Annotated in this window: 49 protein-coding genes; 14 read left to right on the top strand and 35 right to left on the bottom strand. The window is 48.0% G+C overall.

Annotated elements, in window-relative coordinates; translation table 11 throughout:
- Positions 1-141 precede the first annotated feature (141 nt).
- From grpE to K8S15_12120, 4 genes are read left to right on the top strand one after another with little or no spacing between them, the layout of a single operon-like run.
- Positions 142-870 carry a nucleotide exchange factor GrpE gene (gene grpE / locus K8S15_12135; GenBank protein ID MCD4776785.1) on the top strand — a complete coding sequence of 243 codons (729 nt, stop codon included), beginning with the start codon at positions 142-144 and terminating at the stop codon, positions 868-870.
- The gene (locus tag K8S15_12130; protein ID MCD4776784.1) at positions 857-2,416 is read left to right on the top strand and encodes an Hsp70 family protein; all 1,560 of its coding nucleotides are present in this window, start codon (positions 857-859) and stop codon (positions 2,414-2,416) included. Before grpE ends, K8S15_12130 begins: the two co-directional genes overlap by 14 nt.
- Before the next feature lie 9 nt (positions 2,417-2,425).
- Entirely contained in the window at positions 2,426-3,685 is a 1,260-nt protein-coding gene (locus K8S15_12125) for a TerB family tellurite resistance protein (protein MCD4776783.1), read from the top strand.
- On the top strand, positions 3,672-4,838 hold the full coding sequence (locus K8S15_12120; GenBank protein MCD4776782.1) for a M48 family metallopeptidase: 1,167 nt from the start codon (positions 3,672-3,674) through the stop codon (positions 4,836-4,838). The genes K8S15_12125 and K8S15_12120 overlap by 14 nt, the downstream gene beginning before the upstream one ends.
- A gap of 60 nt (positions 4,839-4,898) precedes the next feature.
- On the opposite strand, the gene K8S15_12115 is transcribed toward K8S15_12120, so the two are convergent.
- The 11 genes from K8S15_12115 to K8S15_12065 form a co-directional block, all read right to left on the bottom strand.
- Positions 4,899-5,435 carry a hypothetical protein gene (locus tag K8S15_12115; GenBank protein MCD4776781.1) on the bottom strand — a complete coding sequence of 179 codons (537 nt, stop codon included), beginning with the start codon at positions 5,433-5,435 and terminating at the stop codon, positions 4,899-4,901.
- Between the two features lie 174 nt (positions 5,436-5,609).
- A complete protein-coding gene (locus tag K8S15_12110) occupies positions 5,610-6,320 on the bottom strand; it encodes a metallophosphatase family protein (protein ID MCD4776780.1) in 711 nt (236 codons plus the stop codon).
- A 3-nt stretch (positions 6,321-6,323) separates the two neighbouring features.
- Positions 6,324-6,782 carry a transcription antitermination factor NusB gene (nusB, locus tag K8S15_12105; protein ID MCD4776779.1) on the bottom strand — a complete coding sequence of 153 codons (459 nt, stop codon included), beginning with the start codon at positions 6,780-6,782 and terminating at the stop codon, positions 6,324-6,326.
- On the bottom strand, positions 6,782-7,303 hold the full coding sequence (gene ribH, locus K8S15_12100) for a 6,7-dimethyl-8-ribityllumazine synthase (protein ID MCD4776778.1): 522 nt from the start codon (positions 7,301-7,303) through the stop codon (positions 6,782-6,784). The genes nusB and ribH overlap by 1 nt, the downstream gene beginning before the upstream one ends.
- The gene (locus K8S15_12095) at positions 7,287-8,501 is read right to left on the bottom strand and encodes a bifunctional 3,4-dihydroxy-2-butanone-4-phosphate synthase/GTP cyclohydrolase II (protein ID MCD4776777.1); all 1,215 of its coding nucleotides are present in this window, start codon (positions 8,499-8,501) and stop codon (positions 7,287-7,289) included. The genes ribH and K8S15_12095 overlap by 17 nt, the downstream gene beginning before the upstream one ends.
- A gap of 4 nt (positions 8,502-8,505) precedes the next feature.
- Positions 8,506-9,117 (bottom strand): riboflavin synthase, encoded by a 612-nt coding sequence (locus K8S15_12090; protein MCD4776776.1) that lies wholly within the window; start codon positions 9,115-9,117, stop codon positions 8,506-8,508.
- Positions 9,098-10,189 carry a bifunctional diaminohydroxyphosphoribosylaminopyrimidine deaminase/5-amino-6-(5-phosphoribosylamino)uracil reductase RibD gene (gene ribD / locus K8S15_12085; protein MCD4776775.1) on the bottom strand — a complete coding sequence of 364 codons (1,092 nt, stop codon included), beginning with the start codon at positions 10,187-10,189 and terminating at the stop codon, positions 9,098-9,100. The genes K8S15_12090 and ribD overlap by 20 nt, the downstream gene beginning before the upstream one ends.
- Before the next feature lie 26 nt (positions 10,190-10,215).
- Positions 10,216-11,646, bottom strand: coding sequence for a transglutaminase-like domain-containing protein (locus K8S15_12080; protein MCD4776774.1), 1,431 nt, complete (start codon positions 11,644-11,646; stop codon positions 10,216-10,218).
- A complete protein-coding gene (wecB, locus tag K8S15_12075; GenBank protein ID MCD4776773.1) occupies positions 11,643-12,707 on the bottom strand; it encodes a UDP-N-acetylglucosamine 2-epimerase (non-hydrolyzing) in 1,065 nt (354 codons plus the stop codon). The genes K8S15_12080 and wecB overlap by 4 nt, the downstream gene beginning before the upstream one ends.
- Before the next feature lie 13 nt (positions 12,708-12,720).
- Positions 12,721-13,173 (bottom strand): ribose 5-phosphate isomerase B, encoded by a 453-nt coding sequence (gene rpiB, locus K8S15_12070; GenBank protein MCD4776772.1) that lies wholly within the window; start codon positions 13,171-13,173, stop codon positions 12,721-12,723.
- The gene (locus tag K8S15_12065) at positions 13,173-14,099 is read right to left on the bottom strand and encodes a bifunctional enoyl-CoA hydratase/phosphate acetyltransferase (protein ID MCD4776771.1); all 927 of its coding nucleotides are present in this window, start codon (positions 14,097-14,099) and stop codon (positions 13,173-13,175) included. The genes rpiB and K8S15_12065 overlap by 1 nt, the downstream gene beginning before the upstream one ends.
- Positions 14,100-14,340: 241 nt before the next feature.
- On the opposite strand from K8S15_12065, the gene lat reads away from it, so the two are divergent.
- The gene (gene lat, locus K8S15_12060) at positions 14,341-15,660 is read left to right on the top strand and encodes an L-lysine 6-transaminase (protein MCD4776770.1); all 1,320 of its coding nucleotides are present in this window, start codon (positions 14,341-14,343) and stop codon (positions 15,658-15,660) included.
- A 7-nt stretch (positions 15,661-15,667) separates the two neighbouring features.
- Complete coding sequence (locus K8S15_12055; protein ID MCD4776769.1) at positions 15,668-16,510, top strand: class II aldolase/adducin family protein; 843 nt, start codon at positions 15,668-15,670, stop codon at positions 16,508-16,510.
- A 25-nt stretch (positions 16,511-16,535) separates the two neighbouring features.
- On the opposite strand, the gene K8S15_12050 is transcribed toward K8S15_12055, so the two are convergent.
- The 5 genes from K8S15_12050 to K8S15_12030 all read right to left on the bottom strand — a co-directional run bounded on the left by K8S15_12050 (position 16,536) and on the right by K8S15_12030 (position 20,526).
- Positions 16,536-17,384 carry a hypothetical protein gene (locus K8S15_12050; protein ID MCD4776768.1) on the bottom strand — a complete coding sequence of 283 codons (849 nt, stop codon included), beginning with the start codon at positions 17,382-17,384 and terminating at the stop codon, positions 16,536-16,538.
- Positions 17,385-17,459: 75 nt separating this feature from the next.
- Positions 17,460-18,098, bottom strand: coding sequence for a response regulator transcription factor (locus K8S15_12045; protein ID MCD4776767.1), 639 nt, complete (start codon positions 18,096-18,098; stop codon positions 17,460-17,462).
- On the bottom strand, positions 18,095-18,451 hold the full coding sequence (locus K8S15_12040) for an Hpt domain-containing protein (protein MCD4776766.1): 357 nt from the start codon (positions 18,449-18,451) through the stop codon (positions 18,095-18,097). The genes K8S15_12045 and K8S15_12040 overlap by 4 nt, the downstream gene beginning before the upstream one ends.
- Positions 18,452-18,758: 307 nt before the next feature.
- Entirely contained in the window at positions 18,759-20,102 is a 1,344-nt protein-coding gene (aspS, locus tag K8S15_12035; GenBank protein ID MCD4776765.1) for an aspartate--tRNA(Asn) ligase, read from the bottom strand.
- A gap of 70 nt (positions 20,103-20,172) precedes the next feature.
- The gene (locus tag K8S15_12030; protein MCD4776764.1) at positions 20,173-20,526 is read right to left on the bottom strand and encodes a hypothetical protein; all 354 of its coding nucleotides are present in this window, start codon (positions 20,524-20,526) and stop codon (positions 20,173-20,175) included.
- 74 nt (positions 20,527-20,600) lie between these two features.
- Between K8S15_12030 and buk the strand changes: the two genes are divergently transcribed.
- The 3 genes from buk to K8S15_12015 are packed head-to-tail and all read left to right on the top strand — an operon-like array spanning position 20,601 to position 25,015.
- Entirely contained in the window at positions 20,601-21,695 is a 1,095-nt protein-coding gene (buk, locus tag K8S15_12025) for a butyrate kinase (GenBank protein MCD4776763.1), read from the top strand.
- Positions 21,695-23,359 (top strand): methylmalonyl-CoA mutase family protein, encoded by a 1,665-nt coding sequence (locus K8S15_12020; GenBank protein ID MCD4776762.1) that lies wholly within the window; start codon positions 21,695-21,697, stop codon positions 23,357-23,359. The genes buk and K8S15_12020 overlap by 1 nt, the downstream gene beginning before the upstream one ends.
- A gap of 54 nt (positions 23,360-23,413) precedes the next feature.
- The gene (locus K8S15_12015) at positions 23,414-25,015 is read left to right on the top strand and encodes a hypothetical protein (protein ID MCD4776761.1); all 1,602 of its coding nucleotides are present in this window, start codon (positions 23,414-23,416) and stop codon (positions 25,013-25,015) included.
- 52 nt (positions 25,016-25,067) lie between these two features.
- Here K8S15_12015 and K8S15_12010 read toward each other — a convergent pair whose 3' ends face one another.
- The 12 genes from K8S15_12010 to K8S15_11955 all read right to left on the bottom strand — a co-directional run bounded on the left by K8S15_12010 (position 25,068) and on the right by K8S15_11955 (position 39,191).
- Positions 25,068-26,558, bottom strand: coding sequence for a T9SS type A sorting domain-containing protein (locus K8S15_12010; protein MCD4776760.1), 1,491 nt, complete (start codon positions 26,556-26,558; stop codon positions 25,068-25,070).
- A gap of 65 nt (positions 26,559-26,623) precedes the next feature.
- A complete protein-coding gene (locus K8S15_12005; GenBank protein MCD4776759.1) occupies positions 26,624-27,481 on the bottom strand; it encodes a transposase in 858 nt (285 codons plus the stop codon).
- A gap of 43 nt (positions 27,482-27,524) precedes the next feature.
- Complete coding sequence (locus tag K8S15_12000; protein MCD4776758.1) at positions 27,525-28,157, bottom strand: site-2 protease family protein; 633 nt, start codon at positions 28,155-28,157, stop codon at positions 27,525-27,527.
- Entirely contained in the window at positions 28,157-28,825 is a 669-nt protein-coding gene (locus K8S15_11995; protein ID MCD4776757.1) for a zinc metallopeptidase, read from the bottom strand. The genes K8S15_12000 and K8S15_11995 overlap by 1 nt, the downstream gene beginning before the upstream one ends.
- 160 nt (positions 28,826-28,985) lie before the next feature.
- Positions 28,986-29,723, bottom strand: a complete 738-nt coding sequence (locus K8S15_11990) for a polysaccharide deacetylase family protein (GenBank protein ID MCD4776756.1) — start codon at positions 29,721-29,723, stop codon at positions 28,986-28,988.
- On the bottom strand, positions 29,720-30,934 hold the full coding sequence (locus K8S15_11985; protein ID MCD4776755.1) for a glycosyltransferase: 1,215 nt from the start codon (positions 30,932-30,934) through the stop codon (positions 29,720-29,722). The genes K8S15_11990 and K8S15_11985 overlap by 4 nt, the downstream gene beginning before the upstream one ends.
- A gap of 5 nt (positions 30,935-30,939) precedes the next feature.
- Positions 30,940-32,937, bottom strand: a complete 1,998-nt coding sequence (metG, locus tag K8S15_11980) for a methionine--tRNA ligase (GenBank protein ID MCD4776754.1) — start codon at positions 32,935-32,937, stop codon at positions 30,940-30,942.
- Between the two features lie 30 nt (positions 32,938-32,967).
- On the bottom strand, positions 32,968-33,879 hold the full coding sequence (locus tag K8S15_11975) for a stage 0 sporulation protein (GenBank protein ID MCD4776753.1): 912 nt from the start codon (positions 33,877-33,879) through the stop codon (positions 32,968-32,970).
- Positions 33,863-34,963: a DNA polymerase III subunit gene (locus tag K8S15_11970; GenBank protein MCD4776752.1), complete on the bottom strand. Its 1,101-nt coding sequence runs from the start codon at positions 34,961-34,963 to the stop codon at positions 33,863-33,865. The genes K8S15_11975 and K8S15_11970 overlap by 17 nt, the downstream gene beginning before the upstream one ends.
- Position 34,964: 1 nt before the next feature.
- A complete protein-coding gene (locus K8S15_11965) occupies positions 34,965-36,080 on the bottom strand; it encodes a peptidoglycan DD-metalloendopeptidase family protein (protein ID MCD4776751.1) in 1,116 nt (371 codons plus the stop codon).
- A gap of 20 nt (positions 36,081-36,100) precedes the next feature.
- A complete protein-coding gene (gene metK, locus K8S15_11960; protein MCD4776750.1) occupies positions 36,101-37,258 on the bottom strand; it encodes a methionine adenosyltransferase in 1,158 nt (385 codons plus the stop codon).
- Between the two features lie 172 nt (positions 37,259-37,430).
- Positions 37,431-39,191 (bottom strand): carboxylase, encoded by a 1,761-nt coding sequence (locus tag K8S15_11955; GenBank protein ID MCD4776749.1) that lies wholly within the window; start codon positions 39,189-39,191, stop codon positions 37,431-37,433.
- A gap of 228 nt (positions 39,192-39,419) precedes the next feature.
- Here K8S15_11955 and K8S15_11950 point away from each other — a divergent pair, with 228 nt between their 5' ends.
- Positions 39,420-40,403, top strand: a complete 984-nt coding sequence (locus tag K8S15_11950) for a hypothetical protein (GenBank protein ID MCD4776748.1) — start codon at positions 39,420-39,422, stop codon at positions 40,401-40,403.
- 28 nt (positions 40,404-40,431) lie between these two features.
- Here the strand turns inward: K8S15_11950 and K8S15_11945 are convergent, their stop codons facing one another.
- The 6 genes from K8S15_11945 to dnaK all read right to left on the bottom strand — a co-directional run bounded on the left by K8S15_11945 (position 40,432) and on the right by dnaK (position 47,266).
- Positions 40,432-41,775 carry a YncE family protein gene (locus tag K8S15_11945; protein ID MCD4776747.1) on the bottom strand — a complete coding sequence of 448 codons (1,344 nt, stop codon included), beginning with the start codon at positions 41,773-41,775 and terminating at the stop codon, positions 40,432-40,434.
- Complete coding sequence (locus K8S15_11940; protein ID MCD4776746.1) at positions 41,762-43,357, bottom strand: T9SS type A sorting domain-containing protein; 1,596 nt, start codon at positions 43,355-43,357, stop codon at positions 41,762-41,764. Before K8S15_11940 ends, K8S15_11945 begins: the two co-directional genes overlap by 14 nt.
- A 77-nt stretch (positions 43,358-43,434) precedes the next feature.
- Positions 43,435-43,611 (bottom strand): hypothetical protein, encoded by a 177-nt coding sequence (locus K8S15_11935; GenBank protein MCD4776745.1) that lies wholly within the window; start codon positions 43,609-43,611, stop codon positions 43,435-43,437.
- Between the two features lie 65 nt (positions 43,612-43,676).
- On the bottom strand, positions 43,677-44,684 hold the full coding sequence (locus K8S15_11930) for a J domain-containing protein (protein MCD4776744.1): 1,008 nt from the start codon (positions 44,682-44,684) through the stop codon (positions 43,677-43,679).
- A 6-nt stretch (positions 44,685-44,690) separates the two neighbouring features.
- Entirely contained in the window at positions 44,691-45,347 is a 657-nt protein-coding gene (locus K8S15_11925; GenBank protein MCD4776743.1) for a nucleotide exchange factor GrpE, read from the bottom strand.
- Positions 45,347-47,266, bottom strand: a complete 1,920-nt coding sequence (dnaK, locus tag K8S15_11920; GenBank protein MCD4776742.1) for a molecular chaperone DnaK — start codon at positions 47,264-47,266, stop codon at positions 45,347-45,349. The genes K8S15_11925 and dnaK overlap by 1 nt, the downstream gene beginning before the upstream one ends.
- Before the next feature lie 354 nt (positions 47,267-47,620).
- On the opposite strand from dnaK, the gene uvrA reads away from it, so the two are divergent.
- Entirely contained in the window at positions 47,621-50,446 is a 2,826-nt protein-coding gene (gene uvrA / locus K8S15_11915; GenBank protein ID MCD4776741.1) for an excinuclease ABC subunit UvrA, read from the top strand.
- Here uvrA and K8S15_11910 read toward each other — a convergent pair.
- Complete coding sequence (locus K8S15_11910) at positions 50,415-53,813, bottom strand: diguanylate cyclase (GenBank protein MCD4776740.1); 3,399 nt, start codon at positions 53,811-53,813, stop codon at positions 50,415-50,417. The two genes, uvrA and K8S15_11910, sit on opposite strands and share 32 nt — an antisense overlap.
- A 210-nt stretch (positions 53,814-54,023) precedes the next feature.
- Here K8S15_11910 and K8S15_11905 point away from each other — a divergent pair, with 210 nt between their 5' ends.
- From K8S15_11905 to K8S15_11895, 3 genes are all read left to right on the top strand, one after another.
- Positions 54,024-56,435, top strand: coding sequence for a valine--tRNA ligase (locus K8S15_11905; protein ID MCD4776739.1), 2,412 nt, complete (start codon positions 54,024-54,026; stop codon positions 56,433-56,435).
- A 134-nt stretch (positions 56,436-56,569) separates the two neighbouring features.
- Positions 56,570-57,154 (top strand): DUF5343 domain-containing protein, encoded by a 585-nt coding sequence (locus K8S15_11900; protein MCD4776738.1) that lies wholly within the window; start codon positions 56,570-56,572, stop codon positions 57,152-57,154.
- A gap of 62 nt (positions 57,155-57,216) precedes the next feature.
- The coding region (locus tag K8S15_11895) for a fibronectin type III domain-containing protein (GenBank protein ID MCD4776737.1) at positions 57,217-57,671 on the top strand (455 nt) is incomplete at its 3' end.

Below are 57,671 nucleotides of genomic sequence, written 5' to 3'. Positions count from 1 at the left end.
GATGCGACCTTGAATTGATTGTATTAACCGGATGGGTAAGGGTTCAGAAGAAGATAGTTCTCGATAACTCTACAGTTCCGGTTCTAATTGAATAGTACAGATTCCGGATTCACTTTCATCGGTAACAATGGAGGATTGTAAATGGCCAGTAAAGCGGAGAAGGCTGAAATATCCGGGAAAGCAGAGGCTGCTCTTTCCGGAAAACAATTCAGGGAGCTTTCAAAAAGTCTTAAAACCATGTTCAAGAAGAATTCAAAAGATCTGCGCAATCATCTTAACGAAATGAAAGATCAGATATCTGACGTAAGCGGGCTGCTGCAGACAGAACTCGAGAAACAGAATCTCGATATACTTACAGCCCTCAGATCGGCGGGAGATTTCGCGAAGCGGTCTGACAACTCCGCAATGGATATGCTCTCACAGGTATCGAGCCTGAGGGATTATTTCGCAAAACAACAAAGCATGGTCAAGAGGTTTCAGGACGGATACGACTGGACAGTGTTGAAGAATTTTTGTCATCGAATAATAAGATGCATCGATGATGTTGAAAAACGTATGAACAGCACCGATGAAGTAACTGATAATCACCGTCAGGATCTCGATATGATTTACGACCAGCTCGTATTCGCTCTTGATGGAAGCGGAATAGAACAGTTTAAACCCGAAATCGATACTCCTTACTCAGGCCAGGAAAAAATAGCGGAAGTAGTGGGCAAAGACCCCTCTGAAAAGGGGGAACCCGGACACATATCGAAGGTAGTGAACCCGGGCTACATTTTTTACATCGATGACGAACATCGGAAGCTTATTCGACCTGCTAAAGTAAGGCTCTATATGAAACAAACAGAAGGAAGTGATGACATTGAGTAACATTGCAGGCATAGATCTGGGAACGACCTTTTCTGGTTTGGCTATTCTTAACAGTATAGGGAAACCCGAGACGGTTCCCAATTCCGATGGTGAGCGAATTACACCCTCAGCGATCTATTTTCCCGATGACAGCCAGGAAACCGTGCTCGTGGGTCGTGAAGCCATTAATGCCAGGGCCGATGATGTCACAAGGTCAGCCCGATGGGTGAAACGTTACATGGGGGATCCTTTCTATCCCCAGGAAGTCATGGGAAAACAGTGGACTCCCGCTGAACTCTCTTCGCTTATCCTTCGAAAGTTGAAAGAGGAATGTTCGAAGCAGGTGGGCGAAATCTCCGATGTTGTCGTTACCGTTCCGGCCTACTTCGACGAAGTTCGACGGAAGGCCACAATGGACGCTGGCAAGATGGCCGGTCTTAACGTAATAGGAATAGTTAATGAGCCGACGGCTGCAGCTTTATTCTACGCGTCTGAGCAGGACGTATCGGGAAAGATACTGGTGTTCGATCTGGGCGGTGGCACTTTCGATGTTACAGTTATGAACGTTCAGGGAAAGAAGATCGATATCGTCTGTTCCACCGGTGACCATCAGCTGGGTGGGTACGAGTTCGACCAGAAACTGGTCGAGAACTTCAAAGATGTTTACAGCAGTGAGAAGAATGGAGATCTGTTTCCAACTCCGGAAGACCGGGCAAGGTACGAGATAGAGGCTGAAGACGCAAAAAAATCACTTTCAAAACGTCCATCTGTTAAAACACTTCTGGTTGGAAACGAGGGTAGTTTTAAGCACGAGTTGAGCAGGCAGAAGTTCGAGGAACTTATCTCACCCCTGACTGCAAGGATAGACATGCTTGTGGAGGATGTGCTCGACGAAGCCGAACTCGAACCGAATCAGATTGACAGAGTGCTGCTTGTGGGAGGAAGCACCCGTATACCTGTGATCCAGAAGAGACTCGAGAAGATGTTCGGCAAACCTCCTACGGTTGCGGTGAACGCGGACGAGTGCGTTGCCCTTGGAGCCGCTCTCCATGCAGGGTTGAAGCTGATGGAACAGGACGCATCCAAAGTTCCCAGCGGAGTAGCCGCTGGGCTCGGGGATATCAAGCTGAAGGAAGTCTGCGGACACTGCTATGGAACTATAATCGCAACCATTGATCAGGAAACCGGGAGAAAAATCCTGATAAATGATGTTCTCATTCCGAAGAATACGACCCTGCCATGTCAGGTTGAGAGAACCTATTACACCGCCGCAAAGGGCCAGGTAGAGATAGAAGCTAAAGTTACTCAGCACGTCATTGAAAGTACCGATCCGGATATTGTGAATATCGTGTCCATCGGTCACCTGGATCTTCCACCCAACCGGGAGGCCAACAAGCCTGTCAAGGTTCAATACAGCTACGATACAAACCAGAGAATGCACTGCGTATTCAAGGACGAGGAGTCGGGCAGAAAACTGGAGATGGACATAGATACCCAGGCGGGACAGATGTCCCAGTCCGAGGTGGAACGAAGAAGGTCCAGCCTTCGGGTTTTCCAGGTTGAATAGGAGACGGTTTTGATAGCGACAATTGTCCTTAGTTCCCTGGCACCTCCAATCTGCTGCGGCATAGTTCTGCTTATTGTAGTTATTGGAATAGTTGCAGGGGTAGCAGGTTCTGAAGATGAGAAGAAATCATCGGGCACGAAAACGAGAAAAGAAGCTAAGAACGGGCCAAGACCTACAACGACAAACTTCCTTTTCCAGACATATGTCTCCACCGAGATGAAGGATTTCGGAGAGATCACGATGGAAGTTTTCACTATCGAGATGCAGGGACCGATAAACGCGCCAATGAACAACTGCCCGGTATTGAAAACAATAACCCTCTTTGATATCACCAATGGGAAGGATGATCAGAAACCGGTTCTCTGTTCTCTGGACAACCTCCAGTACCAGGATACTACCGCCTTTTTCTCTTCGACCATGGATATACTTCCATTCATGAAGTCTCTTCTCTCCGTCTGGCAACCGATGTTATCCATACCAATTGAAACCCTGACCTTCCCCGCAAGGGGAAAGAGACTGCTTCTTTTCGAAGTAACAATTATTGCTCCCGATAAAACGGTACTGGTAAAGTCAAAATCAGAAATATATTTTGTGAATACTCAGTCTGGTTACATGGACAATATGAAGTCGAGGCTAAGAGCAGCGGAACTGGCAGTTAAGCTCGCGGTCTCGGTAAGCGCCGCTGACGGGAATTTCTCGGGAACCGAGGGCCGTGTTGTCAAGGAATGGATACAAAAGCGAATCGAAAGCAGTGTGGAATCACAGAAGCAGGAGGTTAAGCAGAAGCTTAACAGCGCCGTGGAATCGGCGATGATGGCCTCCGCTAGCTCAGTTCCCGAAGACATCATCCCTCTCTGCAGTGACCTCATCGAGATGAATCCCATTCCGGCCTCATCCATGGGAGACAAGTACGACATACTCGAACTCTGCCTGAAGGTGGCCAGCGCAGATGGAAAAGCCGTGGACACTGAACTTGAACTGGTTAACTCTCTCGCCGAAAATCTGGGCGTTGATCACGAACGCTTCAGAACCATGATAGAGAAGATACTTCCGATAGATATATTTGAAACCGATAATATCAACACAAAACTGGGCATTGACCCCTCCTGGACAGTCGAACAGAAAAGAAAGCATCTCAGAAAAGAGAACAGGAAGTGGCGCGCCCTGGCCACACATTCCAACCCTGAGAAACAGGCGCAGGCACGGCAGATGCAGGAACTTATTTCCAAAGAAATGGCTCTCCTCGAAGGCAGTGATGAAAAAAGCTAAGCTGCCATTTCAGATCGAGGATTTCAGGTTCGAAAATGATTCCCTCGATGAGTATGGCTTCAGCTCAGTCGAGGATGGCATAGAAGAGAAACAGATCGAAGTAAGGAGCCGGAATCTATCACATTCTGTTCTCATCGCACCAGAGCTCTTTCCCGAGATCGCTGAATTAATCGAAGATGTAAGAAAGAAACTCATTCCCGACAGAACCGTTGAGGGTTACGTTTTTAACTCCGGCGAGGGCCAGGCGTACAGTTTCGGTGAGGGCAAGGGCGGATCTGTAACCCTTGCGCTCAGCTCAGGCCTGATAGAGAGATTCAGCGCCAGCGAGATAAAATTCATCGTCGGTCATGAAATATCTCACACCCTCTTCGGCCACCTGCGGTATCCACCACCGAATCCTGACGGTTCGCCGTTGGAGAATTTCAACCTGCTCGCTCTTTCAAGGGCAAGGGAAATAAGCGCGGACAGGATAGGCTTTATATCCTGCGGATCAACAGAATCCTCGTTCAGGGGAATGCTCAAACTGGCATCAGGATTGAGCGACAAATATATAAGATTCGACCTTACCACCTACCTTGACCAGGCAAGGGAATTGCTGGATATGGGAGGATCCAAGTTTCAGCTTCTGTCCACGCATCCTTTAATCACCTCAAGGGTCAGAGCCCTCCTGTGGTTCGAGATGAGTGACCGGTACTACAAATTTACCGGGAAAAAGGGGAAAGCCCCCCTGGAATGGGAGAAGCTCGAAAAAAAGATCCAGAAAGAACTTGCCGCTGTCGGCGGGTTTCACCTGGTAAAGATAAACGAAGCCGCAGCATTTGAAGCTGTTCTATGGGGAACACTCGCGCTCTTCCTGGCGGATGGCATGCTCAATCAACAGGAGCAGGTGCTACTCCAGAAAACTTTTGGTGACAATGTGGCAAGCGAAGCAATCGAATTCGCAAGAAATTCCAATTCACTTGATCTTGAAACGAGACTGCGAAAATCCATATACAGCGCTTCTTGCCTTCCCATTGAGATAAGACTAAATATCTTTTCGGATATAGCGAGGCTCTCAGCCAGCGCTGCGAAAGGTAAAACGGAAATGGAACTGCTCGCGAGGTTCTCCACGGAACTGAAGCTTCCTGAGAAAACTGACGAAACGGAGATCTGATTCTATTTCTGCAAGTGCCGCAAGTGAAGTCCGACCCCTTGACTCTGTACTTCTGATCGATCAGTACAGTTCAACCTTGGTTCCAAGATATAAAGTAACATGGGAGTAATTTTCGCCCCACACATCATTTTCGTTACTGAGCAGCTTAATACCAACACCAATGTACGGTTCAAGGTCCAGAGGAAGCGCTGCTCTTATCAGGGGGATACGCCATCCAAGCTTGAGACCTGAAGAAATAGCCTCTATGTGTTCCTCACCTGTCCTGAATAAAATACCGGCACCCATATACGCACCAAAAAAAATACCAGAATAAGGTTCAATGAAATATTTCCGAAGTTCCCCTCCTAACTCCAAACCGATACCAGAACCCACTATTTCATCCGGGATCCAGATATAGACCAGGGAAGGACCTCCATAGATGATCCAGGTATTCATGGAATGCTGATCAAGAGGGCTCTCCATGTGAAATGTCATTTCCAATGTTTGCATGATACTGAATCTGTTTTCAGCCGGAGGTATCGGTACCGGATCGGCTGAAACAAAACTCGTAGAAAAAAGAGCAACTGCTATAGACAACAATGCGCTTCTAATATTCATTCCTGCTCCCGACATACGACTTCTGTTTCTTCATATCGTTTTCTACATCCAGAATAATGATACTGCCGGATTTCAGCCTGGTCAATTTCAGAATCCACGTGCATGTATTGAATAACTGTTGTCTAATAAACTGTGCTTAAACTGCGTAAGTGCCGCAAGTGAAGTCCGACCCCATCAGTGTCCTCGGTAAAGTCTCTCCCATAGAATGGGGGGCAGCGCAACTTCCTTTATTCTGGCGGCGGCGTCATCGATGCTGTACTTCACCCTGCGGTGTTCCCACGTTCCAGCTTCGGTATCAATGAGAAGGTAAGCCGCCCTTGGATCTCTGTCCCTTGGCTGTCCAACACTGCCAGCGTTAACAAGCCTGACCTTCGAAAAATCTCCCTTCGAAGCATCGGTGTAGTTGCCATCTTCCATCCAGCAGCCGGGAAGGTGTGTATGTCCTATAAGCGATATATACCCCTGCCTCGCGTTTATGGATTCAAGGGCTTGATTCCGCCGGAGAACGTACGTCCAGTTTTCAGGATCGGCCGGGTAACTGTGACAGAGAAAGAAATTCTCGTACTCAGCGAAGTACGGAATAAGTGACAGCCAGTCCTTTTCATCCTGAGAAAGAATTGATCTTGTCCATCTTAAAGCCGTAGCTCCCTCCCAGTTGTACCTGTCGAGAGATACCCGCCCTGCCGCTCCAGCGTCATGGTTACCAGAAACTACGATGTCGCATTCCTGCCGTACCCTCTCAATGCATCTGGAGGGATCGGCTCCGTAACCCACGATATCGCCAAGGCATAAAGTCTTTTCCGCATCTTTCCCGGTCGGGTCGTTCAGAACCGCTTCGAGAGCCTGGTAATTACTGTGAATATCGGAAATGATTCTAATGAGCATTAATTATGTCCCCTGAGGAGGATCTTCGGAGTTCCCGATTTTAGCAATTTTATCCAGAACGCTATTCACAAAACCAGCGGATTCATCTTCGTCGAAAGCCTTTGCCAGCTCGATAGCTTCGTTAATGGCAACGGGAACCGGAGTTAACGGCTGGAAATAGTACATTTCCCCCAGAGCCTGTTCAAGAATCAGGCGTGTAACAAGACTGAGCCTGTCTACTGTCCAGTTCTCAAGGACTTCTTCGAGTCTCGCGTCTATTTCGGTTCTGTTTTCAAGAACAGCTCTGGCAAGGTCGGATACCCAGTTCCAATCCTCCATCTCAAAAGGAACACCCATTCCAAGGTCAGGATCGGCCAGATACTGCCTGATATCCTCCAGGTTCGCCTGTAGGGATCTGCTGTTCACTTCAGCTCCGTACCTGGCCTGAAGAAGTGCTTTCCGGCCTCTGCTTCTTACACCCATTACTCCTCGGTCGACTCCTCTTCAGCGTTATCGTAATCCATTGATTCATCAAGATCCGCGACATAGTCGTAAAGAGCCGTCATTTCAAGAGCTGTCATGGCCGCGTCGAAACCTTTGTTGCCGGATTTGGTCCCGGCCCTGTCAACGGCCTGATCAACTGTGTCCGCGGTTATGATGCCGTAAATGACGGGAACATCCGTAAGCATCGCGGCCTGGGCTACGCCCTTTGCGCTTTCAGCGGATACGTACTCGAAATGGGGAGTCTCTCCGCGAATGACCGCACCGAGACAGATAACACAATCGAACATTCCCGTATCGGCTATCCTCACGGATACGGGGGGAATTTCCCATGCTCCGGGTACCCAGAATACGTTAATATCATCGGTGTTAACACCATGTCTTTCCAGACAGTCCAGAGATCCGTCAAGAAGCTTTTTTGTAATGAAACTGTTGAATCTTGATACTACAATAGCAGGTTTAATACCTGTACCGTCCAGTTTACCTTCATGAATCCAGGTCATCATCTACTCCCTCCAGCATATGCCCGAGTTTAGTCTTTTTTGTTCTGAGGTAATGGAGGTTCTCTTCCGTAGGCGGAATTTCTATCCTGACCCTTTCCGTTATCTCAAGCCCGTATCCCTTCAGTCCTACTATCTTCTTTGGATTGTTCGTCATGAGCCTTATGGTTGAAAGGCCAAGCTCCGCCAGGATTTGCGCACCAGTACCATAATCCCTGAGATCCGCTGGAAAACCAAGTTCCTCATTTGCCTCAACTGTATCCAGCCCGTGATCCTGCAGATGGTACGCTTTTATCTTGTTTGCAAGGCCTATTCCGCGTCCCTCCTGAGCCATGTAAAGAATTACTCCTTGCCCCTCCGATTCAACTCTCCTCATTGCCGCATGGAGCTGGCTTCCGCAATCACACCTGCGGGATGCGAAAACATCACCTGTAAGGCACTGGGAATGCACTCTTACAAGCACGTTCTTTCTACCCTTCACATCACCTTTCACCAGGGCAACATGTACCTCTCCCTCTGTAGTATCCTCGAATATATGAAGATCGAATACACCGTAATCGGTAGGCAGTGTTGACCGGGCGACTTCTCTTACCAGCTTTTCGGTTTTCCTGCGGTAACTGACCAATTCCTCAACCGATGTTAAAACAAGGCTGTGCGTTTCGGTGAACTTTCTGAGTTGAGGAAGCCTGGCCATGGAACCGTCTCTGTTCATGATCTCGCAGATAACCCCTGCTGTCTTGAATCCAGCCAGCCTTGCGAGATCAACAGCAGCCTCCGTGTGACCCGTCCTGGAGAGAACGCCTCCCGGCCTGGCAGCCAGTGGAAATATGTGTCCTGGTCTGGCCAGATCGGATGATTTTGAAGCCGGGTCTATGGCCACGGCTATAGTCCTGGCCCTGTCATGAGCGGAAATACCTGTTGAGACTCCCTTAATTGCGTCAATACTGACCATGAACGCTGTTTTGTGAAGTGACGTATTTTTGGGAACCATTTCATGAATATCCAGCCTTTCAAGCGCTTCCTCCTCCATTGAAAGGCATATGAGTCCCCTTCCTTCAAGAGCCATGAAATTCACGGCTTCGGCATCACACTTCTCGGCCGCGATTATCAGGTCTCCTTCGTTCTCCCTGTTCTCATCGTCAACAACAACAACCATTCTGCCGCTGCGGATGGCTTCAATTGCTTCCTCTGCCTTCGCAATCCTGTTACTGTTCAAGGTAATCCCTCAATCGTCTCTCTCCGATGGCTGCATCGGTCTGCTTCTTTACGTACTTGCCTACGATATCGTATTCCACATTCACGTGAGTGCCCGGTTTCCAATTTCCAACGGTAGTGCCTCTGACAGTTTCAGGTATCAGGGCAACGGAAAATCTGTCCCGCTCAAGTGAGGCTACGGTAAGGCTTATTCCGCTGACGGCTACGGAACCCTTTTCCACCAGCAGAGTGGAATACTTACGGGAACAGGATATCCATACTGTCATATCCTGTTCAGACCTCCCAATCTTCAGAACGGATGCGGTTTCATCCACATGGCCAGTGACCAGATGACCGTGCAGTCCGTCAGAAAGTTTAAGAGGACGCTCAAGATTCACTTCCGTGCCCGGATAGTATCGAGAAATAACGGTTCTTGAAACGGTTTCCGCCGAACAATGAAACAACAGGCCCTGATGAACTATACCACTAACCGTAAGACATGAGCCATCAACTGCGATACTGTCACCCATGGTGGCGGATTCGGAAAGAGTTGTATGAACAGTCAGATTGCCACCTGAGAAGGTTTTGACGCTTCCGGTATTCTCAATCAAGCCGGTAAACAATTTCGCCCTCCGTCAAAAAATCGGATCCTGACCGACTGGATGAAACATTTTTAAGTCTTACGGCGTCTTCAATAGTATCTATTCCAAGCTGCTCGAAAGCCGGTCTTCCCTCTCCACCAAGTATAACCGGAGCAGTGAAAATGCTTACGGATTGAACAAGCCGATCTTTCATCAGCTGCGTGGAAAGACCACTTCCCCCTTCGCAAAGTATTTCACCGATACCCGAATCAGCGGTTCTTTCGAAAAGAGGAACAAGATTGAATCCCGGAGTGGACGAATCCGGTGGAAATTCCCAGACTTCGACTCCGGACATTCCGCTGAATTCAGTTAATCGGTCTGTCACACCTTCAGGAACAGCGATAATAGTCTTTCCCGGAGCCCTAAAAATCTTTCTGGAACCACCAAAATTGCCTGTGGATGAAACCACTATTCTCACGGGCTGCCCGCCCGGCGGAATATCAGCCATACGGACTGTCAGTTCCGGGTCATCATCCCGCACAGTTCCCGCGCCCGTCATGATTGCCTGAACCGAGGCTCTCTTCCTGTGTACCAGTTCTCGAGAATCCTCGCATGAAATCCATTTACTGCTTCCGTCAACCGCGGCTGTTCTGCCATCAAGACTGAGCGCTATCTTGAGTGTTACCCAGCTTCTCGAAGTTTCAAGGTAGTGCAGATACACCCTGTTCATTGCGCTGGCTTCATCGGAGAGAAGCCCCGCTTCGACCTCAACTCCAGCAGATTCAAGTTGTTTAATACCCTTGCCACTCACCCTTGGATCGGGATCGGTCATAGCGATTACAACTCTTGCAATCCCTGCCCTGATAATTTCATCGGTGCAGGGTCCGGTTTGTCCCTGATGGCAGCAGGGCTCAAGGGTTACAACCATCGTACCTCCGGAGGATGCGTCACCCGCTGATGAAATGGCAACCACTTCTGCATGGGGTGCTCCGCATTTCCGGTGGAAACCATCTCCGGCATGGTTTCCATCTTTGTCAAGGATAACAGCGCCCACCATGGGGTTGGGGAAAGTATTTCTCTTACCGTAAACCGCGAGTTTCAAAGCTTTCTTCATTGCATTAATTTCAACCTTCGAAACCATCAGTTCATATCCAGTTCGATAATACTCAATCTGCCAATGGCGGAATTGACAACGTACTGTGACTCAAGATCACCGGTGGCCAGTATGACATGTGTTCCATCCGCAACGTACTGGCTGAAGGTTGGATCCATCTCCACCCATTCCCCCACCCAGATCATCGGCCACGCATGGTATCCAAATGAGCCGTTCAAATATACAATACCGGCGCAGATCCTGGCGGGCAGGCCGGCAGCCCGCGCAAGAGCCACGGTAAGTACGGTGTGTTCGTTGCAGTCTCCCCTTAAGTTCTCGATTACGTCAACCGCTGAAGGCAGAGACACGGTAGGGCTGTTTTCAACACTGACATCAACGAAGGATGAAATTCTTCTGGCGGCTTCCCATGAATCGGTTGAGCCTTCTGTCAGGCTGGCTGCTTTTTCAACTATCACCGAATCATCACTCTGAATCATTGATTCGGGCATCGTATATATTTCAAGATATTCGGGAACGACCGGCGGATACTGGGCAATATTGTCCGGAATACCATTTGAAACTGTTACGGTGCATCCCGAAGCTGTCTGAGTGGGAGGAATATCAAGCTGGAACTGGCTCCAGTCTATTTCACCTTGCAGTACGAATGTTCGAGATTCCGTACTTCTGGGATCCCGGATCGGAGTTGAGGACACGGTGAATACTTCGTAGAGATCTCTGGTTGCTACAATATCGCCTCCCTGTTCGGGGGGAACACGTGTCATGTTCATGCCAAGACCTTCTTCGAATTCCCTGATAATCTGGCCTTCGAAAACCCAGACGGTATTCCTTGTTCCCATCTGGGATAATTTCAATCTGGCTGAGTTGACCGTATCACCCAGAAGTTCCACTTCCTCAAATCCTTCACATACGGCTGTGGATGAAAGAATCATCCCGCTGGCCGGGTCGAAGGATTGAAAGGTTCTCTCCTGTCCTTCGGTCCACTCCATTGAAGCGCAGGCTAAATCGGCCAGAACCGGCAGATAGTCGCCCTCAATAACGGTTGAATTTTCTATCAACCTCCCTGCAGTACCTATTTCCGTTATCAGAAGGGAATCCTGTCTGAAAGCTCTTATATCTATATTCGATGATCCGTCGGACATATTCATCTCCATGCGTCCCAGGTTAAACACAAGATCCGAAACGGCGGTCATGGTCATTTCGATATCTCTACGGTTTCCCATGAGTATCATGTTCCAGTTGATAGTCTGTGTTATCAGGAGTGAATCCGTTCCATGCTCAACAATTTCCAGCTGCATATATCCAACATCATCGCCCTGTATTGAAACCGCGAACTTCTGAATACATGCATCAGCGGCGGTAACGGACAGACCGGTTTCTCCGGTGTTATCTCCGCAACCGCCGGCGACAACTGGAAGTCCCAGTACGAAAATAGTTAATGTAAGTAATCCAGGTTTCATCTTTTCCCTCCAGTAAACTCCTCTATGGAGGCAGCTATCCTGGAACCGGCTTTCCCATCCCAGAACGGGATCTCCGGCGGCTCTTCAGGACGGTTCGCAATCTGCTCTGCCACTGCTTCAACTAATTCGGATACATCCGGACATAGAACATTGGTTCCAAGTTCCAGTGTAACCGGTCTTTCGGTACTTGTTCTTACTGTAACACAGGGCACTCCGAGTACACTCGTCTCCTCCTGAACACCACCGGAATCCGTTATCACAACGGATGCCGTGGCCTGTGCTCTTAAGAATTCAAGGTATGACATGGGCTTCTCAATTGAAATTCTATCCGGGATTTCAATGTTCCATTCCTCAATGTGGCTCAGGGTTCTGGGGTGAACTGGAAAAAGCACCCTCAACCCCTGAAGGGCACCAAGTGCTTTCAGTATCGCTAACAACCTTTCGGGATTGTCAACATTCGATGGCCTGTGAAGCGTAACCAGCGCAAAGGGTTCTTCGGGAAACGGCTCGCCGACTGACATCGCCGCGGGTAGGAGCCTCAACAGCGTATCTATCATGGGATTCCCGACAAGCTTGATTATTGCGCTGCTCCTGCCCTCATCGAGCAGATTACCCCGTGCTTCGGCACTTGTTATCAGGAGCAGACCGGCAATCTGATCGGTGAGAATTCTGTTTATCTCTTCAGGCATACTGCGGTCAAAACTTCTGAGCCCCGCCTCAACGTGTACAACAGGAATACCGTGCCTTACAGCAACTAGTGAACACGCAAGGGTTGAATTCACATCTCCCACCACTACTAACGCATCGGGCATCCGCTCGATAATAACGTTCTCGTAACGCTTCATTATGGTTGCGGTCTGCTCCGTAATGCTGGCTGAACCCACCTCAAGGTTTATATCAGGCCTTGGCAGTTCCAGTTCGTCGAAAAAACTCTGTGACATCATATGGTCGTAGTGCTGCCCGGTATGAATGATCCTCACTTCAATAGTGGGATCGATGTTCCTTATTATCGGATCAATCTTCATGAAGTTCGGTCTTGCCCCGCAGACTATATCAATCATTTTTCACCGTTAATCAGCTGAAATCAGTCTTTGATACTGACTCGATCTTGTCTGTTCTTCTTTTGTGCCGTCCTCCATCGAATTCCTCTTGAAGAAATACTGTAACGATTTCCCTGGCCTGGAACGGGGCGGTGATTCCGCCTCCCATTACCAGTACGTTCGCGTTGTTATGATGTCTGGCGTAGTACGCCATCCTGGGAAACAGGCAGAGGGAAGCTCTGATGCCCCGGAATCTGTTCGCGCTCATGCTCATACCTAATCCCGTATTACATATGAGAATCCCCTTTTCGGCATTTCCTTTTAGAAGATACCTGCACAAATTACATGCGAAGTCGGGGTAATCAACCGAATCGGGTGATGAAGTTCCAATATCCTCTACTGTCAGCCCCATCTCACCGGAAAGCCACGGAACAAGGTCGCTTTTCAGCTGGAACCCGGCGTGATCGCACGCAATAGCCAGCTTCATCAGTGCCCGCCTTCAGCTCCGTAGCTCGCTACAACAGCTGAAAGCACAATGGAGCACAGTTTTGATTCAGCGGAATCGGCCCTTGATGTAAGAACTACCGGGTTGTTGGCTCCCATTATAACGGCTCCCAGTTCTCCGCCCGCTATGAAGATCAATGATTTGTAAAGCACGTTAGCGGCCTCGATATCCGGGAGTACGATAATATCCACGTCACCTCCTACAGGACTGTCGATCTTTTTAATTCTGCAGGCATCGACCGACACGGCGAGATCCATGGCAAGGGGGGCATCGAAGACGATATCGCCGAATTCCCCTGTGTCCGCCAGTTCCTTCATCCTTGCGGCTTCCATGGTGCAGGGCATTTTCTCGTAGGGGACTTCTTTGGCGCATACGTACGTTGATTTGGGATGTTCAACTCCAAGAGCCTTTGCTACTATCACCGCGTTTTTGAGCATTCCGACCTTCTGATCAAAATTCGGAGCGATGTTCATAGCAGCGTCTGTAATAAGCAGAAGCTTGTGGTATCCGGGAACATCAAAAGCGGCAACATGGCTCAGGACTCCAGGTCCCCTGATTCCCTTTTCTCTGTCCAGAATTGCATGCAGGAAAGAACTTGTGGCAACAAGACCCTTCATTATGACATCTGCTCTACCCGAACGGACGATTTCAACACCCTTGATGGATGCCGTATTGTCATCTTCCGCATGGATAATCTCAACACCGTTGAGGTCGAAACCAGCCTCTTCAGCGGCTTCCCTGATTCCCTTTTCGGGGCCGATAAGTACAGCATCCGCCATGTCATCCTTAACCGCAGAGCCAATTGCGCTCATTGTTTCAACTTCATCGGCACGTACTACGGCTACCCGCTTTAAGGGTAGTTCTCTGGCGATCTTTTTCATTTCCTCGAGAGTTCTGATAGGTTCCATTTATGCCCCCTGTTAAGAATGATCTGCAGTTAAATAGCACATACTTTGAATATACAGTATAAATATAGTTATGCCTCATTGTCTGCTGCAAGAAGTGTTGACAAAATCCCCCGGAGAAATGAGATTCAGGGACACATTTCATTATGAATTTCATCTGTGTAATCCTGCAAACTGAATCATGCGCTTTGTAATATTGCTCAGCGTAAATTCTCAAACTTTTGAAACGAAAGGGGTGGTGTACATGAAACATATACCCGCATCTGAAGTCAGATCCACAATTGCAAGCCATATGCTTGCCGACGGATTTAACATGGTTCTTGATCTCAAGAAAAGCAAAGGAAGCACGATACATGATGCAATCGATGGAAAGGAGTATCTCGATCTTTTCAGCTTCTTCGCGTCGGCTCCTCTTGGAATGAACCATCCCGCCCTCTGTACGGATGAATTCAGAAGCCATCTGGCGGATGTTGCCATAAACAAGCCTTCCAACTCGGATTTCTATACGGAAGAACTCGCAGCTTTTGTGGAGACTTTCGCGGATACTGTTGTTCCCGACAGTCATCCCTACCTTTTCTTCGTATCGGGCGGTGCCCTCGCGGTGGAAAACGCCATGAAGACAGCCTTCGACTGGAAAGTCAGGCAGAACCTGAAGGCCGGAAGAGGCGAGATCGGCAAAATGGTTATCCACTTCAAGAAGGCATTCCACGGAAGAACAGGATATACGCTTTCGCTAACAAACACGGCAGACCCCAGGAAATACATGTACTTCCCTCTGTTCGACTGGCCACGTGTTGATGTCCCTCCAATTGTCTTCCCTCTTGAGGATAATCTTGACGCGGTAATCGAAGCTGAAAAGAAATCCCTGGCCCAGATAAACGAAGCTATCAGCAAGCATGGCCATGATATCGCATGCATGGTTATCGAGCCTATCCAGGGAGAGGGCGGCGATAATCACTTCAGGCCTGAATACCTTCAGGAAATACGCGAATTGGCTGATAAGCATGAATTCCTGCTTATTTTCGATGAAGTTCAGAGCGGTATGGGTCTTACAGGCGAATGGTGGGCATGGCAATCCATAGGAGTGGAGCCTGATATTTTCTGCTTCGGTAAAAAATCACAGGTTTGCGGTATCGCTTCGAACAGGCGAGTTGACAGTGTTAAAGACAACGTATTCCATGAATCCAGCAGGATCAATTCAACCTGGGGCGGCAATCTTGTGGATATGGTGAGATGCAATAAATACCTTGATGTAATGTTAGACGAGAACATCCTGGAAAATGTCCGATCTCAGGGAAAAACCCTCATGAAAGGTCTCAGGAATCTGCAGGAGAAATACCCCGAACAGATATCCAACGTACGGGGCAGAGGGCTCATGTGCGCATTTGACCTTCCCAACAGTGAAACCAGAGACAGGATGATCGCTGAAATATTCAAGAACGGCGCCATCATTCTTCCCTGCGGCGCGAACAGCATCAGATTCAGACCACCACTGAACATCACCGACGAAGATATCCTAAAGGGTCTGGACATCATCTCGAATTCTGCCGAGAACATTCTCTGAGGGAATCGTGACAGCCATGGACCTTATCAGGGCAACAAAGGAGGATATTGGCCGGATAGCTGTTGAGCTTGCCAGAACGGGCTGGGCCGAAGCCAACGCAGGCAACATCTCCGTTCTTTTGCCGGAGGGGTCCGACAGTTCAATATGGGAGGGGGATGTCGTTTCAGACATCCTCCCTTTCCCTATACCAGAACTTGCGGGTCGGACTTTTCTTATTACATGCGCTGGAAGCAGGTTCAGAAAGTTACCGCACGAGCTGGACACGGAAATCGTCCCTGTAAGAGTTTCAGCAGACGGAATGAAAGTAATAAGGCTCGCGTCAGATAAAGAACCCACAACCGAGTTCAGCTCACACCTTCTGGTTCTGGCGGAAGCCACCAACCGTGGATGGGAAACCGCTTCTCTGGTTCATACGCACTCAACACACATGCTTGCGCTGTCCTCCAGCGATCTGCCTGCCGAAATGCTCGAAGATGCTGTGAACAGATCCCATCCGGAGGTCGCGCTTCTGATGAGCCGGGGAGTCCGCTTTCTTGATTACATGACTCCTGGGACCTGGATATTGGGAAAAGAAACCGCAAAAGCATTCCGCGAGAGCGACTGCGTCATCTGGAGAAAGCATGGAATACTGGGGTTGGGAAAAGATATCGATTCCGCGTGCGATGCAGTCGAGGTTGTAGAGAAAGCAGCTAAGCTTCTTCTGCTTGAAAAATCCGCTTTCGGCAAATTCGTCGGACTCAAAGACAGGGACATTATGCTTTCTAAAGCTCCAGATGAAGATATCTCGGATACTGAATTTATTGGTCCGGACTCTTCTCTTCCTCCAGCCCCTCCGATTATAGAAACCTGACAATTACAAATAACAGTATCGGGAGCTATTCTACCGGCAGCTCTATGAATTCCGTTCCGTCCCATTTGAAAGTAATCGCGGTTCTCTCGGTTTCAAAATAATCCATCGTATCATCATCGAATTCCTCCAGGATCGTTTCAACAACGACTTCATTTACTGTTCCTGTGGAGTCGGAGGGAAGTATGTAGTGTGAGTTGACATGAAAACATCCGGCTTCAGCCATAGAATAACCCACAGGTCCGGCGATCAGTTCACTGCCTGTCCACGCAAACAGAATATCGCAATTAGTGTATCCGCAGGCCGGATAAAGAAACGAGAGTTCTATAAGATTCTTTACTCCTGTCAGTCCGGCTGGATCGTACTGCAGACACTCCGTATTGTACTGATAAAAGCCCTGGTCGAAAGAGCTGCCCATGGGGTCAACCTCTATATCAGCCAGGATTTCCCCTGAGCTGACCACCCTGGCTTCTCCAATGAATTGATACAATTCTTTATTGTACCCTGTGACAGTGAACAGAAAAAGCGTGTCACCAGCAAGAACCATGTCCGACATGGCGAGTTCGCAGCCGGGAATGAAACCCGTGTATTCAGAATCATCTGACTGATAGACCGTCTTGTACCAGTATGAAGTCAGCCCATTGGAGTTGTATTCCCCGTTACCGCCTTCGGGTATTGTGACCGGTGATCCCATTGGCAATTGAATGAATATTGAGGAATCCGCGTTCGGAACAGTGTAGAGAACAGCTTCATCTGAGAAGACAACAGTTCTGTCATCAGTGAAATCTCCATACCAGTAATCCGCCTGTATTGCTGAAGAAGTAAGTAATACTAATATCACAGTTAACAGCTTCTTTGAAACAAAATCGGTGTTCATCTTTCTCCTAACGATATTCATCGATCTCCTGTTTTCATAATTCCTTTGCCTGCTGAGACAGTAGTATTAAGATGATTAGTCTGAATCCGTTTTCTCTTCAGCTTTCCTTCTTCTTATCCTTTCAGCGATCTCCGGATAGTGTATCTCCATACATTCAGGACATATCGAATGTGTGATCTGAGCTTCCGTATGTGTTTCAATGTAATCGTCTACCTGTTGCCAGTAATTCTTGTCATCACGCACTTTTTTGCAGAATGAACAGATTGGCAGGATGCCCTGCAGGATTTTAATGTGATCGAGCGAGTCCTGGAGGTCTATCGCGCGATTCCGTAATCTGTTCTGCATTTCAATAATCCGTTGGCCTGCATTGATGCGGGCACGGAGTTCTTCGGGATAGAAGGGCTTCGTTATGTAATCGTCTGCCCCGGTATTCAAACCTTCAACGATGTCTTTCTTGTTGTCTTTGACAGTGAGCATTATGATGTAATACGGATCTTCTTTGTCTATCGAACGAACCTTTTTACATAAATGGATGCCATCCAATCCTGGCATCAGCCAGTCCAGCAGTATCAGCCTGGGTGCGTCTGGTTGCCTGATCAACTCCCATGCTTCTTCTCCGCTTGCTACAGCATTCGTATCATGACCGCACTTCTGAAGTAAGCCAAATAGGGTCTTACGGGTAGAGAGATCATCCTCTACGACCAGAATTCTCATAATAAAGTTTGCCTCATTTCCTTCTCGAGTACTGCGAGTTCTCTTTCAAGTTCTGGTATTAAAGCTACTGCGATTCTAAGATTGTCGATTCTTCCGGCCTTTTCAATTGCGGATGCGACTTCCCGGAATTTTTCGGCAGCCATGATGGCGGCAGCGCCATTTATGCAGTGAGACTGAAGTTCAACTGCTCGTGAATCATCCTTATCGAGTTTTTCCTTCAGTACGTCGATTTGACGATGGATATCAATAAGAAAGGTTTCCGCAATTGATTGCGCTAATGCCAGGTCCCCCATCATGCGCTCAATGAAGTCATCAGGATCGAAGACGGCTCTGTCACGTGCTTCGAAAGACATTGATTAACTCCACCTTTGTTAAAATTCCTGTAGAATAAACTGCATTTCTCAACTGGAAACTAGCGAAACCAATGAATCCTCGTCAAGATGAAAAAAAAAGAAAAGGGGTCGAATCTTTACTCTTGACATTACTTCCATTCATCACATTGAGGAAAAGGGGTCAAATCTTTACTCTTGACATTACTTCCATTCATCAAATTGTACAAAAGTAAAAAAGTGTTTGAATGTGAAGTTCTATACATTTTCACTAGGCACATAGAAAGATAATGTCAAGAGTAAAGATTTGACCCCATACTCGTAATTCCCTTTACGGGGTCAGTCTTTTCACATCGCGGGGGAACATGGTGGTTAACCTGATATTATCTATTCCCAATATCCTCGCGGTTATCCTTTCGAGACCTATTGCAAGACCGCCATGGGGAGGAAGGCCGTACTTGTGAGCCTGGAGATAACTCTTGAAATCATCGGGATCGAGCCCGAAGGCCTTCAATTTCTCAACCTGTGAATCGTACTCATGTATCCGCTGTCCACCGGTTGTTACTTCAAGACCCCTGAAGAGTAAATCAAAACTTAGGGTCATTCCCGGATTATCAGGATCATCCATTGTATAGAAGGGTCGCTTCTCGGTGGGGAAATGGGTAACGAACAGGAATTCCGAATCCCACTTCTCCATGGAATAAGTACACAATATCTTCTCTTCCTCCGGGTCAAGATCAGGTTCCCCGGTGGAGTCCTTTCCACTGACCTCCAATGTAATCCGGTGTGCCTGCTCAAGGGTTATGGAAGGAACGGTTTCGGGAATCAGAGGGAGATCGGCTCCAAGCATCTCAATTTCGTAGGCGCAATTCTTCTTCACCGCTTCCAGGCAGTCTCTCAGCACAGCTATTTCAACAGCCATGACTTCTTCAAAACCGGTTATGAACCCCATTTCGAAATCCAGTGAGGTGTACTCGTTGATATGTCTGGAAGTCTGATGCGGTTCAGCCCTGAATACGGGGCCTACCTCGAATACTCTTTCGTAGATCCCAACCCCCATCTGCTTGTAGAACTGAGGTGATTGAGCGAGGAAGGCTTCCCTGTCGAAATACTTCACCTTGAAGATGTTCGCGCCACCCTCAGCGCCAACCGAACAGATTTTGGGGGTTCGGATCTCGGTGAACCCCATATCTGTCAGGCTGTTCCGGAATGCTGCCGCAATTGTTTCAGCAACCTTCAGCTTTGCCCGCTCCATGGGATGCCGGAGGCTGAGGGGTCTCAGATCCAGGTTTGTATCTATATGAAGATCGAGTATTTTCTTTGTCATATCGATCGGAGGCTGTTCCGCGGGCAGGGAGATTATTTTAATGGAATCCGTCTGAAGTTCTACGGTAGAGGGGTGTATGGAAGTATCTTTTATTCCAGCCCTTTTCAAGGTACCACTGACTTCAACAGACTGTTCCACATCCAGCTTCTCAAGAATATTTTCGTTTCCCTCGTTCCCCATTACGCATTGAAGTAGGCCATCATGACGCCGGAGAATGATGAAGGCGCCCCAGCCCAGGCGGCGGATTCTCTGAACCACTCCGTGAAGAGTTACGGTCTCCCCTGTCATTCCTGTAAGCTCTTCAGCAGATATCAGCTCTGTTAGTCCTTTATCACTTATTCTCTTCATGGAAATCCTTTCAGATGCTTGTCAACATGGAAGCGCTAATATACTCGAATGGAACCTGTGATACATTTGATCAGTTCCTGAATTCCCGTGCTTTGATTGCGCGAATGAGCCGGTTGGGCGCAGAAGATATGTGCGCCTTAAGCTGCATGGCTTCCGAACGGCACAGCTCCGCAAGGTCATCAGCTTCCTCCATCCCCGGCTGATCCGAAGAGATGCAGTTCTTCAGCATCGTTATCTCTCTTAAGCATTCGTTTATACTAAGCTGATAAATGAATTTAGAACGTTCTCTGAGCTTCTTCAGGGATTCAATATCAGTATTCTCAAGTGCTTCTTCCTTTTCAATCCTGAATGCTTCCCTGAGCCTGTTCATGCGTTTCAGGACAAATTTTAGCTCTTCGATCAAGGCGGAGTTACTTTTTTTCATATTCTTGGCATTCCAGCTTCAGTGAATTAGTATAATGCTCAAGTATATAAGCATATTATTAAGATAGGAGTAGAATGTCAGAAACCAGCAGGATTCTAGCCATCAACCCAGGTTCAACATCAACCAAGATATCTGTTTTCCAGAATGAAAAGGAAGTCTGGTCAATCAAGATAACCCATTCAAATGATGACCTTTCTGAATTCGATCATATCTTCGCTCAATACGAATTCAGAAAAGGCGTTATACTGAACGAACTTGCCAAGGCCGATTACAACATTTCAGACTTCGATGCCATAGTCGGTCGGGGCGGTGTTTTGTATCCACTTGAAGGAGGAACCTATTCCGTAAGCGACAAACTCATCGAAGATCTTCGCAACGAGGTACAGGGCGAACATGTCTCTAACCTCGGCGCTCCTATCGCGAGGGAGCTTTCAATTACAGCTAATTGTCCCGCATTCATCGTAGATCCTGTTGTTGTTGATGAATTGGAGCCTATTGCGAGGTTATCGGGTCATCCCGATCTCCCGAGAAGGTCTATCCTCCATGCGCTGAACCAGAAAGCAGTAGCAAGAAAAGCGGCTGGCGATCTTGGAAGAGATTATCACGAACTGAACCTGATTGTGGTTCATCTGGGCGGTGGTATTTCCGTAGGCGCCCATAAGAATGGAATAATAATAGACGTCAACAACGCCCTCAACGGAGACGGGCCCTTCACTCCGGAGCGGTCAGGAGGCCTCCCTGTAGGTGATCTGGTAGAACTCTGCTTCAGCGGGAAACGAACTCACGCCGAGATCAAGAAAATGATCAAGGGGGCCGGAGGAATCGTTGCCTACCTGGGAACTAACGATATGATGGCAGTCGAAAAGGAAATTGAGAATGGGAACAGCGAGTATGAAATTGTTTACGAAGCTATGGCATACCAGATTTCCAAGGAAATAGGAGCTCTCGCAACTGTCTTTGAAGGTAACGTCGACGCGATAGTGATAACCGGCGGCATAGCTTACGACAAGAACTTCATCAGCTGGATTACGAAGCGTATTAATTTCATAGCTGATGTAATGATATATCCAGGAGAGAAAGAAATGGAGGCTCTGGCTCTCGGTGCCCTCCGAGTTCTCCGGGATGAAGAGAAAGCAAGGGATTACAATCCCGAAGGAAGGGTTCCTTAATGAGTGAAAGCAGATTTATTAAAGAGAAGAAAGCCTGGAAGGAAAGAATTCTCGATCCTGCGCTTGAGAAACACCCCGAAAGGAAGGATGTTTTCGGTACTGGCTCCGGAGATCCAGTAGAAAGGATCTGTTTCCCTGAGAAACCCGGAAACGAATATCTTGAGAAACTGGGTTTTCCCGGCGAATATCCCTATACAAGAGGTGTTCAGCCAACCATGTATCGTGGTCGTTTTTGGACCATGCGCCAGTACGCCGGTTTCGGAAGCGCCGAGGAATCCAACAAACGGTACCGTTACCTGCTCGAACAGGGCCAGACAGGCCTGTCAGTGGCTTTCGACCTCCCTACACAGATAGGATACGATTCCGATCACCCCCTATGCGCGGGGGAAGTTGGGAAGGTGGGTGTAGCGATAGACAGTCTGTCAGATATGGAGATACTTTTCAGGGATATTCCAATGGACACAGTCTCCACATCCATGACTATCAATGCGCCTGCAGCCGTTCTTCTGGCAATGTACATCGCAGTGGCAGAAAAACAATCCATTCCCGCCGAAAAACTCAGGGGCACAATTCAGAATGATATACTCAAGGAGTACATGGCCAGGGGAACTTACATATTTCCACCGGGTCATTCAATGAGACTGATAACGGATATATTCAGTTTCTGCAGCAGAAGCGTTCCCAAGTGGAACACAATCAGCGTCTCCGGCTACCATATAAGGGAGGCGGGAAGTACCGCATCCCAGGAGGTTGCGTTTACTATTGCTGATGGTATCGCCTATGTTGAAGCGGCAATAAAAGCCGGTCTCAAGGTTGATGATTTCGCTCCCAGAATCAGTTTTTTCTTCAATGCCCATAACGATCTTCTTGAGGAAATTGCGAAGTTCAGGGCTGCCCGAAGACTATGGGCAAGAATAATGAAAGATAGATTCGGCGCACTAAAGGCAAAAAGCATGATGCTGCGATTTCATACTCAAACGGGTGGTTCTACTCTTACCGCCCAGCAGCCCGATAACAATATTGTAAGAGTCGCAATTCAGACTCTTGCCGCCGTGCTTGGGGGTACACAGAGCCTTCATACCAACAGCCGGGATGAAGCGCTTGCGCTTCCATCGGAACATGCCGTACGGATTGCTCTCAGAACTCAGCAGATAGTCGCTAACGAATCAGGAGTTGCGAACACCGTAGATCCTCTCGCAGGTAGTTACTTCGTTGAGGAAGCTACAGACAGAATAGAAACGGAAGCCATAGATCACATAAACAGAATCGATTCCCTCGGTGGAATGGTTCAGGCAATAGAAGAGGGATATCCCCAGCGTCAGATTCAGGAATCGGCATACAGTTACCAGAGGGAAATAGAAAACTCCGATCGCATCGTTGTCGGGGTAAACATGTACGAAATCGAAGAGAAACCACCGGAGGGACTTCTCAAGGTTGATCCTTCGGTTGAGAAAGCTCAATTCGCTAAGCTTTTGGATATCAGAGAAAACCGTGATAACGGTGCAGTACAAGATAACCTTAAGTCCCTCGGTAATGCTGCGAATACAACCGAAAACCTTATGCCGTTCATACTGCAGGCCGTACACTCCTATGCAACACTCGGAGAAATATGTGGTGTTCTTCGTGAAGAATTCGGCGAGTACATACCAAATACGGTTCTCTGATATAACCGGCTTGCACGAATTTGTAACGAAAACAGGAGACAGGAAGGAAAAATATTGAAGTTCATTAACACATCAGCAATAGTGTTTATTACGTTAATTGTCCTCGCGTTTTTAAGTGGATGCTCGGGAACCAGGGTCGACAGCACTACATGGTTGATAGCTATTGGGGAAGACACACTTACTGTTGGTGATGCCGGAGAAACCTGGAACAGCATGAATGACAACCAGAGAGAACTGTTCATATCGAAGAACAACACCGTCGGTGAATACATTGTTACCCGTGGTAGAAAGGCTCTTCTGGAGAACGAGCTTGAGGCAGCGGGATATATGGATGATGCTTTTCTGCTAGCATACAGAAGCGCATGGATGAATCAGAAGTGCGGCGAAGCCGCAAGGAGATCTCTTTTCGAGATAGAACTGGAAAATGTTGGTGAAGATGAGATAGATTTCTTCGTAGGTCATCTGGGTAGAACAGTCCTATTTACAGTGAATCCCGGCAGTGATACAGAGGAAGTTACCGGTCCGGTTCATCTTCCGGAACTCCCAGCGGAGATGGCCAAACTTATTGATACGCTGGACATAGGGGAAAGCGGTATTACTCTCAGTGGAATCGAAGTCAGGCTCGATTCAGCAGTAACTGCAGATTCATCTCGTATTGCCCGGGCTCTTGCAGATACGGCTGCTGTTCGATCTGATGCCGCGAATGCAATCGCAAACAGAAGATTTCAGGAGACAGAAGACAATCTCAAGCTGTCTATTCAGACTGATTACAACATGAATTTGGACTCAACCGCACTGCAGCAGTTAAGGCTCTACTACGTAGAGGAAGCTGAGCCTCCGGCTGACGAGATCGTTATACTGGAATCAGATCTGGGCAGCTGGACTGCCCTTGATCTGAAGAATGAAATTTCGTACTACCGGAACCGATATTCGGTAGATCCTACCGATGTGAACTGGATATTTGTTTTTGTTGAATTCCTTCATTACAACAGTTACTGCCGTGGTATCCTTGAAAGTGAATCTCCCGAAATCATTGATTCTCTTTACGCTGAGTCGGAGAAAAACCTCCTTGATATGGCATCCGATCTGTTTTACGAAGATCGAATTCAATCAACCGTGAATGTTACGCAGGAAGATATGGAGTACCTTTTCGAAAACCTGGAGGAGCCATTGACCATTCCCGAAAAGAGGATTCTGCAGGCTGCTCATATGCCCGGCGATTCTATAGATGTATACCGTCAAATGACCACCGATGAAAGAGAACAGTACCATCTTCAATTGCCGGGGTTCGAAAACCTTGCTGCTGATTCAGCTCACCCTCAGATAACCAGACCGTTGTTACTCGGTGATGTTCCCGGTTATCATGGTAATGATGTCTTCCTTATGGATCCCACCGACACAACCACGTGGCTGGGACCTCTGGAACTGTACAGCGGAACCCAACTGTGCATATTCAGGTTGATTGAAGTTGTTCCTGAGCGAAACGCAAACTTCGACGAGGTTGAGGATGAGCTGTATGTAATGACCAGAAACAAACTTGAGGAACAGACCACGATAAATATCATACGTGAACTGGAAGAGAAGTACGGCATGGTTATAAATGAAGACATTCTGGACAAATTGCCCGAAGACCCGGGCACTTGGACTGAATTGTAGATTTTTTCGGGGACATGCGTTCGGCATGTCCCCCATTTTTATCACTTCTGAATTATTTAAGAATTACGACAGACGCTGATGATGTAGTGCTATCCGTAGTAACACGGACAATGTAACAGCCTGCGCTCAACGAGGAAACCTGTATGGTGCATGCAGAATCTTCAATTCTGCCGATAGCCACAAGTCTGCCCGAAGTATCGTATATTTCCACATCACCACGATCAGCCGGATAGGAAACGGATAATACCCCGCAACATGGATTGCGGGAAAACGCTATTTCCGCAAGGTCGGTGTAGCTGCTCTCGTCCTCAATCCCAAGCATATGCATAGCAGGTATCAACGTTGGATCACCAAGCAGAACCATTCCAAGATGCCATGACATCTCACTTGGAGTAAAGCCACCAATGGTAATGTAACTCCACCAGTCACGGTACGATTCTCCCAATGATTCTCCGAGACCGAGGGGTGAATAGAAAGGGGTGAAGTGCAGCATAGCACCGCTTTTTGTGCTGCCTATCGATGCCAGGCCAGTTGAGGTGCAGAACGCGTATACCGCTCCCATGCAATGCACGGTAGTGAATCGGCAGTTAGAGCAGGCGAACAGATTGTAGAAATGAGCCTGGGGCAAGGCTGGAACCAGATCATTCCAAAACGTTGTAGGGCCGGGAGACCAGTAGTGACCTCCGGGATTTGAATGAACAAATGGGCTTATCCATACGTAGTTCCCGGGAAGCTTGTTTTCAAGATAATCGGTACCATTCGTTGCAGCTTCGTTGTTTACAAGTTCTGTATTAGGGTAAAGGTACTGCATGGAATTCCGATATCCTGAACCGAAGTATGCCCAGTCATCATCGACATAACACAGAGCGTTCAGGGGTTCAGGATCTCCGTTTAATCTCCATTCATGATTCCTCTCCACGTAATCATTCAGGATTTCGGTGGGATCTCCAACCTGCGAGAGATTATCAATTTTAATTCTCCCTACATATATCTCAGGGTCAAGGCTTCCGCTGAAGGTATCGTACTTCCCATCCTGACCGGGATTGTTCAGGAAAGGATACCCTATCCAGTTATCTCCCCAGTAACCATCGAGATCCATGTAAAAGTAATCGCTGGGGAAAACCGATCCGGTCTGCTTGTATGCGTCTTCAAGAGCACTCCAGGGGACGGGAAGGTTCCCTATGAGTACAGCTCCCTCAAGACCTTCGGCATATTGGGATGTAATGTACGATTTCAAATCCTCTGGTGTGCTGTAAGTAACCTCTATTACCTCAAATGATAGCCCCTGTGAAGCGATATCCGCTGTCCACTGGTCAAGGAGCCCGGCATTAAGGCTGTCTGTAAGCCCTTCTTCGAAGATAAGTACAAAATCAGCTCCGTCGGTTCCGGCAATAGTTGTTACGCGCAAAGGCTGATATTCAGGCTGGCCCTGCATCCATTCTTCGTAAGTTCCCTGAACGTATGAAGGATCAGGGTTGATAGTCAGAGGAGTATCATCGTACACATCACCGGAAATAGTAAGAAAAATCATCAAAAAAATCAAAATAGCCTCCTGGGGTCAGGTCTTGCATCCGGGCATTATTATCATTTTATTTTAACTATTAATAATCATATACTCTTTAGAATTCGATATACAGTTGAAACATTAATACCTAGTAATCCTGCAATTTCTTTCTGTGTATAACCGAATATACTGTACGCTTCTCCCACAGCCGCATTGCGCGTCTCTCTTAAAGAAACAGTCAGGGGATCAAGTAGTTCCACAAGATCTGGGCGATGCGCTGTTCTCTGAAACTTAGGAAAATCAGTATTGTCTTTTTCCTTCTCGATTTCTTCCTTCAGGGATTCTACAAATTTTCTGTCTCCCAGAATCAAATCACCCTTTATTTCAAATGGAGAAAAATCCTTGTCAAGACCTTCGTAAACAAACTGTGAATATGCAGCCCTTGCAGATGCGTCTGAATCGTTATCTCCGGCAAATCGGGAAAGCACAAACTCTCTATCGATGCAGGTTTCCTGATTATCAAGTCCTGATGTAACTCTGTAACTGCTCCAATAATACTCTTCAGGGGATTTCGCCGCTCCTGCCCTTACCGGGTTAAGTACTATATACCTACATAATTCCAAAAAGTAATTCTCCCTGTCAACCAATATAGATCTGAATCTGCCCTGGAAGAGTGGCCCCACGCGTTCATGCTTCCAGTTAAAATACTGGGCGTAGACACTGTTCAATTGATGCATTCCGCGAGAAGTATCTCCATCTGCTGATTCTATCAGGATATGGTAATGGTTGTTCATGAGACAGTAGGCATAACACCTCCAGCCTGAATTACTGATGCTGTTCTGCAGTATCTCCAGAAATTTGTCCCTGTCGTTATTATCTTTGAAGATATCACTCCGATCTATACCACGGGAGTAAATATGATACAGTCCGCCAGGGATTTTAATGCGTAATTGTCTAGTCATATGTATATTATACGATAATAATGCCCGGATGCAAGACCTGACCCTAGAAACGGGGGAGGTACTGGTAAAGATCAAGATGGCGGACAGCGAAGTTCAGAGCGGGATAAAGAATACTCGAAATAACACCCAGCCATAACAGCCCGAACACTATGAAAAGACCAAATCTCTCTAGCTTTCTATAGTTGTACAGAGCCTGCCCGTTGAGAAACCTCGCCACTATCCTGCTGCCGTCAAGTGGAGGAATGGGCAGGAGGTTGAAAACCATCAACACAATATTCATAAGCGCGGCCATTGCCAGGCTGTGCATAAGTATAGCAGGCATGGCGCTTCCCAGAAGATGGAGAAGCAGTGTAAGTACAAGAGCAATAGCAAAATTAGTCGCCGGTCCCGCAATCGCGACCCACATCATGCCTGTCTTTGGATTTCTGAAAAAGCCCGGATTAACCGGTACGGGCTTGGCCCATGCCAGCATGATGGGACTGTTGGTTATAAGAAACAGGGCGGGAAGCATTATCGTTCCTATCGGATCGATGTGCGAAACAGGGTTGAATGTCAGCCTTCCAGCCCTGTAGGCGGTGGGATCGCCCAGCTTAAGGGCAACGTACCCGTGGGCAATTTCATGACATACAACGCTGAAGAATACAAGAACAATGATGAATGGAGTTTCTATACCCATTATCTTCTCCTGCCGGCAAGCAACAGCCAGATCATCTGACCCAGGGAAGCAAGCGCGGCTGCTACATATGTCATCGCTGCAGCGCCAAGTACCTTCTTAACGCCGGAAAGCTCTTCCGTAGTCATGCTGCCGCTTTTCTGCAGATAGACTACCGCCCGTTTGCTGGCATCAAATTCCACAGGGAGCGTCACTACCTGAAAAAGAAGGGCTGCCCCGTAGAGCGCGGCTCCAATATAGTATAGTGAGGTCATATGAAATAATAATCCGCCGATTATCAGCGGAAACAGCATCTGGGAACCAAGGTTTGCAACAGGCACCAGTTTCTGACGAAGCTGAAAAGGACTGTAGCCCATCGCGTCCTGAACGGCATGCCCTGCTTCATGGGCTGCTACGCCAACTGACGCGATCGAAGTTCCACTGTAAACACTCTGTGAAAGACGCAGTACGCTGTTCCGGGAATCGTAATGATCGGTAAGCCTGCCGCCGATCTCCTGTATATCGATATTGGCAAGCCCGTAGCTGTCCAGAATTTCCCTGGCCATCCTTGCGCCGGATAGCCCCTTTCCAGTACTTATCCTGCTGAACTTATTGTAAGTGCCGGTAACCTTCGATCGGGCTATGAGCCCAATTATCATCGCAGCGATGATAATAAGAAAACCCGCGTTCATGTCTACAAATCCCAGATACATTTTTTGTCCTTTTCTTCGATGTAATTACAAAATCTGTTTTCTTTATCGAATTATCGAATACAAATATAAGCAAGAATATTTCCGTCGCGAATTGTGCGTATATAGTAACTGGAGAATCCGATAACTACTCACGGTGACATTATGGCGCAGGCTTGATATCCTTAAAGATGATCGATTCCCGTCTCCTGAGAAAAATCTCCAACCGCTTCCGAACTGCTTTTTTCACAGCATCAACCTCAAAATCCCCCGGATGAATGGCGAATCTAACCGTCCCCGATCTGCTGAGTATTATACCGGAGACTCTGACCCAGAAAGCCGCAAGTGTTCTTTTCAACAACCCTCCACCGGCGTAATTCACAACTGGCATTCTAAGGATCGTCCGTCCGGTTTCGGGATTCCAGATACGCAGCCTGTTCTCCGTAAATGTAAATCCTGACTTCTTCAACGCGGCAATGGTTCCGCGGCTATTGAACCATGCGGGGGCGACAAAACCTTGCACTTCAATACCAAGAACCCTCTTAAGAACCTCCCGGCCCGTTTCCAGAAGTTTCTCCGCGTTTTTCTCATCAAGGCCCAGAAATTCCCCTTCGTTTCTTGTGAAAAGAGCGGATCTGATTTTGTCCGTGATCCCAAGGCCTGCATCGCTGCCTTCGTGCCTGTAACCATGAAGAACCATTTCCACACCGTTTTCAGCAAGCTGTTCGAGCCATCCGCAGAATTCTGGAAATTCATCAAGGGGCCACTTTCCATGATAATCCGGAACCACAAGCATGCTGTACCTGACAACCCCCAGCTGCGTGAGAGTGGAATGAATCTGTCTTATTTTACCCTCGTGGGCAGGTGAAACATCGTGAACCGTCAGGTGAAGCTTTTTCATGGCTCTTCCCACCAACTGTCCGGTGGAACCAGTCTTTCAACGTCATTATCATTGAAGGCTTCTATGATTCTCTCGTAGAATTTTTCCATTCTCCTGAAAACGTCCACCCAGCTGTGCCTGGAAACGGCATAATTCCTCAGGTATTCAGTGGTTTCCCGACTGGATAATACTTCCATTGCTGCCGAGATGGCTTTCGCGAGGCTTTCGGGGTTGTCCGCTTCGAAAGGAGGCAGTAGCCCGAGTGACGCCGCCATTTCACCCGCAGCTCCCATATCCGGAAATACGGGTACAGTTCCTGAAGCTATTGCTTCAAGGCCGGCAAGCCCGAAAGTCTCATATCGGCCCAGGGCCAGGAATACATCAGAGGATGCCATGGCTTCAGCTACAGCATTCCTTCCCTTCTGCCAGGGCAGTCGATGAACTTCAGGATACTTTTTAATGAACTCCGCTACCAGCCCTTCGTGGGGCCCATGTCCACCTATGACAAGCTTAATAGTGCCAGGATCTCTGAAAAGCGGGTAGGCCTTCATCAGCAGGTCCAGTCCTTTCTCAGAATGCAGTCTTGCCATATACAGAACGAGTCTGGACCTGTCTGAGGCTCCGGTTTCCCTTCTGAACCTGCTTGATCCGGCTGATGGTGAAAACACATCCGTATCAACACCCAGAGGTGTGTAGAACAGCCTTCTGATTCCAGCGTCGTGAAGCTTCGCAAGCATGCATCTTGAGGCGGCAAATACGGCAGTCATGTTTCCGAAGTGTTTTCGCACATGACTTATTGCGGCCCTTTTCAATCTCTCAGCAATTTTTGAGGGGAATATCTTCCCTGCATAGGGGCTGATATAGCTGTCGGGAAAATCCGAATGGTAGAAACCTACCGTAGGTACCGGGGAGGCCCCCATTGCCCTAGCTGTAAGGGCTGGAAGCAGGTAGGGACTTCCTATCTCAACAATATCAGGCCTGTAATCGAGAAAAACGGAATTGAGACCTCCGCTGTCAGCTATCATGCGGTATCCGGATCGGAAGATCGGTATTGATTTCACAGTGTAGATTTTTGCGCTTTCCCTGCACATAATACGGTCATCCTTACCGGGAATGACAAGGGAAGCGGTATGCCGGGTATGTTCAGAAAAGTAATTCAGCTTTCTGTCATGATATATCCGTATACCCCCCCCGGTTGGGGAATACAGGCTATTCACATCACAGATTCGCATTACACTCAGCGAATGCCATCTCCCGGACAGGCGTCATCCGCTGGCTTAAGGAGACGAACTCCTCCCTTTCCGTCATCGGATGCAAGAATCATCCCGTTGCTTTTGACCCCCATTATCTTAGCCGGTTGAAGGTTTATTAGAACCACTACCTTTCTATCCGTCAGTTCATCCACCGAATAGAAAGGCTTCATTCCGGCAACCAGCTGACGCGAATGATCACCCATATCGACCACGAGCCTGAACAGCTTGTCAGCGCCTTCTATATCGTGAACCTCTTTTACAACCCCGACCCTCATGTCCATTTTCATGAATTCGTCGTAAGATACTGTCTCACTGACTTCAGGTTCTTCTGCCGATCCTTCGCTCTTCATAACTTCCTCAAAACCTTCCTTTAGCTTTTCAAGCAGTATCTCAGGTTCTCCCAGCTTCTGTCCAGCCGTGATATTTTCTTCCCCGGCATCCTTCCAGAGAAGAGAGTCGTTGCCAAGCATTTTACCAGTTTTTGCACAAGTATGAGGAATGAATGGGTTAAACAGTATCCTCAGCGAGTCGGCAAACTGGATGCTGTAGTAAATGGTTGCGGAACATTTATCGATATCAGTTCTGGCAGTTTTCCAGGGCTGGGACTGATCGAAATACCTGTTTCCCTCTCTGGCAAGGTCCATCACTCTGAGACATGCGGCCTTTAATTTGAAGTTGCGCAGCAGTTCTTCCATCTCGTCCCGGGCTGCGGTGACGGACTGCATGAGTTCCTTTTCCGCCTCTCCCGGATCTGCAGGTTCCGGTACCACTCCTCCAAATGTCTTCTGGGCGAACTTCATTGTTCTGTTGATGAAATTGCCGAAAACATCTGCGAGTTCGTTGTTCCTTGAGCGGAATTCATTCCATGTGAAATCGGCATCCCGGTTTTCAGGCGCGTTTATCGCGAGAGCGTACCTCATGGGATCAGGCGGAAAATGAGCAAGATAATCCTTCATCCAGATGGCTGTTCCCCTGCTTGTGGAGAATTTGTTTCCGTTGATGTTGAGGTATTCATTGGCCGGGATATTCCATGGAAGGATGAAACCGCCAAGACCGTGGAGAACTGAGGGTTCTATAACAGCGTGGAAAACTATGTTATCCTTTCCGATGAACTGCACCAGGCGGGTTTCAGGATCAAACCAGTAATCCTTCCATCCCTCCGGGTTTCCCCTTTTCCTGAACAGCTCTTTCGTGCTGCTTACGTACCCGAGAAGGGCTTCGAACCACACGTAAAGCACTTTTCCCTCGGCTCCCTCCAGCGGAACAGGCACTCCCCAGTTCAGGTCTCGTGTAATAGCCCTTTCCCGTAATCCGTCTTTAAGCCAGCCCCTGCAGTAGTTAAGTACGTTGTTCTTCCAGTCATCGTGCTGCCCGAGCCATTCCTCCAGCCATTTCTGGAAAGCATCAAGGCGCAGAAACCAGTGTGTGGTCTCCCGCGGGACCGGAGTGGAACCGCATATCTCGCATATGGGCTGTATAAGATCGAGAGCATCCAGCCAGGCGCCGCAGTCTTCACACTGATCTCCCCTGGCATTCGCAGAGCCGCATTCAGGGCAGGTCCCGCTCACATACCGATCTGGCAGAAAGCGGCTGCATTCATCACAGTAGAACTGCTTCATGGATTTCTCAACGATGTATCCCTTTTCAAACAGATCAATAAATACTTCCTGGGTGAATCTGTAATGATCAGGACTTTCAGTTCTGGAGAAATTGTCAAAGGATATTCCGAAACGCTCAAAATCCCTCCTGATGATCTCATGATACCTGTCAACAGCCTCCCTGGGAGTTATTCCCATCTGCTCCGCCTTGATCGTTATTGGAACACCGTGCTCATCTGTACCGCAAATGTATATCACATCCTCTTCGCACATTCTTAGAAAGCGGACATAAATATCAGCCGGAAGGTAGGCTCCGGCTAAATGCCCTAGATGAGAAGGTCCGTTAGCGTATGGCAGCGCGCTTGTTACAAGATATCTTGACATTGTTTCTCCATATTACGGAATTGTTCCCGGCTAATTCTTCCGGGAGTTATTTTCATCCATTGTGCGTGATTTCTTCAGAGGTTTCTTTTTTCTATGGAATTTCTCAATATCCATGATTCTTTCTTCTTCATCCTCCATCTGAAGGGTTACAGTTTCCATGAATATATTCACCGCTGTAACTTTTCCTTCCCTTTTTCCTATCATGATCCTGGAGCCCAGCTGAGGATAGAGTTTGGAAGCTTTTCTGTAGAAATCCGATTCGAAATTCAAGCAGCACATCAGGCGTCCACATATCCCGGAGACTTTGGATGGATTAGGTGCAAGATCCTGCTCTCTGGCTGCCTTAAGGGTGATTGATCTGAAATGCGATAGATAGGAAGCACAGCATAGTCTTCTTCCGCACAGACCCAAACCATCCTTCTGCCTGGCATCATCCCTTACACCTATCTGTCTCATCTCAATTCTTGCGTGGAACTTGCTGGCAAGATCACGTACGAGCCCTCTGAAATCCTTCCTCTGGTCTGCTGTGAAATATACTCTTATTTTCCTTCTGTCCAGCTGAGTCTCGCAGCTGGTCAGGCGTATCTCCATACTTCTTGTGGAGACTCTTTCTCTGCAGAATTTCAGCACTTTTTCTTCGAAACTCCTGTTCTGCTGATCCTTTTGAATATCATCAGGTGTAGCTTTCCGCTGTAAATGACCGTTGATCGAAGCCACCGGATCTTTTGGATTGTACTTCGCAATTACAATCCCGATATCTTCTCCTCTGTCCACGGATACAACCACCATATCCCCTACCGAAACCGGTTCACTCGACAAGTTTATGAAAGTCTCAAGCCTTCTGGAACTGAAAAGAAGGCGGAAAAGCTCTATAGCGTTGAATCTCTCCGTATCGTAATTGCCGTTGCCGTCACTGTTTCCGTTTTCATTCCTGTAATTCAATTAGTGAATCCCTTCCTGAACTGACTATACTGCGATGCATTCCGGTGAAAGCGGCTGTCAGCACTATCTTCGGCATACCGTTTCCCGCAAGCCTTGCTTCGGCCATTCGAAAATAATTCAAACCGCTGCTGAATGCATCATCGTTGATATCGAACCCCTGAAGAACCTTAGAGGAGTGTACAAGAGGTTTGTTTTTACAAGCATGTCTCCTGAGATCATGAATAAATAGCTGCATGCTCTTACAGAACTCAAGGGATCCTTCCCTGCCAAGCTTTCTGGAAACTTCGGAAGCCAGTGATACAGCTGACATTACTGTACCGCCCTCAATCAATCTGCGGAGAACTTTTTCTGATCCGAATTCCCCCTCAACCCGGGATGCGCTGTTACCTCTTAAAAGAGCAATTCCAGGCCTCCCGTCTGAAGATCCCGCTATACAGGATGCCTCCTCTTCACGCAGATCCAACCTGTCCATAAGGATGTCCCTGATCACAGTATCCGGAAGCCTTCTGAATCTTATCAGGTGAGAGCGGGATCTTACTGTGGAAAGAAGAGCGGACCATATCGAACTGATGAGTATAATCACGGTTTCATCGGGAGGTTCTTCAAGTGTTTTCAGCAGGGCGTTTGCAGCTTCTACACCCATTCTGTCCGCATCAGGAATGATCTCGATATGCCCATGGTTTTCGAAAGCCTTCATTGAGAGTCTTTTCTCCATTTCTCTTATCTGGCCTATGCTTATCCTTATGTTTCCCTGCAACCTTACAGGTGTTATGCCGTCATCCACCCTTGACTGAAGCAGGTTGGCTATTTCTTCGGGTTCTGTGCTGCCCGTCTGTGGGATTGTGAGCCTGACATCCGGATGCTGAAATCTGAATATTCTCTGGCAGTTCCTGCATTCACCACAGTAGCCATTCTCATCATCGCCGCACATCCAGGCCGCCGCAAGCTCAAGAGCTGCTGTAAGCCTCCCCACGCCTGAAGGACCGGCAAACAGATATGCGTGAGCAAGCCTTCCCTTCGAGAAAGATCTGCTCAGCAGCTCACCTGCCCTTTTCTGCCCCCTGACCATTTTCAGTAAGCTCATTCTACTCCAGATAATCCATGGGATTTATAGGTTCTCCGCCTTTTCGGATTTCAAAATAGTATCCAGGCTGCCCTCCCGGAACAGGTCCTGTTCTGCCCAGTTGAGATCCTGTGTTTACCTCATCACCAGGACTGACCGTGACCAGGCTCAGGTAACCGTAAACCGTGAAATAACCATCCTGGTGATCAAGAACAACCATCTGCCCCATGCTCAGGAACTCACTGGCATACTGAACTACTCCGGGTGCCGACGCAAGGATATTCTGTGACGGTGGAGTAATAACGGTTATTCCATCGTTTGTGATCTGAGTTCCGTACTGCTGATGCGTTTCTATTCCGAACCTCCTGATAACCTGCCCGTCAGCAGGCCAGATTAAATTGCCCCTCTGCCGCTCCAGATAACTGTTCATATCCGGCTCAACAAAAGGAGTTCCTGACGAAGCCGTACTGGAGCGAACGCTGAGCTGAGTTACGAATTCAGCCCTGCTTACTCTTCTGTCTTCAAGCACAGCAAGGGACTCCTTGGCGGCGGCGATTCTACCCATGATCTGGTTCCTCATCGAAGCCTGGTTCGCCTCTTCGTTGTATATACCTTCCTGTATTTCCACCATCTGCTGACGCAGCTGCTGCACGTTGACAAGAAGGACTTCAAGCGAATCCCGGAAGCTTCCAAGTGAGTCCTGGCTGATTGATAACATAAATACTTCACCAGCTGCCTTTGACGCGAGATAATCTATATAGGCCTGTCGGTGAAGCATCCTGGTAAATCCACCCTCCACGAAAAAACTTCCGATTCCGCCCAGATTCCTGTGAGAATACAGGTAAAGCATATGGGATGACAGGCTTTCGACAAGAACTTCGCGGAGGGAATCCTCAGCGGTAAACACATCGGAAACCTTGCTCAGCTGATGGAGTATTTCAGCTTCCTCCAGTGCCATCTCGTTGTAGTAGCTTCTGGAAATGAGAAGATGCTGATGGATTGCATCCAAAATGGTTGATACAGCTGCTTCCTCATTTTCCAGCTGAATTATCTGCTCCCGTGTTTCCCGCAGACAGGCATCAAGACTGTCAAGTGAGCCTGTGGAAACCAGTAACGAGAATATCATTAATACAGTCAACTGCGCCTCCCATCACTTATCTAAAGAAGCTTTGAGGCCAGTTCCTCCGCCCTGTCTGTCTTTTCCCATGTAAAGGACCCGTCCGCTCCGGCTTCTCTTCCAAAATGCCCGAAGGAGGATGTGCTTGAGAAGATAGGTTTCTTGAGCCCTAAATACTCAATGATCCTGTAGGGACGAAGAGGGAATATATCCCTTACAACCTTTTCAATCGAACTGACATCGCTGACCTTTTCTGTTCCGAAGGTCTCAACCATTACGGAAACAGGTTCTGGCTTTCCTATTGCGTAGGCGATCTGGATTTCGCACCTGTCAGCAATTCCCGCCTTTACAATATTCTTTGCGATGTGCCGGGCCATATAGGCTGCAGATCGGTCTACCTTGGTTGAATCCTTGCCGGAAAATGCTCCACCGCCGTGTCTTCCGGTCCCGCCGTAGGTATCAACAATGATCTTTCTACCGGTAAGACCGGTATCTCCATGGGGGCCGCCTATCGCAAATCTACCGGATGGGTTGAAAAACAACTTGCCGTCCCACTTCAGAGATGGTTTGCATCTTTCGAGAACCGGCGCTATAACCTTCTTCCGTATGTCAGCTTCCATTTCTTCGTTCTCAGCGAGAGGCGCGTGATGAACGGAAAGGAGAATCTCGTCGATGGAAACAGGTGTATAACCATCATATTTCACAGTCACCTGACTCTTGGCATCGGGCCTTGCCCATGAGATTTCTTCAGACTTGCGTGATTCTCTTAACTGCTCAAGGAGCCTGTGCGCAAGCTGAATGGGATAGGGCATAAAAAATTCAGTCTCGCTGCATGCAAAACCGAACATAAGCCCCTGGTCTCCCGCTCCTTCGTTGTCAATAACACCGTGATTGATATCGGGTGACTGTGAGTGTATTCTTACTTTATAGGTGTTCTCGCTGTAATGAAAACCCAGATCCGGAATATCGTATCCTATTGATCGTATGGTGTCTCTTGCTACTTTCTCGTAATCAACATTGGTGTGGCTTTTCACTTCTCCTGCCAGAAGACAGAAATTGGTTGTTACAAGGGTTTCGCAGGCAACGTGAGCGTCAGGATCGCCTTTAAGGTGAGCATCAAGAACAGCATCCGAGATCTGGTCACAGATCTTGTCGGGGTGTCCATCGGATACGGATTCACTGGTGAACATTTTATTCATGGCAAATGAACCTCTCTAATTCGCAGCCGAAATAGAAATGCCGCCTGCCGGCGGCTTTAGGGGAGCTATCGGCTTTTTAGCACTTTTTTTATTGTGGTTGCAATATACCCCAAATCATTCCACAGATATCAATGATATAAAATATCCGGGTTAAGTCAATATCAACTGAGTTCTATTTTTTCTCCTCCTCGGCCTGTTCGGCAAGATCGGCTATTTCTTCAAGGTTATCAGTGTCAAATTCGCTTCCTGCTTCCTCGAGAGCATCGGATAGCTCTTCTGACAGCTGTTCCATCTTTCCAGCGTATCTGTTCACAATTGCCTGGTCTTTCAGGTTCTTCTCTTTTTCTTCCAGAAGATGCGTTTCTTTTTTCTGTCTTTCTTTGACAATGACTGCCCATTCCTCCTGCCTCCTTTTCTCCAGGAAGGTTTTACCGGAGCTTTCGGGGAAGAGATAATAGAGCAGTTTTTCATGGGGAGTTTCGGCAAGGGGAAGGTCAGTTCCGTGCATCAGAGGGATCTGCCTGTTGAATTCAGAAGGATCGTACCTTCTCTCATCTCTGAAACCGCATATCTTCTCACGGTAATCCTCATCAATGGGGAAAGGGGTTTCGCCGTAGTATCCCGCAATGAGATTTTCGTACTGGATAGGGTTTATATCTTTTCCCAGAGTTTCAAGGTAAGCCTTTACCCCTACGATTTGAGATGTTGGTGTAACGAGCGGGCACCATCCGGCCTTTTTTCGGACCGACTGCACTGCGTCAAGGGCTGCGGGAAGACAGTCTGATTTGCCGTCTTTCGCAAGCTGAGTTGTAAAATTGCTGTACATTCCACCTGGAATCTGCGCCTTCTCTACTTCCTCGTTAGGCGGAGGAAAACCGCAAAGCTCTTCCATTTCGTGAACGATTCCGTTAGCGTCCCTGGTCCTTCCCTCCGAAAGACACTGCAGCACTTGCTCTGCCATGGGAGCAAGGGTATCCTTTCCTGGCCAGGTGGTTTTGTGAGTCGAAATGGAGAATTCCTGCTCAACTTCGGAGATGACTTTTCTTAATTCATCATGCAGGGGCTCGATCTTTTCAGGGGAGATATCCAGGGCGGTATCTTTACCCAGTAGTTCAGCGAAAACAGTAAGCAGTTCGATCGAAGGATGGGAGGACCCACCGGCAAGAGGAAGGAAGCATGTATCTATCATATCCACGCCGGCAAGCATGGCTATGACAGCTGAAATATGACCGAAGCCGGGAGTACAGTGAGTATGGCTTACGACAGGCACATCCAGTGTCTCCTTTAGTGTGGTATAATATTTCCATGCGATAGAAGGCTCTTTCAGACCGGCCATATCTTTGTCCGAAATCATATCCGCACCCAGCTTCTGAAGCTCAAGAGCCTTCCCGACAAAGTGATCGATATCGTACGGTTCCCCGGTGGTGTAGCAGATTGCCCCGTCAAAGAGACCTCCGGCATCCCTCGTGCCCTCAAGCGCCGCGCTGAAATTGGGAATGTAATTGAGAGCATCGAAAATTCTCATGATGCCAACACCGGTTCTAACGGCTTCTCTGTTGAAATCCTTTACTATATCGTCCGGATAGGGGTCATAGCCGAAAAGATTCTGCCCGCGGGAAAGGGCTCTCAGCCTGCAGCCGGACGGTCCAGCTTCGTCAGCCAACTTGCTCAGTCTCTCAAATGGATCTTCATCCAGATACCTCATAGCGCTGTCCAGCGTCGCTCCGCCCCATACTTCCATGGTTCTCATTCCTGTATCAAGTATCAGGGGCATGAGCCTTAGAACCTGATCGGTTGACATTCTTGTTGCCAGCAGTGACTGCTGGCCATCCCTCAATGTAACATCAACGAACTCGATCTTTCCTGATCCCTTTGGTGTCATTTCAGGACCGAGTTCGTCCATACCCAGAATGCGTTTTATGGAAAATGACATCATTAATCTCCCTGAGTTCTTCGCTTGAAGGTTAACTGCATGGTTAAACTAAAATAGCTCATCCAAGGCTGCAACTTCGGTAAGTCGCAGGCACAGGTAATATATCTTCAGCAGCGGTGAGGTGACACTTGTGAACGGCAATCCATGTGGATATACTGCCATGGTTCCCGAAGAGTTCGAAGTTGTATTATCTTTACGCTTCGGGCTGCTGAATTTCCGGAGGTAGTTTTGAAAAAAAATGTAAAGGTTATTGCCAGCCTTGTCAGAAAAGCCAAGAAGAAACTTCACCAGGGAAAAAGAGATGAAGCCCTTGAGCTTATGAGGAAGGCTGTTGATGTTGATGATAACAATGGAGTCCTCGTTCAGGTTATTCAGTTTATTGGCAGAAAGAACACCGGAACCGAACCTGAGGAAGAACCGGCGGAAACCACTGTAGAGATTCCTGAGGAAGAACCAGTTGAAATTTTTGAATTTACTCCTGAGGAAATATTTGTAGATCAGGAAACAGAACCTGTTGAAATCCTTGAATTCACTCAAGAGGAAATGCTTGTAGATCAGGAAACAGAATCTGCGCAAACAGAGTTGGAAACTCCTGCGGAAGAGCAATTTGAAATACTTGAATTCACTCCTGAGGAAATGTTTTTAGATCAGGAAACAGAACCTGTTGAAACAGCTGTGGAAAACAACCATGAAAGGAAATCATCGATGGCTTCCGAGGATCGAATTACTAAAATATTTGAAGCATCTGACAGAGAATACAACAACGGGCATCAGCAGAAGGCGATTGCCTATCTGAAGAGAGCCATGAAAATCGATCCGGATAATCCGGAGGTTCAGTTAAGGATAGATCTTCTGAAAACGAAAATCAAATCTGCCAATCTTGTTCAAATAGCCAGAAAAAAACTGGTAGCAGGAAAAGTTGCTGAAGCTGTCGTACTTGCCCGCAGAGCCTTTGAGATGATTCCTGAAACGAATGGGCTTGAGGAACTCCTGTCAGATATTGAGACTGAATCAAATACTGTTTCATCCTCACTGGACGGCAGTAATTCTGAAACCACCGCGGAATACATTGTAAAAATCCGCCAGCTTGTGCAGGATAACGCCCTGGAAAAGGCTGCATCATTTGCTGAGAGATCTTTCAGACTTCACCCGAACGACAAACTGCTGATGGAGTTTATCGATAATTTCAAAAAGCTTGGCTTGATCGAGTAGCATAAGCTGCATATAAAGGTTATGTACTTTACCGATATTCCAGACTGCTGTACCCGAACACGCTTACCGAGCCGGAACTGCTGTTAGCTACGTATACATATTCACCTGAAGGCAGTGAACATACACCGTTCGGTCTTACCCCGACCGGAAGGTAGCTTACCATCAAACCAATGGTTAGATCAACCAGATAGACCCTGTTAGAGATATTGCATGACACGTAAGCCAGGTTGCCGTTGGGAACAACAGCGATACCAATAGGACCGCTGCCGACACTGATTGATGACTGTATCGAGTTATCAGATGTTCTTACAGGTACAATCTCACCGGAAGAGTAATCACATACATAAACGTAATCTCCGGATATTGATGAGCAGATACCCACAGGTTCCGAAGCGGTATTCAGAGTTGAAACAACGCAGTTATCCGAAACCCGTACAACCGATACTGTTCCATCAAGCCTGCAGGTCAGATAGGCGTATTCACCGGAAGGCAGCGTACAGATGTCCCATGGTCCGTCGCCAACCGTTATTACATCAAGAACGGCAAGTGAAGAAGCATCAAGGCACCATACCTCATCACTGCCGTAGCAGCAGACGTAAACTCTGGAGCCGTCCGGAGTGATACACAGCCCGGAGGGTGAATCACCAACCGATACCGTTGATTCCACAGTGTTGTCGGATGTCCTTATCACAGCAACTTCGTCGCTTGAAGAACACGATACGTACGCGTATTGAGAACCGGCGCATACATCAATGGGACCGCCGCTAACAGGAACACTTGTATATACGGCAGGATCGAATGTCTCCAGAACGTAAACGGAGTTATCAAAATAGCATGACACGTAAACATAATCTCCCGAAGGAACCGTACAGATACCTCCCGGGCCGGCACCGACATCCACGAGTTCAACAAGCGAATCCGGCCCTCCGAATGAGGTGCGGGACGGTATATATAGTGATGCTTCGTTGCTCCAGGAACCAAGAGTATCCTGATCGTACGTTCTGACAGCGTAGTAGAACCAGGTGTCCCACGATGTATTTGTGTCTGTGTATGCAGTATCGGAAGCGTCGAAGCTTGTGTAAATGACTTCCGCTGAATCGGGAAGTGATTCGATATCGGGAGTATTTGACCTGTACAGAGTATACTTCCAGAATGTACTATCCGGACACATGGTCCATGTAAGTTGAATATCGTTACACGTGCCTTTGGATGTATCGGGCGGAAACCAGCCCCCCATAAACAGAGCTGAAAGAACCGAGGGAGTGGGATAATCAGGACCGGCAGGTTCAGCGGGGTTGTCCCCGCAGGAGAGAATCAGCAACACGATCACTATCAAAACGAAATGCTTCATGTTAACCCTATCTAAGTACAATGCATCTCCGTGAAGTTGAAACATCTACCGCGACCAGTCTTATCAGGTACACGCCCGGGCAGAGGCCGGAGCCATCGAAGTGTTCGGAGTGCATGCCTGAGGGAACAGCCTTATCTACAAGGGTCTCAACGAGCCGACCGGATAGATCGAACACCTGAAGAACAACTTGTGAAGCTTCATCAAGCTGATAACACACAGTGCATGATGAACTGAACGGATTGGGGAAGGATTTTAACGGAAGCCCATTTTCAGTCGGTGATAATTCTTCCTCTTCCACAGAAAGCCAGTAGTCTACTCCTCCTCCTCCGAAGGCTCCCATGTCGTTACGAATAAGTCCCATCGCGGGCCAAAGGGCGTAGCCCGGATTGAAAGGATCTTCGGGATCGTTGTACTCTGAAGCGGGATTGCCCGCATCAACACAGGGTGTACCCCATGGAAGGTGATAATCACCAAAAGGCCCCGTCTCGAACTCAGGATCGATATCGATGTTGCCCGGGCCCCAGTTGAGTGTGGAACTTGCAAAGTTATACACGGAATCTTCTCCGTACTCGACATCGCAATATTCAACCGAAACATCAGCATTATCCATAAGTATCTGAGATCCTGTTGGAGCGATGTTCCCCCACAAAATGGAATTAACAATAGAAATGGAACCGTCCTTACATAAAAGACCACCACCTCTGACGGACGCGGCATTGTTTGCAATAGTATTGTTTTCTAAATGTTCGAAGAGACCTGAAAGTTGGTATATGCCCGCTCCGTAATCAGCAGTATTCCGAACAATGATGTTTCCGATTATCGTCGGTTCAGAATGTCTTATTGAAATTCCACCTCCATCGAATGCGTCATTTCCGGAAATGGTATTTCCAAAAAGTAGCGCATTGGTGTAATTTAGCAGTATACCTCCACCAGAAAGGTACGTGTAATTATCGCTGATATAATTGTTGATAATTACTATTGAACTACTACTATTACACGAAAGTCCGCCAGCCATATCTGTAGATTGATTGCCTGTAATTGTACAGTCGATTATGCGCAAAGGATGATCAAGCTTCCCGCAAGATAGAGCAGATACTCCACCGGAGAACATCGCGGTGTTATTGCTGATGATACAGCCTGACATCAGCGTGGATGAGTTCTCCAGAAATAATCCCCCTCCCTGACTTTCAGCAACGCAGTCCGTAATGATATTGTTCCGAATGGTTGGAGATGCATTAACGATGTAAAGGCCTCCACCACAGCCGATAGTATCGCGAGATACTTCATTATCCGAGACCTGGTTACTTACTGTGAAGCCTTCAAGAACAGCTGTGCTGTCCTGCCCTCCTGCGATGGACACGCAGTGGTAATTACGGGAGGTTCTGATTAGAGTACTGCCGGCACCTGCTGTACTTGATACAACGATGTTCTTCCCCTCAAAGTTAATAGGTCCTTCGTATTCATCGGGGGACACAAGTACCGTATCGCCGTCCTGAGCAGCGTTGATGGCATTCTGAATGGAAGGGTACTGAGAGGGAACGAGAAGGGTCTCCGCTAATGCTATTGTGGTTAATGCAGTCAGAAGAGGAATTGAATACTTCATGATCAGTCACACTCCGTTCATATTAAAGAATGTAACTATTTACGCTGTCATGTGCAATTCTGTTCTATATAGCTAATTTAACCGGAGAAGAATTCCGGGACGCAGGTCAGTAGAACCCCAAGGACAAGGGCGGCTATCCCTGCAAGAAACATAAAACCTGTAATTACCGGATGAAGTTTCTTTCCGAGCATCACAAACCCGGCAACTGCAAGCAGAAACCCCGGGATCAACAGGGCAAGATAGGCATAGTTCAAAAAAGTCTCCTTCTTATCTGTTCAAATTAACGTTGTACAGGGAATAATACGCTCGAGTATCCGCGTCAAGCTTTTTTCCCTGAAAGTTTCTCCCAGAGAACCTTTTCCTCTTCCGTTACGGATTCTGGTACTGTAACCTCCACATGAACCAGCTGGTCTCCCTTTGTACCTCTGTAGGGAACACCCTTTCCTGGAATTCTCAGAACCGTTTCAGGCTGGGTTCCAGGATGAATCTTAAGTACTATTTTGCCGTCGAGAGTACGTATTTTCAGTTTCGTGCCCAGAACTGCCTGGGGAACATTTATCTTCACTGTACAGTGAATGTTCCTGCCGTCTCTCCTGAAAAAACTGTCCGGCTTAACCCTCAGTTTTACCATCACTGTCTTCCTGGAGGGTGTTGCGAGACGCAGCACTGATCCGTCATCTGATCCTGCGGGAATGTTCAGGTCAACAACTTCTGAAGACATGACTTCGCCGGTTCCATGACACTTCGAACATTTATTTTTGAAAGTCCTGCCTGAACCTCCACAGGCCGGACAGGGCATTACCATCTGGCCCTGCTGTATTCTGCCTGAACCACCGCACTGGCTGCAGCGTTCTTCTCCCGAGCCTCCTGCTCCCATGCATACAGGACATGTGGAGGGCACTTCCATATTAGCCCTGACAGTTCCTCCCAGGGCAGCAGTTTTAAACGGGACAGATACAACAACGGTAGGTCTTGAGGCTCTCCTCTGTCCGAAACCGCCGCCTCCGCCGCCTCCACCGCCACCGAACATCGAACGAAGGATGTCAGCTAAACCGCCGTCGCCAAAGGGATTTCCTCTCTGACCGCCGGCTTCACCCCACGAAAAGTCTCCGCCGCCCCTCCGCATCTGATCGTACTGTTCTCTTTTTTCTTTGCTGCCGAGAATATCGTACGCTTCGGAGATTTCCTTGAAACGTTCTTCCGCTTTCTTATCTCCAGGGTTCGCATCGGGATGATACTTCTTGGCCAGCTTGCGGTAAGACTTCTTCAGTTCTTCCTGCGATGCTTTCTCGTCAGCCCCCAGGATGGAGTAGAGGTCTTTATTCACTGTTTTCTATTCTCCCTCTTCACCTTCATCCTGCTCCCCGGCAGTGGGTTTTAAAACAGGTTTTCCAACCTTTACTCTCGCGGGACGGAGAAGATCCTCGCCTAAACGGTATCCTTTTTGATATACTTCCAGAACGGTATCCTGATCCAGACCTTCTTCTTCTTCCGCAATCATGGCTTCTTGAATATTGGGGTCAAAGGGATCACCTTTCTTTATATCCAGTTCACTAAGGCCCTCCTGTTTCAGAATACCAACCAGCTGCTCAGATGTTTTCATCAGCCCATCGGCTATCTCTTCTACGGAGTGCCCCCCCTCTTTTACCAGTTGCTCTGCCCTGTGGTAATTATCCAGCACAGCAAGAAGCTCTTTTATCAGCTCTTTCTTGCCCTGGGTACACAGTTTTCGAAAATCTCTTGCCTGACGCTTCCTGTAGTTGTCAAATTCCGCCTGCAGCCTCAGGAGCTTATCCTGAAGCTGCAGTTTTATTGGATCAGGTTTAGAATCCGTTGGAAGTTCCGGATTTTCAACTTCTTCATCAGCCTTAGAATTCCCGGCTTCCTCAAGGTTTTTCTCCATCTCGTCCTCAACTACCGAAATGGGAATTTTTCCTCTTGCGGAAGTACCTTCCTTTTTTTTACTACGGCTCCTTCTTGGATCTGCCATCAGTCATCAACAACTTCGTAATCAGCGTCAACAGTGTTGTCTTCATCTCCACCGGCATCAGCTGTTCCGGTTGTTTCTCCGGCCTGTCCGGCTGGTCCCGCATCCTGCTCCTGAGCCTGCTGCTGCTTGTAGAAGGCTTCCCCGAACTGCTTCCAGGTTTCCTGAAGACTCTCTGACTTCTGCTTTATCAGATCGTCATCTTCCCCCTCAAGTGCCTTCTTCATTTCCGAAACTGCAGCATCAAGCCTGGATCTGTCATCTGAAGATATTTTGTCTCCGTATTCCTTCATCTGTTTCTCGATTTCGAAAACCATGGCATCGGCCTGATTGCGCCTTTCTATTATATCCTTCTTTTTAGCATCCTCATCTGCATGAGCTTCAGCGTCATGAATCATACTTTCTATTTCATCTTTGGATAGTCCGCTGGAGGCTTCTATCTTGATCTTCTGTTCCTTCCCGGTAGCCTTATCCTTTGCTGAAACGTGAAGAATTCCGTTAGCATCGATATCGAACGTTACTTCTATCTGAGGCATTCCCCTGGGGGCAGGTGGAATACCGTCAAGAACGAATCTTCCAACAGTCCTGTTGTCTGCCGCCATTTTTCTTTCGCCCTGAAGCACGATGATCTCCACCTGGGGCTGGCTGTCAGCTGCGGTACTGAATATCTGGCTTTTCTTTGTAGGTATAGTTGTGTTTTTGTCTATAATGGGTGTCGCCACTCCGCCGAGGGTTTCGATACCAAGTGTAAGCGGAGTAACATCCAGAAGAAGGACATCTTTGACATCACCTGAGAGTACACCTGCCTGGATGGCTGCTCCAACGGCAACCACTTCATCCGGGTTGACTCCTTTGTGAGGTTCCTTGCCGAATATCTCGGTAACCTTCCTCTGAACAAGCGGCATCCGGGTCTGTCCACCGACCAGAAGAACATCGTCTATAGCTGACGCCTCGATACCGGCATCCTTCAATGCCGTTCTACAGGGAGCCACTGTTCTTTCTACAAGGTCATCAACCAGCTGTTCGAGTTTTGATCTTGTAAGTGTCATGTCGAGATGCTTCGCCCCGGCTGAATCCGCCGTGACGAAAGGAAGGTTGATATTGGTGCTCTGTGTTGTTGAAAGCTCGCATTTGGCTGTTTCAGCAGCTTCCTTGAGCCTCTGAATGGCCATTTTGTCATTGGACAGATCGATGCCCTGCTGCTTCTTGAATTCGGCAACCATCCAGTTAATGATGGCATGGTCGAAATCGTCCCCACCCAGGTGAGTATCTCCATTGGTTGATTTAACCTCAAAAACCCCGTCACCAATTTCCAGTATTGATATATCAAAGGTTCCTCCACCGAGGTCGTATACGGCGATAGTCCTGTTTGAGGATTCCTTGTCAAGTCCGTAGGCAAGAGCTGCCGCTGTGGGTTCGTTTACAATTCTTTCCACTTCAAGACCGGCTATTTTCCCGGCATCCTTGGTGGCCTGCCTCTGACTGTCGTTGAAATACGCGGGAACGGTCACAACCGCTTTCTCTACTTTCTCTCCCAGGTAATCCTCGGCTGTCTGCCTCATTTTCTGAAGTATCATCGCGGATATTTCCGGGGGTGAGTACTTCTTGCCCATGATTTCCACCCAGGCATCGCCGTTCTTCCCCTCAATAACCTTGTAGGGAACCCTTTCAATTTCACTTTTCATCTCGTTGTACTTGCATCCCATGAATCTCTTTATCGAGAATATCGTATTCTCGGGATTCGCCACTGCCTGCCTGTAGGCTACAACACCTACAAGCCTCTCACCCTTGTCATTGAAGGCTACTACCGAAGGTGTAGTTCTCGCGCCTTCAGCGTTGGGTATTACGGTAGGCTCACCGCCCTCCATAACGGCCACGCATGAATTCGTGGTTCCAAGGTCTATTCCTATTATTTTTCCCATGTTTTCATCTCCTCTTCTTCTCTTCCTGCGAAAGTAATGGAAGAATACGTTTAAACTTCACCCTTATTACGGGTCTTCAAATCACTGGTTACTTCTAGAACCCGACCGATACCTTCCTTATTCTTCGGCCAGCCGGGAATTCAATTCGGATATATTTCGAGCAATCATCATGCCAGAAATACCCGTACCCATAGTATATTGTCCCGCAATATTTTACAAACTCATCGAATCAGCTCCCCTTCCTCCGTTTATAAATGCCGTGCTATTGTGGCACATTCTATGTTTCAGTTGAAGTTGTATAGTATATGGTTGCGGGAGTGCTGCGCTAATAAAACTCTGTTGAGAAAGAGAGTTATGGACAAAATTATCGTGCGGGGAGCCAGAGAGCATAATCTCAAGAATATCACTGTGGAGTTTCCCAGAAACAGGCTTGTGGTCCTGACAGGCGTATCCGGTTCCGGCAAAAGCTCCTTTGCGTTTGATACCCTCTACGCCGAGGGGCAGCGAAGGTATGTAGAATCACTTTCAGCCTATGCAAGACAATTTCTTGGCCAGCTGGAAAAACCCCTTTACGAAAGCATCGAGGGGCTTTCTCCCGCTATTTCCATTGAACAGAAAACGGTAAGCCATAATCCCAGGTCCACCGTTGGAACCGTAACGGAGATATCCGATTACATGAGGGTTCTTTATGCCAGGGTCGGTACTCCCCACTGCCCGGAGTGCGGTAGAAAGGTTTCAAGCCAGTCACCGCAGCAGATGGTGGACAGGATTCTTGAATTCCCTGAAGGCACAAGATTGCTGATAACTGCTCCACTTCTTCGAAACAGAAAGGGTGCCCATACAGACCTCTTCCCGACACTGAGAAAAAAGGGTTACGTCCGGGTTCTTATTGACGGAAAAACCAGAAGTCTCGAAGAGAACATAACGCTGAACAGCAAAAAGAAGCACGATATTCATCTCGTGGTTGACCGGATAGTATGCGAAAAGGGTATCGCCAGCAGGCTTATGGACTCCGTGGAAACAGCGCTGGGTGAAGGGGATGGAATACTTTCCGTAGTCAATGCGGACACCGGTGAAGAAACCCTGATGAGCGAAAGCAGCGCCTGCGCATACTGCGGTATAAGCATGCCTGATCTCACCCCTCAGCTGTTCAGTTTCAATAACCCCCTCGGAATGTGTCTTGAGTGCTCGGGACTTGGATACGAACTCAAGGTTGACCCGCTGCTGGTGCTGCCAAGGAAAGCTCTGTCAATAAAGGACGGAGCTATTGCCCCCTGGGGTATACCTTCCAGCCACGTGAAAAACCTGGTGCGGGCATTGTCCAGAGAACTTGATTTCAGTCTTGGTGCTCCGTGGCAGAGTTTGTCCCCGGAAGTACAGGATGAAATACTGTACGGTTCAGCCAACCGGAAAATAAGCATATCATGGTCATCGAAGAACAGTGCCGGAACGTGGGAAACCATCTGGGAGGGAGTTATTCCCAGGCTTGAGAGGCGCTACCGCAGCACGAGCAGCCAGGCCGCAAGGAAACATTACGAGAAATTCTTCAATAAGACCAACTGTTCAGTCTGCGAAGGCACCCGCCTGAGAAGGGAAGCCAGGGCAGTAACCGTAGGTGACAGAGGAATACACGAGCTCAATTCCATGACCGTTCATGAACTTCATGATTTTTTTACGCACCTCGAACTTGATCCGTGGAAAAAGAAGGTGGCGGAAGAACTCCTGAGAGAGATTCGCAGCAGGCTGGACTTTCTTGTGAATGTAGGGCTTCATTACCTTACTCTGGACAGATCATCACCAACCCTTTCCGGTGGTGAAGCCCAGAGAATAAGGCTCGCAAGCCAGATAGGAAGCGGCCTTACAGGAGTGCTTTACGTACTGGATGAACCCACAATTGGTCTCCATCAGAGAGATAACAGAAGGCTCCTCACCACACTGAAGGAGCTAAGGGATCTTGGCAATACAGTCCTGGTTGTAGAACATGATCATGATACGATTCTTTCTGCTGATCATGTGGTGGATTTCGGCCCTGGAGCAGGTATACACGGAGGCAATGTCGTGGCTGCCGGAACTCCTGAGGAGATAATGTCATCGGAAGAATCTCTTACGGGTGACTACCTTTCAGGAAGGAAATTTATTCATAGAACAGTGCCTGCCTATGGAAAATCCAGCGGTTTCCTTATTCTGAAGAAGGCAACTCTTCATAATCTTAAGGATGTTAACCTTAAAATCCCCCTGGGAAAGTTTATCTGTATCACGGGAGTATCAGGATCGGGTAAAAGTTCTCTCATCAGCCAGACTCTTTATCCGGCTCTTTCCGCAGCAACTGGAAACATGCTGAAACTACGCCCCGGGCCCTACGGCTCCCTCCGGGGAGTCGAAAAAGTGGACAAGGTTATAAATATCTCCCAGGACCCTATTGGAAGAACACCAAGATCCAATCCCGCTACTTATACAAAGGTATTCGACCATATAAGGAAGCTCTTCGCTCAGACGGCTCAGGCAAAGGTCCGGGGGTACAAACCAAGTAGATTCAGCTTCAATGTGAAAGGCGGAAGATGCGAGGAATGCAGGGGAGCAGGTTTAATAAAAATAGAAATGCATTTCCTGTCGGATGTCTTCATCGAATGCAGGACATGTAAAGGTCACCGATTCAACCGCGAAACGCTCAAAATCACTTACCATGGACTGAACATCGCTGAAGTTCTTGAACTAACTGTCAGTGAAGCACTTATCCATTTTGAAAGAATCCCGGCCATATACCGCATTCTTAAAGTGCTGGACGACGTGGGGCTGGGCTACATCAAGCTTGGCCAGCAGGCGACAACCTTGTCCGGAGGTGAAGCGCAGAGGATAAAGCTCGCAAGGGAACTTTCACGTCCGGGGTCAACTCACACGGTATACCTTCTGGATGAACCCACAACAGGTCTCCACTTCCATGATGTGAAGAAACTGCTTATGGTGCTGGGAAGGCTTGTCAGGGCTGGAAATACTGTAATTGTCATCGAACACAACCTTGATGTCATAAAGAACGCCAACTGGATAATAGACCTTGGACCCGACGGAGGTGATGCGGGGGGAGAAATAATAGCAACCGGTACACCTGACCAGCTGGTTAACAGTGAAGTTTCCCATACGGGCAAATTTCTCAGGGCCGCAATTCAGGCGAATGCCCCGTAACTGCTGATCCTCCCCGAATAAGAAGGCTGGCAAGAGAGGCGAGAGCCCTGAAAATGTTTTTCAGGCTGCCGGGTATCCCCTCCACGTTGTCCCATGCTGAAACGAGCCTTCCTCCGTATTGCAGTCGCACTGAAAGGACTTCGTATCTGCCAAGTATTCCCGAATGTGATTTTATCCTGTTGGTTGAATTCATACGAATTTCATCAGGAATCCTTCTGAGGATTTTACTGCCGATTCTGAAGCTGTTTCCTTTGTCATCCTCCATAAAGATAAATTCACTCCGCAGAACGTCTCGCAGTTTTTCCGCAAGCATTTCCAGTGAGGGGCTTTCAGTTGTGAGCAGTTCCATGATGGTAATACTAATGGAATGGTCCCAGCCGGGATCGCCGGTGTTGAAGATCTTCAGCGTCTTGGAATCGAACTCTTTTAAATCTTCCGCAGCTGACCACAGAATTGCCTTGTTGCCCCCCTGAACCTTACCCTGGTTCAGGGCTGCATACGCCCGGTTAACGGTAAGCTCCGGGTTTTCCTTACAGGATGATGAAATGGACGCCCCGATGCTGACTGTCACGGGAACCCTGTCGGGCCTTATTTCGGTGCCAGCGATAACGGAACAGATCCGTTCAGCAACTTTAATGGTATTCTCGCCCCCCGTTTCGGGAAGAAGAACTCCGAACAGATCTTCCCTGAATCTGCCTATTATATCGCCGGGGCGCATCAATCCCTTTATGGTGGAAACAACTGTTTTCAGTGTTTTATCTCCTACCCTGTACCCGAAAAGCCTGTTGATTTCCCTCAATCCGTCCACATCCACGAGAAGCACCGAAAGGGGAGTAGCTATAGAATTATCATTATCATTCAGTGTAACCAACTGCTTCATCCATGAATAGCCGATGTCCGAACCGGTTAGTGTATCTATATATGCCATGGATTCTCGATCTCGGAGAAGAAGGGCCGTTCCTATCTGCCTGCACAGGCTTTCGGCGAAGAATTCTACCGTTCCGCTGATATTGTGAAAGGGCGAGCCCATTTCTATGAGCAGGTAGTTTCCACGATGGGAATGCAGAGAGTGCAGTTTTCTTTCCGTCCGGACAGGGATAACGGATTTTTCGGTAGGAATGATCAGGTACCTTCTGCTGCCGAAGGGGTTTTCTCCGAAATTGTCAATTGAGACTATCTCCTCCGGGAGCTTCAGAATTTTTTCCTCAACCTCAATACCGGGAAGTTTCAAACTGCCAGTACCATAAACCTCAATTATGCTCACATTGCAGCCTTTGACCTTAAGGGCGAGAATCCTGTCCGCTTTCACAAGAATACCAAGGGTTTCCAGGCTGGTGCTTATCTCCGAGCGGGAGGAGATTTTGCCTGATATTTTACCGATTTCCCTGAATGCATCCATGGGTTCGTCTTCAATTTTCTGCGCAAGTGAATCCCTGATATCCCTCAGTGTTCCTCCCGGACATCCCGCCGAAATTCTCAGATTTTCAAGACGCTGACGTGCGCCCGTTCTTTCCATGAATTCGTTTCTGGTATCCCCGGGAAACTGCTGTGCAATATGCTCGTCCAGCTCGACCAGCAGAAGGGATATCTCGACACGTTCCCTGAAATCCCTGTCAGGATTCAGCTTTATCCTGCAGCGGAGTACCAGCCATACAAGAAGAAGCCTGTCCAGCTGTCTGGCCAGTACCTGCGCTGACTGGAAGAAATCGTCTGCATGTCTGTCCTTTGTGGTAAGGATCCCGCTGATACAGAGTTCCCATGACATAAAGGGGTTCTCATGAAAACTACTGTAGGATGAATCAAGGGCAGCTGCAATAACCGAAGAAGCTTTATCGAAATGCCTGGCGAAAGCTTCCATGGCAAGAATCAACGCGAAAATCGTAGAATCGCTCCCGGGGGAAGCAAGAAGATAATCAGAAATTATCCCAGCCTCTCCCGCGGGGGAGGATCCTTCCAGAAGAGATCTCAGAAAACCATCGGTACCCGGCAAAAGAAGATCTCCTCCGACGATTGCCTTCTCATCCCTGCCAAGGAAACTCAGATAAACTTCACACCATGCCGTCAGGGGTTCATCCTCGAGCATATCTGATGAATCAATAATCTCGGCAACCTTTTCTGCAGCATCGAAGGCCTTCGAGAACTGCAAAGTTCTGACGTACATATCTACCATTTGATCAAGAGCGTACAGTCTATTAGAAATATTCCCTCTGGTTGAAGCTCTCCGCGAAACGCTCTGCATTATTGAGATGAGTTTTCTTACCGTGTAGCCTGGGCGTTCTTTCATTTCGAAAACAATTGTGTTCAGTATCTCCATGACAGCAAGCTGGTCATTCACGCTTTCAGCAAGCAACAGCGCTCGCTGGAGCACACTAATGGCAGCCTTTTTTCTACCGGAAGCAATCAGAACCTTTGCCCTGCACCATTCAAGAATCTGTTGTGTCTTAAGCGTAACAATCGGGATATGGGTCATGGCAGAAAGAATAGTTTTCTCAGCTGCGGCGTTCATCCTGAGTTCGGCAAAAGCAGCCGCAGCCGTGGCCAGTATCCTTACCATAATATCATTATCGCTTATCCCGGGCAGCCAGTCTATCACTATATCAATTACTGCTGCGGTCTCTTTCATTCCATCAAAATCTCTGGGAATTTCAGCCAATCCGCTCAATATCGCTGGTATCCAGTCTCCAGTATTCATCTCCATGCTCAGCTCCAGAGCTTCCTTCAAACGTTCCTCAGCCCGTGGCAGCCTGTTCTCCAGCAATTCAATTTCTCCCATCCGAGTCAGAGCCATTGCCTTCTCTAGATCCGTACTGAATAATGGGAAATAGTGTTCTACGAATTCAGCAGCAGTATTAAAGTCAAAATCTCTCAGTTTACGGGGTTCGAAGGCTGTAAGGACTTCCCCCGCTTCCTGTGCCGTCAGGCTACTTTCCCCGGGAAGCATTATCTCCCTGATGAAGTATGAAAGAAGCCTGAACTCACCATTTTCCTGAGCCTGCCGCATAGCTTCAAGCAGGAGGAATGCTCTGTCTCTGGGAGAAGATTTTCCTTTTTCAAGAACCGTCATTATCTCCGGGAGTGTTACCACGGGGGAAAAGAGAACATATTCAGACAGCTTTTCAAGCCATTTCTCGGAATCGGGTCTTTCTACATCGGATCCAGTTCTGACGGGAACAGTCCATCCATCAACATGGTGCTCCCTCTTCATGCATACGATCCCGGCTTTTTCAAGCTCTGCAAGCGTCTTCCGTACCTCGGTAATCTCAGTGTCTATAATGCTGGCTATAGCCCTGATGCTGAGGATTCCACTTATTTCATGCAGTAAGGATTTAATCATCCTTCCGGAGGATTCCGATGACTGTGTGTTCAATAACCCTCCAAACGTCTTGAGAATGTCAGGGGAACATATCTAACCACCGCGAATTTTTTTAGCTCATCAATTCCGGTTAGTTAACAATATTCAATATCCTGAGGAAACGTATCCCCCCCGAACACTTGTTTGAGCGTCCTGTCAAGGTTATCTTTCTGGCTCTCTGTAATATGATAATAAATGTTTTGGGAAATACGAAAGGACTATCAAGTGGCGTTATCTAAACGTTACAATGCAAAGGAATCGGAACCGCACTGGCAGAAATTCTGGGATGAGCGGGGTATCTTCAGATACAATAGTGATTCCGGCAAACCGATATACTCCATCGACACTCCCCCGCCCACCGTATCCGGCAAGATTCATATGGGGCATGTATTCAGCTATGTCCAGGCTGAGGTTATGGCCAGATACCACAGAATGAAGGGGATGGAGGTTTTTTATCCTTTCTGTTTCGATGATAACGGGCTTCCAAGCGAACGCTTCACCGAAGAGCAGAGAAATGTAAAAGCTCAGGACATGCCCAGAAGTCAGTTCGTCGAACTTTGCCTTGAAGTGACAAAAGAAGCTGAGGGAATGTTCCGTGATCTCTGGACTAGATTCGGTTTTTCATGCGATTGGGATCTTTTATATACAACAATAGACCCCTGGGTTCAGAGAATCAGCCAGAGGTCCTTCCTTGACCTCAACGAAAAGGGATTCGTTTACAGGAAGGAAGCACCCACTCTCTGGTGCCCCGGATGCCAGACAGCCGTGGCTCAGGCAGAAACCGAAGATAAAGAATTCGCGGCCGTTTTCCATGATCTCGAATTCAGACTTGCGGATGGAAGCGGCAGCATACCCATCGCGACAACAAGGCCGGAACTTCTTCCAGCATGCGTAGCCGTTTTTGTAAATCCGGCCGATCAAAGATTTTTCAACCTTATCGGAAAAAAGGCAGTTGTTCCAATATTCAACCAAGAAGTAGAAATAATGGGTGACCCGAAAGTCGATATGGAGAAGGGCACCGGGATTGTCATGTGCTGTACTTTCGGCGATACAACCGATATTGAGTGGTGGCAGGAGTACGACCTTGACCTGAGAATAGTGCTTGACAAAAGGGGTCATATGAACGCCCGGGCTGGTTTCCTCGAGGGAATGTACTGGAAGAAGGCACGTAAGATCCTTGTTGAAAAACTAATTGAAGAGGGCTTCAGGAAAGACGGCAAGGATATTGAGCATACCGTTAACGTTCACGAGCGGTGCGGTACTCCTCTTGAATACCTTGTCAACAGGCAGTGGTTCGTAAGAATCCTTGACCGAAAAGATGATCTCATCAGGTGCGGCAACAGGATTAACTGGTATCCACAGCATTTTAAAGTACGCTTCGACCACTGGGTGGAAAATCTGAAGTGGGACTGGTGCATCAGTAGACAGCGTTACTATGGGGTTCCATTCCCGGTATGGTACTGCGAGGAGTGCGGAGAACCGTCGTTCGCGAGGAAGAAGGACCTCCCGGTAGACCCTCTCGAGGACAGACCCGGAGAACCCTGTCCGAACTGCGCATGCACTTCATTCAAACCCGAATCTGATGTAATGGACACATGGGCAACAAGTTCCCTCACGCCCCAGATAAACGCCAAATGGGGAGAGAACGACGAGAGGAAAGGCTTCATGCCCATGAGTCTCAGGCCGCAGGCACATGACATTATTCGCACATGGGCTTTTTACACCATTACAAAGGCTTACCTGCATTCCGACAGTATTCCCTGGGAGAACGTCATGATGAGCGGGCATGCTCTCAATCCAAGCGGAGAGAAGATGTCAAAAAGCAAGGGCAACGTAGCGGGAGATCCTCTTATGGCACTTAAGCAGTATTCCGCCGATGAACTGCGCTACTGGTCATGCAGCTCTAAACTTGGCAGTGATGTCCTTTTCAGTCAGGAAGTGCTTGGTGATGGAAGACGCCTTGTAACGAAACTCTGGAATGCGATTAAATTTGCCGCGTCCAGGCTGGAAGATTACGATCCGGAACTTGAACCCGACCTGAAACCCTACGACAGGTGGATACTTTCCCGCTTCACAATCGCTGTCGGTATGGCTACTTCCGGGATGGAGAAGTACGAATATTCCGTGGCGATGGATAAAGCTGAATACTTTTTCTGGAAGACCCTGTGTGATAATTACCTTGAGATTGTTAAAAAGCGTCTTTACTCCGATGACGATACCTCGGGAAAACAATCGGCACAGTATGCCCTTCACCGTGTGCTTTACGGTACTCTAAGGCTTTTCGCCCCTGTATTGGTGCATGTAACGGAAGAACTTTACCAGGCAATCTTTAAAAAGTACGAGGGGTACGATAGTCTTCATCTGGCACCATGGCCTGATCCCGACTATATGGACGAAGAAGCTCTTAAACATGGTGACATGAGCCTTCAGATTATCGAGCGGGCAAGAAAATTCAAGAGCGAGCAGAAACTCAGCATGGCCGCTCCCGTCAAAGCTCTTGAGATAAAAGCAACGGTAAAAGACCTCAACGGACTCAAAAGTCTTCAGGATGATCTGATGAATGTCACGAGGGCGGAGAGTATTCTCTGGTCAGAAGGCGACAATCTTGTAGTAGAAGTAGTTCCCGAAGATGAGTGACGCCTTTCTGAAGCAATGGAGAATTCTGGAAATTCCAGGTCAATCAGATTTATTATCCGCTAGCCGAAACCGTTCAGATGACTTATAAATAGGATAATGAAAAAATAGCATACTAAGAGTAAAGAGGGTTGATTATGGAATTCCCAATTTTGCATGACCCCGGCAGCATCGAATTGCTACTCAATACAGTATACAAATCCAATCCACCAAAAGTGGTTGATCATGACTACCTTATCGGCCTTGGTTTCAAGCGGGAGGTAGATGAAGGACTCCTGAAACTTCTTCTTTTCCTGGGTTTCATCGATGATAACGGACAACCCTCCGTTCTATGGGATAAATCCCGTGATCCCGAGCAGGCTCCCATTATCCTTGGAAAAGCAGTGAAAGCGGCATATGGATCCCTTTTCGCTGAATACTCCAATGCCGAGGACCAGGAGGGCGCTGCGTTGATGGAGTTCTTCAGGAACAACACCAGTAGCTCAGATCCAGACGCGGCTTACATGATACTTACGTTCAAGGTTCTCTGCGATCTGTCAGAACTCCCCGCTGGGGACTTCATTCAAAAACCACCAAAACCGGTTAAAAAGGCTCCAGTATTTACTGAACCAGACAGTAGCCCTGTTATAAGGATATCCATAAACATCGACCTTGATGACAAATCAGACCCCGATCTGAGAAATCTTGCCATGAAGCTGCTTAAGAAACAGCTCGAACTTTAATTTCTTTCCGGTGTTATGAAATAGACACTTATTGAATCACTTTGAGAGGAGAATTTTCACAAATGAAAAAAGTAAAATGGTTCATACCATTTATCATCCTGACGGCTGTCGTGTTTTTGATCTCCTGCGGAGACGATGAAAGCCCGGCTGGCCCGGGCGAAAATCCTACCGCTTCCACCCTTTCGGCCACTTCGGACACCACAAATTCCGTTGCCGCATCCTGGACCATGTGCCCGGATAACAACTTCTCCGAATACAAACTTTACAGATCAACTTCCTCCGGGATCTCCGGCAACCCTCCTGCCAGTCCGGTCAGAACTACAACGAATATTTCCGACACAACCTACACCGACGCAGGTCTTGAGTGGGACCAAACCTACTACTACGCTGTACAGACAAAGAATACCGACAATAACACCGCCTGGAGCAACGAAGTACAGGTTGTTACCCCCGATTCCAGCAGCGGCGGAGATGTTTACACATGCTACCAGATCCAGGGTCAGCAGGCGGATTCACC

Origin of the sequence: Candidatus Aegiribacteria sp. (genome assembly GCA_021108005.1) — a bacterium.
Taxonomy (GTDB): domain Bacteria; phylum Fermentibacterota; class Fermentibacteria; order Fermentibacterales; family JCC-6; genus Aegiribacteria.
The sequence above is the reverse complement of the archived record's forward strand: the minus strand, read 5'-3'. Positions and strand labels throughout refer to the sequence as shown.

Excerpts from the sequence above, each read along its gene's own strand:
- grpE (MCD4776785.1), top strand. The coding sequence starts at position 142 with ATGGCCAGTAAAGCGGAGAAGGCTGAAATATCCGGGAAAGCAGAGGCT.
- K8S15_12130 (MCD4776784.1), top strand. The coding sequence starts at position 857 with ATGACATTGAGTAACATTGCAGGCATAGATCTGGGAACGACCTTTTCT.
- K8S15_12120 (MCD4776782.1), top strand. The coding sequence starts at position 3,672 with ATGAAAAAAGCTAAGCTGCCATTTCAGATCGAGGATTTCAGGTTCGAA.
- K8S15_12115 (MCD4776781.1), bottom strand. The coding sequence starts at position 5,435 with ATGAATATTAGAAGCGCATTGTTGTCTATAGCAGTTGCTCTTTTTTCT.
- K8S15_12110 (MCD4776780.1), bottom strand. The coding sequence starts at position 6,320 with ATGCTCATTAGAATCATTTCCGATATTCACAGTAATTACCAGGCTCTC.
- nusB (MCD4776779.1), bottom strand. The coding sequence starts at position 6,782 with ATGGGTGTAAGAAGCAGAGGCCGGAAAGCACTTCTTCAGGCCAGGTAC.
- ribH (MCD4776778.1), bottom strand. The coding sequence starts at position 7,303 with ATGACCTGGATTCATGAAGGTAAACTGGACGGTACAGGTATTAAACCT.
- ribD (MCD4776775.1), bottom strand. The coding sequence starts at position 10,189 with ATGAAGAAAGCTTTGAAACTCGCGGTTTACGGTAAGAGAAATACTTTC.
- K8S15_12080 (MCD4776774.1), bottom strand. The coding sequence starts at position 11,646 with ATGAAACCTGGATTACTTACATTAACTATTTTCGTACTGGGACTTCCA.
- wecB (MCD4776773.1), bottom strand. The coding sequence starts at position 12,707 with ATGATTGATATAGTCTGCGGGGCAAGACCGAACTTCATGAAGATTGAT.
- rpiB (MCD4776772.1), bottom strand. The coding sequence starts at position 13,173 with ATGAAGCTGGCTATTGCGTGCGATCACGCCGGGTTCCAGCTGAAAAGC.
- K8S15_12065 (MCD4776771.1), bottom strand. The coding sequence starts at position 14,099 with ATGGAACCTATCAGAACTCTCGAGGAAATGAAAAAGATCGCCAGAGAA.
- lat (MCD4776770.1), top strand. The coding sequence starts at position 14,341 with ATGAAACATATACCCGCATCTGAAGTCAGATCCACAATTGCAAGCCAT.
- K8S15_12050 (MCD4776768.1), bottom strand. The coding sequence starts at position 17,384 with ATGAACACCGATTTTGTTTCAAAGAAGCTGTTAACTGTGATATTAGTA.
- K8S15_12045 (MCD4776767.1), bottom strand. The coding sequence starts at position 18,098 with ATGAGAATTCTGGTCGTAGAGGATGATCTCTCTACCCGTAAGACCCTA.
- K8S15_12040 (MCD4776766.1), bottom strand. The coding sequence starts at position 18,451 with ATGTCTTTCGAAGCACGTGACAGAGCCGTCTTCGATCCTGATGACTTC.
- aspS (MCD4776765.1), bottom strand. The coding sequence starts at position 20,102 with ATGAAGAGAATAAGTGATAAAGGACTAACAGAGCTGATATCTGCTGAA.
- K8S15_12030 (MCD4776764.1), bottom strand. The coding sequence starts at position 20,526 with ATGAAAAAAAGTAACTCCGCCTTGATCGAAGAGCTAAAATTTGTCCTG.
- buk (MCD4776763.1), top strand. The coding sequence starts at position 20,601 with ATGTCAGAAACCAGCAGGATTCTAGCCATCAACCCAGGTTCAACATCA.
- K8S15_12020 (MCD4776762.1), top strand. The coding sequence starts at position 21,695 with ATGAGTGAAAGCAGATTTATTAAAGAGAAGAAAGCCTGGAAGGAAAGA.
- K8S15_12005 (MCD4776759.1), bottom strand. The coding sequence starts at position 27,481 with ATGACTAGACAATTACGCATTAAAATCCCTGGCGGACTGTATCATATT.
- K8S15_12000 (MCD4776758.1), bottom strand. The coding sequence starts at position 28,157 with ATGGGTATAGAAACTCCATTCATCATTGTTCTTGTATTCTTCAGCGTT.
- K8S15_11995 (MCD4776757.1), bottom strand. The coding sequence starts at position 28,825 with ATGAACGCGGGTTTTCTTATTATCATCGCTGCGATGATAATTGGGCTC.
- K8S15_11990 (MCD4776756.1), bottom strand. The coding sequence starts at position 29,723 with ATGAAAAAGCTTCACCTGACGGTTCACGATGTTTCACCTGCCCACGAG.
- K8S15_11985 (MCD4776755.1), bottom strand. The coding sequence starts at position 30,934 with ATGCGAATCTGTGATGTGAATAGCCTGTATTCCCCAACCGGGGGGGGT.
- metG (MCD4776754.1), bottom strand. The coding sequence starts at position 32,937 with ATGTCAAGATATCTTGTAACAAGCGCGCTGCCATACGCTAACGGACCT.
- K8S15_11970 (MCD4776752.1), bottom strand. The coding sequence starts at position 34,963 with ATGAGCTTACTGAAAATGGTCAGGGGGCAGAAAAGGGCAGGTGAGCTG.
- metK (MCD4776750.1), bottom strand. The coding sequence starts at position 37,258 with ATGAATAAAATGTTCACCAGTGAATCCGTATCCGATGGACACCCCGAC.
- K8S15_11955 (MCD4776749.1), bottom strand. The coding sequence starts at position 39,191 with ATGTCATTTTCCATAAAACGCATTCTGGGTATGGACGAACTCGGTCCT.
- K8S15_11940 (MCD4776746.1), bottom strand. The coding sequence starts at position 43,357 with ATGAAGTATTCAATTCCTCTTCTGACTGCATTAACCACAATAGCATTA.
- K8S15_11925 (MCD4776743.1), bottom strand. The coding sequence starts at position 45,347 with ATGGCAGATCCAAGAAGGAGCCGTAGTAAAAAAAAGGAAGGTACTTCC.
- dnaK (MCD4776742.1), bottom strand. The coding sequence starts at position 47,266 with ATGGGAAAAATAATAGGAATAGACCTTGGAACCACGAATTCATGCGTG.
- uvrA (MCD4776741.1), top strand. The coding sequence starts at position 47,621 with ATGGACAAAATTATCGTGCGGGGAGCCAGAGAGCATAATCTCAAGAAT.
- K8S15_11900 (MCD4776738.1), top strand. The coding sequence starts at position 56,570 with ATGGAATTCCCAATTTTGCATGACCCCGGCAGCATCGAATTGCTACTC.